The following is a 57,104-nucleotide window of genomic DNA, read 5'->3' as shown; positions in this document are numbered from 1 at the left end:
TCAACAATTTCTTAAACGCCAACGAGAGCACGACAATTCGACGTGCCAAAAACACGGTGCCATTCGAGAGAGGGCGCCGCGACCTTCAAGGAGATGACAATGTCCGTAGCAGCACAGGAAAGCGCCGCCGCGCCCGAAGTAAACACGCGACAGGTGATGGGCGCAGTCGTGGCCTCATGCCTGGGTTGGGCACTCGATCTATTCGATCTGTTCGTGCTGTTGTACGTGGCTCCCGTAGTTGGCCGGCTGTTCTTTCCGTCCCAACATGCGATGCTTTCGCTGGCAGCGGTGTACGCGTCGTTCGCGGTGACTTTGCTGATGCGTCCGCTCGGCTCAGCGTGGTTCGGTTCCTACGCGGACCGGCACGGCCGCAAGGGCGCGATGATTCTCGCCGTCGTTGGCGTGGGGATATCGACTGCGCTTTTCGGCGTCTTGCCGACCGTTGCACAGGTCGGCTTGGTAGCGCCAATCCTGTTCCTCTTGTTGCGGCTGGTGCAGGGCGTGTTCGTGGGCGGAGTGGTAGCGTCCACGCATACCATCGGTACGGAATCGGTCGCGCCGAAGTATCGCGGCGCGGTGTCCGGGCTGATCGGCGGCGGCGGTGCGGGCCTGGGTGCCTTGCTCGCTTCAATCGTATTCCTGACTATGTCGTCTCTCTTTCCGGGCGCGCTCTTCGACGTATGGGGCTGGCGTTGCATGTTCTTCACCGGGATCATCAGTTCGGTGCTTGGGCTGTTCGTGTTCAATAGCCTCGAAGAGTCGCCGTTGTGGAAAAAGCTGGCGGAAGAGAAGGCCGCAAAGGCTGCCGCACGCGATATCTCCGCGCCGGTGGAAGTCATCCGCTCGCCGATCAAGACGCTGTTTTCGCGGGACTATCGTGGGATTCTGTTCGTCAACCTGCTGCTCACCATCGGTGGCGGCAGCGGTTATTACCTGACCTCGGGTTACCTGCCGACCTTCCTCAAAGTGGTCAGCCACGTGCCTAACGGCGCGGCCGCTGCCATCTTGATGATTGCGAGCGTGGGGGTACTTGTTGCGTCGGTGGCGGCGGGGCACCTGAGCACGTTCATCGGCCGCAAGACAGCATTTATTTGGATTGGACTGGTGCGCCTGATCGCGTTGCCCGCATTGTTCCTGCTGTTGCCCACCGCGCAAAGCATCACGATGATCGGTGTCTATGCGGTCGTGTTGAGCGCACTCGGCAGCGCGGGATATGCGCCTATCCTGATCTTCCTGAACGAGCGCTTCCCGACCGCGATTCGTGCGACGGGAACGGGGCTGTCGTGGAATATCGGCTTTGCGATCGGCGGCATGATGCCCACTGCCGTCTCGCTGGTGGCGAAGGACCCGGGCGAGTTGCCAATGACGCTGGCCATCTTCGTGGGCGTGATCAGCGTGATCTTTCTCGCGGGTGCGTTTATCGTGCCGGAGACGCTGGGCAAGCTCGAGAATCGCTCGGCGCAGGCCGTTTGATATTCCCGGCCTAGCCCTGCGATTCAGGCGGACGGCGCGGTCGTGGTGACGCGACGGATGTTGTCGGTGATGATTTCAATGAGCGCATTCGTCGCGGCGCCAATCGGCCGCTTCGGATGACTCACGCACACAATGTGCCGCACGATTACCGGCGCCGCAATGCGGTAAGCGCGCAGCAGGCCTTCGTCCACTTTCCGCTGAACAACGACACGTGGCAGGATGGTCGCCACGTTGCTCTGTTCGACGAACTGCACGATCGTGTTCAGCAGATCGATTTCAAACTTCGGCTGGATTACTATATCCGCGTTGAGAAGCGCAGCATCCAGCACGCCGCGCAGGCCGTTGCGGCGGGTGGGAAGCACGAGTTCCAGATCGCCGAGTTCAGCCAGGTCAATGGCCTCGGGCATCGGCCGGCCGTGAATGACGCTGGTGACCAGCACCATCTCTTCGTCGAGCAGGGAACGCGTGTCGAGCGAGAGACGGCCGCGCGGCTTGTTGATAACCGCGGCATCCAGGCGCCCGGCCTCGACCGCATCAATCAACTGCGCGCTGAAGCCGTCCGCCACCGACACTTCCACTTGCGGAAACAGCGCGTTGAAGGTGGCGAGCGATTCGGGCAGCACGCTCTCCGCTTCCGACGACACCATGCCGAGCGCCACGCGCCCAGTGACGATCACGTCGCTGCGGCTGAGTTGTTCGCGGGCGTGTTCGATATCGCGAATGATGGGTACGTATAGCCGATACATCAGGCGTGCGGCTTCCGTCGGCGTCATGCCGTGCGGTCCGCGCTCGAACAGCGGCTGGTGAAGCTCTGCTTCAAGCTTCGATATCTGCATGCTGAGCGCCGGCTGCACGATGTTGAGCCGCTTCGCCGCGCGCGTGACCGAGCCGTCTTCGAACAGCGCGATGAAATAGTGAATCTGCTTCAGGTCCATGAGCGGGGCGCGTTATCCGCGCGATCCAAAGGACGAATGAGACCACAAGCATTCCCCCGGCGCCAGCGTGTTCTGGCTTTCAGGAAGGTTCTGTCGTGCTCTTTTCAGCGTCTCCTTTCGGCGAGCGGCGCGGAACATTACTTGCTTCATTGTTCGGTTTCCCCCAAATGCCTGAGCCAACGTCCATGAAGCCCACTATTGTTTGCCACATGATGTCTTCCGTCGATGGCCGCAGTCTCACCGACGGCTGGCATCTCGACTTTGCGTCCGATCTCTACGAAAACACGGCCGCTACTTTTGAAGCCGACGGCTGGATCTGCGGCCGCGTCACCATGCAGGAAATCGCGCATGGAGAGGGTTATCCGAAGGGCCTCGCGAAGCAGCCGGTTCCTCGCACGAATCACTTCGCCCAACGCGGCGCGGATCAGTACGCCATTTCCATTGACCCTAAGGGACTGGTTGAATGGAAGTCGAATACCGCGTTGAAGTCGCACGTGATTGAAGTGGTGACAGAGCAGGTCTCCGACGACTTCCTCGCCTATCTTCAGTCGATTGGCGTGTCATACATTTTCGGCGGCAAGACTGACATCGACCTGGCCGATGTAGTCAATACACTTGAGCGCGAGCTGGGGGTCAAGAAGTTGATCGTGGAAGGTGGCTCGCACGTGAGCGGCGCGTTCGTGAATGCCGGTCTGGTGGATGAGGTGAGCGTGCTGATCCTGCCGCTCGTCGATGGCCGCAGCGAACATCCGTCCTCATTCGAGGTTGCGATGGACGCCTGGAAAAAGCCCGCGTATCTGGTCCTCACATCGGTCGAGCAGGTCGCTCAGGACGCGGTCTGGCTACGCTATACGCGCAAAACGAGTTGATGCAGAACGCGCAGGCGGTGAGATCCGCGATAGTCGCTGTACGGGTGCGCGGTCGATTGCGCGTTTCATCGTGTAAGGCGCCTGTTGATTCAGTAATAACGGCGTCCCAGCCGACGATAGGCGACTATCGCGCAAAGAACGAGAACCACTTCCACGCCGATTTTCAACAACCACGAATAGACGAGGCTGCCCGTGTATTGGAGGGGAAATCCGTCTTCACTGCTCGCGCAGCCGCCGCAAGCGATGCTGTTGAGGACCGGCCAAAAGGAGGCCCACATCATGGCGAGCGCCACGAATGATGCGGGCGGGAGGTAGTCACGCAGCCAGTACACGGTCGGACCCATCACCAGCACCGCGGCCACGCCCATGAAAAATAACGACCAAGAGACCGTCATTGTGTCGGCGCCGAACTCGCGGCCTAGCACCCAAGCGGCTGCGAGGATGCCGATCGTCGCAACAATTACCACGATAGCCGCCTGCTCGCGGCTTCGTATATTTCCCATAGCTTGTTCCGGGTGAAATCAACGGCCATTACTGTAGAGGAGCGCCAAGTCGCGTAGGTAAAATTTCTGGATAGTCTCGAAAGACGTTCGCTTCATGCCGTTTTTGCAACAAACCTGTTGTTACATTGGGCATCGGAGAAGACGCCCAAGCAGCCAGCCCCGGGATTACCCCTATCAGCTATAGTGGATTGCTTGTATATCGGACTTTTACGAAATATACTTCGTTTCATCGCGATTCTACTTAAAGCCGTTTTTCATGGATATCGACGCCATTCACAAGGCCTTGGCCAATCCGGTCCGCCGCGAGATTCTCGCGTGGCTGAAGGAGCCCGAAGCCTACTTCCCCGAGCAGGAGTTCCCGCTCGTGAATGGCGTGTGCGCCGGCCAGATCGACGCACGTTGCGATATGTCCCAATCCACGGTGTCGGCTCACCTGGCCACGCTTCACAAAGCGGGCCTGGTGACCTCAAAGCGGGTCGGGCAGTGGATATTTTTCAAGCGCGACGAAGCGGTCGTCCAGGCGTTTCTCGATCAGCTTCGTAACGGCCTCTGACTCGTTAGCTCGGTTCTCGTGTCCTGATTGTTGCCGGATCTCACTACACTCTATTTAGGATTACTTTAAAAATGCCAAACCTTTTCGACTCGCTCAAAGTGGGTGCCTTTACTCTTCGTAACCGCATCATCATGGCGCCGCTGACGCGTCAGCGCGCGGGCGTTGAACGTGTGCCCAACGCGTTGATGGCGCGGTACTACGCCGATCGCGCTGCAGCCGGCATGATCCTGAGCGAAGCGACCTCGGTTACGCCCCAAGGCGTGGGTTACGCTGAAACGCCGGGAATCTGGTCGGACGAGCAGGTCGAAGGCTGGAAGCTTGTGACGAAGGCAGTCCACGACGCAGGCGGCACGATTCTGCTGCAACTGTGGCATGTAGGCCGGATCTCGGACCCGATCTTCCTTAATGGCGACCTGCCGGTGGCACCAAGCGCCATTGCGGCGCAAGGCCATGTGAGCCTTGTGCGGCCGCAGCGCGAATTCGTGACGCCGCGCGCACTCGAACTCGACGAAATTCAAGGGGTGGTTGCAGCATTCCGCAAAGGTGCCGAAAACGCGAAGCTTGCTGGTTTCGACGGCGTTGAAGTGCACGGCGCGAACGGTTATCTGCTCGACCAATTCCTGCAGGACAGCACGAATAAACGCACGGACATCTACGGTGGCCCGATTGAAAATCGCGCACGCCTGATGCTCGAAGTGGTCGACGCATGTATTGAAGTGTGGGGCGCTGACCGGGTTGGCGTGCATCTCGCACCGCGCGCCGATTCGCACACCATGGGCGACAGCGATCGCGCCGCGACCTTCGGTTACGTCGCACGTGAGTTGGGCGAGCGCAAGATCGCGTTCATCGCAGCACGTGAACGCGTGGGCGTTGACTCGATCGGTCCGCTGTTGAAGCGAGCCTTTGGCGGCGTTTATATCGCCAACGAGAAATTCACCAAGGAAAGCGCTCAGGCAGCGCTCGACCGGGGTGACGCTGATGCCGTCGCGTGGGGGCAGTTGTTTATTGCCAACCCGGATCTCGTGAAACGGTTCGAAAGCGATGCCGCGTTGAATGCGCCTATCCCCGAGACGTTCTATGCGCGTGGCACCGAAGGGTACACGGACTATCCGACACTCGAGACCATGGACTAAGCGTTTCGGTTCCGGTATTTTGCTTTGCGGCAGCCGGTGACTTCATAGGGAGTCACCGGCTGTTTTGTTTTCAGGGCCTCGCCCAAGTTGCAATCTCAGGACAAGCAGGCCTTTAGATACTTCGACGTAACGCTGCTCGTTTTCCCTCGCTTTACCACGTCTTCCGGTGTGCCGCTGACCACCATCCTGCCGCCTTCCTCTCCTGCACCCGGTCCCATGTCGATGACCCAGTCGCTTTGGGCCGCCACCCGCATGTCGTGCTCGACCACAATCACGGTGTTACCCGCATCGACCAGCCCCTGCAATTGAATCAACAAGCGGTCGCTGTCCGTGGAATGCAAGCCGGTTGTGGGCTCATCCAGGATGTAAAGGGTCTCGCCTCGCTGCGCTCGCTGAAGTTCAGTCGCGAGCTTGATCCGCTGCGCTTCGCCGCCGGACAGTTCAGTGGCCGGTTGGCCCAGACGCAAATAGCCCAGTCCAATGTCCTTGAGCACGGTCAACGCGCGCATGATCTGCGGTTCATCGGCAAAGAAGGCGCATGCCGTGTCCACGGTCATCTGCAGCACGTCCGAAATATTCTTTCCCTTCCATTCGACCTCCAGTGTCTCCGGGTTGTAGCGCGTTCCTCCGCACGTTGAACAGGGCGCATATACGCTTGGCATGAACAGCAATTCGACACTCACGAATCCCTCGCCCTCGCACGTCGGGCATCGACCCTTCGCGACGTTGAACGAGAACCGGCCCGCGTCATAACGGCGGCGTCGAGCCGTGGGCGTTTCCGCGAACCGCTTGCGCACATGATCGAAGAGGCCGGTGTAGGTCGCGAGGTTCGAACGCGGTGTGCGTCCTATTGGCTTCTGATCGACCCGCACCAGCCGCCGGATTCGCTCCATGCCGGCCGTTATTTCGCCACCGGTCGGAATGTCCTCTGCGTCGAGTAACGGATCGCGCTCTTCATCCGTTTCTGCCGCGATCGGCCGGCCAAGCCGTTCCGCGACCATCTCCGGCAGCGCCTGGCTGACGAGGCTGGATTTGCCCGAGCCCGAGACGCCCGTGACGGTGGTGAAGCAGCCGAGCGGGAAAGCAGCCTCCAGGTTATGCAAGTTGTTACGCGTCACGTTCCCGAGCCGCAACCAGTCCACGGGCGTGCGCTTCGATCGCGGAGCGGGCCGGTAATCGCCAAACAAATGCAACCGCGTTTGCGATTCCTCGATGTCTGCCAAGCCAGCCGGTGGTCCGCTATATACAATTTGTCCGCCCGCCGTGCCCGCGGCCGGACCGACATCCACCAGCCAGTCCGCCCGGCGCATCATCTCCAGATCATGCTCGACCACGAACAGTGAATTGCCCGCAGCCTTCAGTCGCTGTAACGCGCTGAACAACGCTTCGCCATCGGCGGGATGAAGGCCGGCAGAGGGTTCATCGAGGACGTAGATCACCCCGAACAACTGTGACGCAAGCTGCGTCGCAAGCCGTAGCCGCTGCAGCTCGCCCGACGACAAGGTCGGTGTGCCCCGGTCCATTGCCAGATACCCCAGGCCGAGGTCGATCAGGGTGGTCAGGCGTTCAAGCAACTCACTTGCAATTCGTTGGGCCGCAACCTGCTTCTCCCTGGATTGATTCGTAGTCCGTCTGATGTCGGGAGAGGCCTTGTGTTCCGATCCACCGGACGCAACCCGTCGCGCGACGGCTGCCCGCATCTCGTCTTTGCTCAATATTTCGCTAGCCGACGCCGACGCCGATATCGTCGCGCCTTCGGGTGCCTCACCGCGAGCAACGGGGCGCAATACATCGGCGACACGGGCAAGCGGCATCTGCGATAACTCGCCTATATCGAGTCCCGCGAACGTCACGGACAGCGCCTCGGGCTTCAATCGCTTGCCATGACACGATGGACACGCGCTGCCCACCATGAAACGCGACACGCGCTTCTTCATCAACGCGCTTTGCGTGTTGGCGAAGGTGTGCAGCACGTAGCGTCGCGCGCCTGTAAACGTGCCTTGATAACTCGGTTCCGCGTGACGCTTGAGCGCCGCACGCGTCTCTTGCGGCGTCATGCCGGCATATACCGGCGCGGTCGGCGTCTCGTCCGTGAACAGGATCCAGTCGCGGTCTTTTTTCGGCAAGTCGCGCCACGGCTTATCGACATCAAACCCCAGCGTGACCAGGATGTCGCGCAGGTTCTGACCATGCCATGCCGGCGGCCACGCAGCCACGGCACGCTCACGGATAGTCAGCGAGTCGTCGGGGACCATTGATTGTTCGGTCACCTCGTAGACACGCCCCAGACCGTGGCACGTGGGACATGCCCCTTGCACTGTGTTCGGCGAGAAATCCTCGGCAAAGAGCATGGGTTGTTTTGCCGGATAGGTGCCGGTGCGCGAGTACAGCATGCGCACGAGGCTGGACAGCGTGGTCACGCTGCCCACCGACGAGCGTGCATTGGGCGTACCGCGTTGCTGCTGCAAAGCGACAGCGGGTGGCAAACCCTCGATGGAATCCACTTCCGGCACACCGACCTGATCGATCAGGCGACGCGCGTAAGGCGCCACCGATTCGAAATAACGACGCTGCGCTTCGGCATAGAGCGTGCCGAACGCCAGCGACGATTTGCCCGATCCCGAGACACCGGTAAAGACGACGAGCGCGTCGCGCGGAATGTCGACGTCGATGTTGCGCAAGTTGTGCTCGCGGGCGCCCCGCACCCGCACGAAGCCGGTCCGGGAAGGAGGGAGTGACATGTCTTCAGGCTTTTTGTTTCGAGTTGGCATGCGCTTTAAAGCCGTTGTGATTGAGATTGCCTGCGCGGCAGCGAGGACGTGTCCGACTAAAGATCAACGTGTCGCACGATACTGGGTCGCGCGGATAGCAGACAGTTTAAGTGGCTTGCGAAACTGCTGCCGTCCGGCAAAGGCATTCGGCGCACGGGGCGTGCCCGAATGCGCGTATTGTGATATTCCTGATATTTTCACTCGGAGCGCACAAGGGGTTTAAGCAACCCGGACCGAATCGGCTAATTAGTCTGTTGAGCTTGTGTTCAATGGGTAATCACCTTTCGGCGCGGATCTGTCCATCATTTCGATCGGTAGTAGGGTCGAATATCAGGCGCGCTCGGGTATGGAATTCTTTAAGCGCTGTTTAATGACATTCGCCGCGGCCATTGCCAGCAAAAGCCAGCGTGCGCAAGCCCCACGGGAAAACATAAAGCGATTGCGTTTGAAGTTTTCTCCCCTAGACTATTAACTCGCAAGTCTGCGGACGGTGTCGGGATTATTTCATTGCCCAAAATTATCGTGGTCATAATGCATAAAAACCCCTGCGTCTTGATTTGCGGCATGGTTGCGAAGATCGGTTAAAAAGGAGTGGTGTAGTGCCCGGTTAATAAGCTGCAATCGGGGTGCAATCAAAGACGCATAACCTGAAAATTCATTGCCGCTTTTCTCCCAAAGGGACTGACGTTTCCCCGAGAACGTCGCTCTTTCAAGCAGTCGATCATTTCTGGAGGTGTTGGATGGCAAAATCTACAAAGGCGGGTTCGCAGGAACAGTCCAAGATCGCGGCGCTCAGCCCGTTCGAACTCAAGGACGAATTGATCAAGGCCGCCGGCGGCGGTGCGGTCGAGCGTCCCGCCAACGCGGCCATGCTTAATGCAGGCCGGGGTAATCCGAACTTCCTTGCCACCATTCCGCGCCACGGCTTTTGGCAACTCGGCCTTTTCGCCATGCGCGAGTCCGAGCGCTCGTTCGCCCACATGCCCGAAGGGCTGGGAGGCTTTCCGAAGCGCGAGGGACTGGAAGAGCGCTTTGAAATTTTTGCACGCGACAACAAGGGCGTTCCCGGCATCGACTTCCTGCGCGGCGTGTTGTCATATGTGCGCGATCAGCTCGGTCTCAATGGCAGCGAATTCCTCTATGAAATGTGCGAGGGGATTCTTGCGTCGAACTATCCGGTGCCGGACCGCATGTTGAAGTTGTCCGAGGTGATTGTTGCGCAGTACCTGAAGAAGGAAATGATCGGCAAACACCCGTTCGTTGGTGACTTCGATGTCTTCGCCACTGAAGGCGGCACCGCGGCCATGACCTACATCTTCAACACGATGCGCGAGAATCACCTGATCAAACCAGGCGACACCATCGCGCTGGGCTCGCCCATCTTCACGCCGTACATAGAAATCCCCACGCTGAACGACTATCAGTTGAACGTGGTCAACCTTGACGCCGATGTGGAACTCGGTTGGCAATACTCGAAGAAGGAACTCGACAAGCTGCGCGATCCGAAGGTGAAGGCATTCTTCCTCGTGAATCCGAGCAATCCGCCTTCCGTCAAGATGAATACCGAGAGCCTGGAGTACATCGCGGAGATCGTGAAAGAACGGCCGGACCTGATCCTCCTGACTGACGACGTGTACGGCACCTTCGCCGACGACTTCGTCTCGCTGTTCGCGCTGTGTCCAAAGAACACCATCCTCGTGTATTCGTATTCGAAGTACTTCGGTGCGACGGGCTGGCGGCTCGGCACAATTGCCATGCATCGCGAGAACGTGATCGATGAACTGATCCGCAAGCTGCCGAAGGAACAGCGCAAGGAGTTGCATGAGCGATATGAGTCGATCACCACCGAGCCGGAGAACCTGAAGTTCATCGATCGCCTGGTGGCCGACAGCCGCACTGTCGCGCTGAATCACACGGCGGGGCTCTCCACGCCGCAGCAAGTGCAGATGGTGCTGTTCTCGCTCTTCGCGCTCATGGACACCCCTGAGGCCTACAAGAACGCGCTCAAGCGCCTGATTCGCGGCCGCAAAGAGGCGTTGTACAGGGAGATCGGGATATCGTTTGATGACAGCGACGTGAACCAGGTCGATTACTACACCATCATCGACCTCGAATTCCTGGGCAATCGTGCCTATGGGCCGGAGTTCGTTGCATGGCTCTTCGAAAACACCGAGCCCTCCGAGCTGCTGTTCCGGCTCGCGAAGGAAGCACGTGTCGTGCTGCTGCCGGGACGCGGCTTCGGCACGCAACACCCATCGGGCCGCGTGTCGCTCGCCAACCTCAACGAGAGCGACTACAAGGCGATCGGCCGCGCGATGCGCAAGCTGATGGTCGAGTATGTCGAGCGCTATAACGCCGCAACGGGCAAGTCGCTGGATAAAAACAAGGTGCTCTGATCGTTGATTGTTGATTGTTTTGCGACGCCAGGTACTTCGGGCGTCGAATAAAAAACGGGCCGCTCGGATTGAACTCAATCCAAGCGGCCCGTTTCAACAACTGAAGCCTGCGTTAGAACGTGTAACGTGCTTTAGAACTTGTGGCGAATACCCACGCGTGCAGCGATCTGATTCGTCGAACCCTTGCCCGAGTTTCCGAAGTAGCTCGTGCTTGAACCAATTTCAGCCTGCACCGGTGTACCCGCATTCGAACCCGACGCGTCTTGATAGATAGCCAGCGCGTAGACATCGGTACGCTTGCTCAGCGCATAGTCCACGCTTGCATCAACCTGTTGCCACTTGCCTTGCGCCGCATCGGTGAGCTTCATGTACGTGTAGCCGAGGCCGCCGGTAAGCGCTGGCGTGAACGCATACTTGCCGCCAATTTCATACGCGTTGAACTTCGACGTTGCACCCGTGATTGCTTCGAAGCGCGTGTTGGTCCAGAGACCGAACACGGTTGCAGCAGCAAACTTGTAGCTGGCGCCAACACCGAACGTGCGCAGGTCCTTCGTACCGCCCGTTGCAACGTTCGCGATGTTCGTGCTGAACGCCGGCGTCGACGAACCCGGGTAGTGGATGTCGGTGTAAGCCGCGCCAATCGCGAAGGGGCCGTTAGCGTAGTTCGCGCCAAAGCTGTAAGCGCGCGATGAACCTTGCGTCGTGACGCCTGCGGTCGTCGTCGTGGGCGAACCCTCGAATGCGCCAGCCTGGTTCGAGAAGCCATACAAGCCGCCAAACGTCAAGCCGCTGAAGTTTGCGCTGCTGAATTTGATCGCGTTGTTGATACGGCTCGACGTGAGCTGGTCGACGTCGTTGATGTGGTACGCGTAGTTGCCTGCAACCGTCTGGCCGCCGATGGAATACGAACCGCCGAGATAATCGGTCGAGAACGTGTATTGCCGGCCGAGGGTCACCGAGCCAATATCCGACTTCGAAATCCCTACGTACGCCTGGCGTCCAAATTCCGCGCCGCCCTGGCCAAGCGTGCCGTTGCCGCTGTTGAAGCCGCTCTCCAAGGTGAAGATCGCCTTCAGGCCGCTGCCCAGGTCTTCCGCACCGCGCAGGCCCCAACGGCTGCCTTGCGCCACGCCGTCGTCATACTTGAAGTTCTTCGAGCTGCCGGTCGTGCCGACGGCGCTGTGGTTCACATAGCTGATACCGGCATCGATAAGGCCGTAAAGCGTGACGCTGCTTTGAGCTTGAGCGGAAGTAGCCGATGCGGCGAATGCCGCCATTGCAGCAGTGGCGAGCAGTGTTTTACGGTTCAAAACGTTCTCCCTGAGCGTGGGTTGATGAGCGTGGGTTGAGTAAGCAATTTGATGCAGACAAGTGATGCACGGCATCGGACTCTGACGGTCTGTAGCGCGCGACGGGCGGACTTTATCGAACGGGTGTGTAAGGTATATGACAGTTGTTTTTAAGCGACGGCTACAGAAAAATTCTTCCGGTAAGCCTGTGGAGCCGTTATTCGGCTAGCAACACAACCGAATCTGATGGCGAAGCGATGAGAAAGCGCGCGATTGCGGAACCGGAAGGGCGATTGCGGGACGCCATGCTGGCATCGGATGTGGATGTGCCTGGATGTGCCTGGATACGCCGCTCGCCGACGACCTGAACGCGCATCGCTATGGGATACGGCGGATCGAGCGGCTGGAGATCAAGGAACAGGCAGTGCGCGTGTATGACAAGAGCGCGGTGACGCTCGCGCATGCAGCGCTGAGCGGGCAATCAGGCGGCGTGCTGCTCTCGGCCAATCTTCGCTACGCGCGCATGTGGGTCGAGACGGCGAGCGGCGAGCGGCTGGCGGATCGCCGCCGCTCACTGCAGTGCGTCAGCTTTTTGCGGCTGGCCCGGCGGTTGCCGACGCAGCGCGTGGCTTCGCCAGTTGCTCCCCCACGACCGCCGGCATCACAGCGCTTGCAGGCTTCGACCCGACAGCCGCCGGAATCATGGAACTGGCCGGCTGCGACTCATCCACGGCGGTGCGCCCGCCGTCCGCAAAGAACCTTTGTTCGGCGGCCTTGTTCAACACCAAAATGCTGATGCGCCGGTTGGTGGGTTCATCGGCGACTGCCTTGTTGAGCGGCAATACATCGGCGAGTCCGCGCACTTGCAGGATCTTGCCTTCGTTCATGCCGCCGCCAATCAGCGCGCGGCGTGCAGCGTTCGCCCGTTCGCTCGACAGCTCCCAGTTCGAATAACCGGTTTCACCGCCTGAGTACGGCACGGCGTCCGTGTGTCCGGCGATCGATACGCGGTTATCCACGTCGTTCAGCGACGCGCCGATCTGCGAGAGGATAGTCACCACATACGTTTCAAGCTTCGCACTGCCTGAGGGGAACATCGGTCGCTTGAGTGAATCGACAATCTCGATGCGCAATCCTTCGCTTGTGATGTCGATACGAATCTGATCCTTGTACGCGGCCAATGCGGGCGTGCGTTCGATCAACGCGCTGAGCTTCTGCTTGAGTTGCTGCAAACGCTGTGCGTCGTCCCTGGCTGCGGCATCAGCGGCCGCGCGTACAGCCGTCTTCGGCAATGGCTGGGTCTGGCTCTTGGTTGCCTCTCCCGGACGCGAGCTGGAGAGATCGCGTCCGCCGCCTTCGATCACGCTCGAGCGCGCGGCACCGCTGCCGTCCTTGCCGCCGAACACCGCCGCCAGCGGCGTGTTGAAATAGTCTTCAATACCCTGCTTGTCGTACTTCGAGGTCGACCCGAGCAGCCACATGAGCAGGAAGAACGCCATCATGGCCGTCACGAAATCCGCGTACGCGATCTTCCATGCGCCGCCATGATGACCGCCGTGCCCGGACTTTTTCTTGCGTCGCACTACAACGGTCGGCGCCAGCACCGACTGCATGGGCTCGCGGGAGGGAGAGTCAGCCATGAGCGAACCTCGTGATGATCTGCGGAACCCGCGTCACACGGTTGATGTGCGCGGGGCGGGACAGGCTCGTCATGCCGACTTCGGTTGCTTGGTGGCGCGCACGGCGTCGTCGAGTTCCTGGAAGGTCGGGCGATCCGCGATGAACAGCACCTTGCGTCCGAACTCCACGGCAATGGCCGGTGCATAGCCGTTCATTGACGCGAGCAGCACGGACTTCACGCACTGGAATGGCTTGGCTTCGGCCTGTCCTTTTGCAGCCAGCAGATCGGCCAGCGGCCCGAAGAAACCGTACGCGAGCAGGATGCCGAGAAACGTGCCGACCAGCGCGCCCGCAATCATTTCGCCGAGGATTGCGGGGGCGGCGCCCACTGAGCCCATGGTATGCACGACACCCATCACGGCCGCGACAATACCGAACGCGGGCAGGCCGTCGGCCATCTTCTGGATTGCGCCGGATGCCAACGATGTTTCCGCGTGATGCGTCTCGAGTTCTTCGTCCATCAGGTCCTGCATCTCGAGCGCGTTGATGTTGCCGCTCGACATCATGCGCAGGTAGTCGACAATGAATTCCAGCAGATGGTGATCGTTCAGCACGTGTTCGTACTTCTTGAACGTCGGGCTGTTTTGCGGGGCTTCCACGTCGACCTCGAGCGCCATCATGCCTTCCTTGCGCGCCTTCTGAAGCAGCTCGTATAGCAGCGCGATGAGCTGCACGTACTTTTCCTTCGAGTAGCCGCCCGACTTGAACGCGCTGGGGAGGACCTTGAGGGTCTTCTTGAGCGTCGTAACCGGATTCGACACGACGAACGCACCCACTGCCGCGCCGAAGATGCACAACAACTCGAAGGGCTGGAACAGTGCGAGCAGATGGCCGCCTACGCCCAGAAAACTGCCGATCACCGACCCGATGACCAAGACCCAGCCAATAACGACAAACATCCTCTCTCTCCGCTTAGTTTTCTCGGGCTTCGTTTGAATGAAGCTGTCCTAGACCTTAACGGCAAGCGAACCAGCAGATTTAGGGTACGGGGGAGGTATCTTTTTTCCTGTGGTTGGCGTGGCACGGCAAAAGTTACTTTCCAACCGATCTTTATCGAGCTTGGCAGTCAATCATCAGATGAATTGAGGTAGGCGAAAAAATCTGAATAAGTGACATTCGTTCATCGTCCCGGTCACTTTTACGGACCATCGAATTGAACTTGTAAACGGTCATTGTTTGCTTCATTGAATCGATTCTTGAAACCGTAAAGTCTCGCCACGGGAAAGGACCCGGCACATTACGGAGAGGGTGCAGTGAACACTGTCTTGAAAGCGGCAGCCGCCGCAACGATCGCGACGCTGACAACGGGCGTAGCTCACGCGCAGGAAGTTTATGTACAGGGCGGCACGCTCGGCGCTGGTATAGGCGCGGCGTATTCTTTCAACTCGTGGTCGGGCGTGCATGCGGAAGTGGAGGGCTTCGGCCTGTCGCATTCATTCAACGTCGACGACAACAAATACGATGGCCACCTGAGTCTGAAGCAAGGGGGGCTCTACCTCGACCTGTTCCCGTTTTCCAGCAGTGGTTTTCGTGTGACGGGCGGGGCGCTGTTCAACGGCGATAAACTGACTGCGAACGCGGTACCCAATGCCGACGGTAACTACAAGATCGGCGACGACGTTGTGCCGGCCATCGGTCCTGCGCCATCAGCCACCGCGAGCTTTCCGAGCGTGATGCCGTACCTTGGAGTGGGTTACGGTCACAAGCCGGTATCGAAGGGATTCGGCTTTACGTGCGACCTTGGCGTCGCGTATGGCCGCCCCCATGTTTCGTATTCCGTACCGGCGATCTACAGCATGTTGACGACGCAGGCGAATATCGATCAGGAGCAGCAAAACATTACCGATCAGGTGCAACGGTATCGCTGGTATCCGGTCGTCCAGCTGGGTGTGAGTTATCGGTTCTAGGCCGGTTCAATAGGTAAATGGACTGACAAGGGTCGAACTGGGTGCGGAACGTTTTATGCGTGCCCTAATAGACCTCCCATTTTCTACAGGCGAACCCTAGCGATGATTCAAACTTTCGAGCAAACCATCGACGGCAAGTCGGTGCAATTCTGTGCAAGCATCGCAGACGGCGGCAGCCCGCAACGCGTCATCATCAGCCGGGCGGATTCGGCAAAGTCGCTGGTAATTGTCGAGGCGTCGGGGATCATTGGTGCGATCAAAGCCGAGGTCGAAGCGCCGGAAACGTTTGTCGCCGAAGCTGTCCGCAAGGCTCAGCAAGAAGGGCTGATTGAACGAGCCCTCGCATCGGGCGAAATCCTGACAACGACCCTTTGATGCCCTTTGTTACTCTTTAGCCACCACCCTTGACTTGTAGCACTTGGCCAGAAAATCGGTCAGCAAAAATGCCCGTCTGCTAAAAGTAGACGGGCATTTTTTTGCTGATTTTTTTCCGATGTGGGACGGCAAAATCAAAGGCGCGGTGTACCGTTGTTTGGCTCTGCCGGCACCAACGGTGTTGCGGAATCCGGACCGTCGGGTAAGTCGGGATCGTCCGGAGGCGGCGGTGAATCGGGGTCGAGCAATTCGTCGGGATCGGGTTCGATCGGCAAGTAGGTCGGGTCCGGCGGCGGGGTGGACATGTCCAGTTCCTCATTAGCGGCCTGCGGACCGCGCGTTGCACGAGAAGTGCCTATGTCACACCAGACGCAACGAGCGTTCCCGGCACGGTCCGCTCGTCTGCGTTCGACTCTGTTCATCATTGGCGTGCCTGCATCATTCCCAGTGACGGGTGCCCGCGCCGCATTTAACGGGTACGGTATCGACCGCTTTATCGTCCTTTACGTGCTTGCTTTCGATCGCCCGCCATGCAAGGAATGCAGCGAACAAAAGCAACGCCACCGATACCCCCGCCGACGCCTTCACCCCTACGACGATCTGCGCGCTTTCCGCCATGGCCGAGTGACTCGCGAGCGCACCGAACGCGGCGACGCCTATTGCACCAGCCGCTTGCCGCGCCGTGTTCAGCACCGCCGACGCCGTCCCTGCCCGATCCGGCTCAACTGTGCCCAATACGGCGGTTGTCATCGCGGGGACGGCGAGTCCCATGCCCGTCGGAATCAGCAAGAAGGGCAGCAGCAATGCAACCACGGGCGTGGACGCATTGATGAACAGGAGCGCGGCGAAACCGGCTGCATCGATCAATGCGCCGACGATCATCGGCAAGCGCGAGCCGAAGCGTGCAACCACTACGCCACTCGCAAGATTCGACAACAGGAACCCCCCGGTGAGCGGCAGGAACGCGAGTCCGGCTTCCAGCGGGGTATGGCCAAGCACGCGCTGCAAATACAGGCTCAACACGAACACCATGCCGTAATAGGTGAGGTTCACGCACATGCCGAACGCCGTGGCCGAATTAAACGTGCGGTCCCGAAACAGCGCAGGCGGCAGCATGGGCGCTGACGCACGCCGCTCGACCAGCACAAGTCCCACGGCCGCGAGAAGCGCGACGGCAATTCCGCCGATCACCAGCGGGTGCGTCAGGCCTAACGGCCGGAGTTCGATCATCGCGCCGACAAAGCCGGTCAGCGCCACGGTCGCGAGGATTTGCCCGGGCAAGTCGATACCGCGCGCTTGTTGCTCCGGCTTTTTATCGGCGATCCAAACGTAGGTCGCCACGATGCCGGCTACGCATAACGGCACGTTGACCCAGAAAATGCTGCGCCAGCCGAACGCGGCGATCAGCAGGCCGCCTACGATCGGTCCTGCTGCAATCGACACTGCGCCCGCTGCCGTCCACAAGCCCACAGCACGCGCCCGCAACCCGTCGTCGTGACCGCAAGCCTGATTGAGCAGTACCAGGGAGTTGGGCAGCATCGCGGCCGCTCCTATGCCCTGCAATGCACGTGCAGCGACCAGTTGGGTCGCGTCTATTGCAAAGCCGCAAGCGGCGGAAGCCACCCCAAACAGCATCAGGCCCGCGACGAACAAGCGCCGAGCGCCGAAACGGTCGCCCAGTACGCCTGCCGAGAGCATTAGCGCGGCGAAGGCGAGCGCGTAGGCGTCGACGGTCCACTGCAGGCCCGCCACGCTCGCGTGCAGGTCGCGGCCGATGCTCGCGAGCGCCACGTTGACGATGGTGACATCAAGTTGAGAGACCACGAAACCCATGCTGGCCGTGGTGACGATCAGCGCCTGGCGTGTGCTCAGCCCGGTGCGTGAGGAGATCTGGTTCGAGTTCATGGAAACCAGCTTATCGGCGTGGCGCGTCCGACGTTTCCGTGGTTCGTGAAATATGCATGCATGGCTTTTAAGGCGCCGCGCGCTCCTGGATGCACATTTAAAGCACTGCCAATAGCGTCAGGGCAACACTTTTCGAAAGAGTCCGATTCCGCCACGTGTCGGCACAAACAGTGACCTCGCGCGACATAGTGAAAGCATTTGTGACGATGTGGCGGCCGCAATTAAGAGTTTTCCGATAGATCAAGCCGGTACCGCTCTGCAAAATTCGCGCGTCTGAAGTGGTCTCGTGGAGCGTCATGAGACCTTCTTTGGTGTCTCCAATGATGTCTTTTCAGACCGTTGCGAAGGCACCGTTTGCAGGTTCACCGGTCCCGTTATCATGCGCATCGCAATTCTTCAATCCGATCCCCAGCACCGCTTCGTCGTCTGCGGAATCATCGAGCGGCTCAACCATGTTTGCATCCCCTTCAGCGACGGTTTGTCGATGTCGAAATCGCTCACCCGTTCCACTGTCGACATGTTGATCCTCGACTGGCATTCCTCCGGCTTGTCCGGGCTCGACTTGTTGAAATCGATGCGCTCGGGCATTGGCGAACGCGTGCCCGTGATGTTCGCCTCGGCGGACGGTGGAGAGAGCAACGTGGTCCGTGCATTGACCGCGGGAGCCGACGACTACGTCACGCATCCCGTGCGTTCCGCCGAATTCGGTGCACGCGTGGAAGCGCTGTTGCGGCGTGCGTATCCGGCGAATACCGCTGCGATCACCGAACTCGGTCCGTATCGTTTCGATTCGCGCCAGCAGAGCGTCACCGTTCGCGGCGAACCCGTGCAACTGAGCGGCACGCAATTCCGGCTGGCGTTGCTGTTTTTCTCGAACGTCGGGCGGGTGTTGTCGCGCGATCACATCTTTGCAATGGTCTGGGGACGCGAGTTTCGCGAGTCCACGCGGACCATCGACAGCCACGTGTCGCGCTTGAGGCTCGCGCTGATGATCGAGCCGGTCAATCACTTCCGCTTGCAGCCGGTGTACAAGAGCGGCTATCGGCTGTTGCATTTGTATGGCGACACAGTCGATGAAGCGCAGATGTGTGAGGAAGCCACTGCTTGATACGGGCGTGGTGTCCTGGCGAAAAAAAACCGTCGCGAGACGGTTTTTTTACGCGCTCTTCAAATGGACCAGATAGTTAATTTATCGATGTCCACCGAGAACCGATGTGATGTACCGGTCTTCAGGCGAGCGTCGTCGCTGGGAATATCGAATGTCACGCCGCTGACTTTCAGTCGTGCGTACCGATCTCCGCGCCGCAGTTCGATACCTTCGACCGTACCCTGGAACGGACCTTCCTCAGACGGCATGATCGCAAGCGCCGGCAACCGCCACATCACCGTGTGTCCCGCAGGGATGGCGGTATGACCCGCCATGTCCAAGCGTAACTCGCCACCCAGTTCGACCTTGTTTGCTTCGAGCATGCGGCCTTGCCCGACATTGTGAAGCCCCAGTAATTCCGCCACGCGCATTGAAGCGGGGCGCTCGAAGACATCGCTCACCGGTCCCGCCTGAAGCACACGGCCGTGCTCCAGCAGCAATACTTCGTCGGCGAGCAACGCGGCTTCATCCGGGTCATGCGTGACGATCACCGTGACCGCCGATATCTCGCGCTGCAGTGCCCGCAACGATTGCTGCAGACGGCGGCGGCGCGGGGTATCGAGTGCGGCGAAGGGTTCGTCGAAGAGCAGCAACTGGCTATGCTGCGTGAGTGCGCGAGCAAGTGCGACGCGCTGACGCTGACCGAATGAAAGTTCATGCGGCAAGCGGTGAAGCAGCGTCGAAAGGCCGAGTTGATCGACCCATTGGCGCGCGCTTGCAGCATCTGCGCTTAGTGGAAATGCCAGTTGTTGCGCGACTGTCATATGCGGAAAAAGACCGTAGTCTTGCGGCATATAACCGATCCTGCGCGCTTCGGGCGGCAGGGCATCAAGCTGACTCGCACCCAGCGTCACGGTAGCCACCTGCCCGGCCTCAAGCCCCGCGATGAGGCGCAACGTCAGCGACTTGCCCGACCCCGACGTGCCGATGATCGCAAGACGCCTCGTACGTGGCGCCCATTCAATGTCGAGATCGAAGCTGCCCAGGCGCTTTTTCAACACGATGCTCAGGCGGCGATCGTCCTCTTCTATCAGCGGATGCGCCTGCGTGCTGTCGTCGGCATCATCGCCATTGACGAATTCCGAACTCAACGTAGCGCGGCCTTTGCGGCTGTAGATGGACAACGCTGCACACGCGATGGCAATGGCGAGCGTCGGCAACAGCAACGGCATCATGGCCGGCAAGCCCTGTCCGCCGAACACGACATAGGTATAAACCGGCAGCGAGTACGGGTGATACGCGACCATGACGGTCGCACCGAATTCGCCGAATGCGCGCAGCCACGCCAGCGCCAGTCCGGCGCTGATCGCAGGCCATGCAACCGGCAGCGCGACGCGAAAGAAACGGCTGCCGGCACGATGTCCGAGCGTGGCGGCCACGTCCTCGAACACGGGGTCGACGGCAGCGAATGCGGAGCGTGCGGCGATGATCAGGAACGGCGCCGCGACGAATGTTTCGGCCAGCACGATGCCGGTGAACGAGTCGGTCAGCGCGCCACCTGTTAGTTGTCCGACCCAACTATACGGGCCGAGAAGAAACAGCAGCAAGACGCCGCTGGTGAGTGGCGGCAACGCGAGCGGCAATTGCACGACAAAACCCAGCAACGCCGACTTGCGCGAATTTGACCGCGCGAGCAGATACCCCAGCGGCACGCCGCCCAACAAGATGACGAGCGACGCCACGCTCGCGCTGCCCGCCGATACAGCCACCGCCGACAGCGTGCTCGTCCAGTCGACCCCGTGCCAATCCGCCGCGCCGACCTGCGGGATGCTCGCCAGGAAAGGCGCGCATAAATAGACTGCGAGCAGTGCGGCAAGCCACTGCAGCGGTCGCGCAGCGGTGCGCTTCATTGAGCAGCGTCGATCACAGCCTGGAGGGACGGCGGCATGGCCTGGGCGTTACCGGTGATCGCGGGTTTGATGACGTCGACACCGTGTTCCTTAAGCAGCTCGCGACCCTTCGCGCTGAGCAGGAAGTCGACGAAGCGCGTGGCGCCCACAGAGTTCGGTGCATCGCCAAGAATGGTGAGCGTATAGCTCGCCTTGGCTTGCAATTCAGGCGCGGGACGGATGGACGGAATCTTCAGGTCGGAGGTCTCGGTTGAATAGAAGAAACCGGCGTCCAGTTGCCCGGATTGCAAACGTCCGACCAGCGTTTCTTCAGGCAGGACCTGGTCCGGATTTTCGGCCGCGCCCAACGTCTTCTCGACCAGATCCGGCTGGTGATAAAGATCGGCGGCCTTGGTCACCATCGCGACGGTGAAGGCGCCCTTCGGGTCCAGTTTCGGATCGGTCCGGCCAATGCGGATACCCGGTTCCTGCAAGACCTTGTCCCAGCGCTTTGTCTTGAAGTCGGCTGCAAATTTACTGCGCGGGTTATAGCCGATCATCAGCGGCGATTCCGCGAACGTGACATACCACGTCACATGGTCGCCGTTGGCCGCACCCATCAAGCCCGTGTTGACCTTCGGGCTCGCGCTGATGAACACGTCACCGCGGCGCAGCTTGCCCTTGATCTCGTTGGCGATCTTGTTCGAACCCGCCGCGTAGCCCTGGAAATGCAGGCCGGTTTCTTTTTCAAAAGCAGGGCCAACGCTACGCTCCATCAAATTGACGAGCGAGCCGGCATACAGCACGTTTACGGCGTTTTCATCCGCCATGGCGGCATGGCTCAAGAACGCACTGGCCATGACCGCAACCGACACCATCACCTTACGGATCATCTGATTCTCCACGTTGATAAAGAGCGTAATAAAGGCCGCTATATTACGCTGAGACTCAAGTTGTTCGCTAACGCCATCGACATGTTTTCCGCGACTTTTCGTCTCAAAGGGGCAGCATGGTGCGGTTACACTGGTAGCCTGCCTGCACTGCAGGTGACCATAGCAACGTGCGTCCTCAGATCTGCGTGATCCACGCCTTCACGGGACGCCGCAATCGGAGATGAATATGCGAACAAGTGCCCGAAATCAATTTGTCGGTGAAGTGGTGGACGTCAAGCACGGCGCAGTCAATGACGAGATCTTGCTGCGCGCCAATGACGGCCTGGAGATTGTCGCGGTGATCACGCATGGCAGCGCGGCATCGCTCGGACTGGCCGCCGGTAAAGCTGCGTTTGCGCTGGTCAAGGCATCGTCGGTCATCGTGATGGTTGACGTGGCGGACAGCCAGGTATCGGCGAGGAACTGCTTTGCCGGCACGGTGTCGGCCGTGACCACGGGCGCCGTCAACAGCGAAGTCATTATTACGGTTGCGGGCGGCGCGCAGATTGCCGCTATTGTCACGAACGAAAGCGCGCAACGGCTGGCGCTCGCCAGCGGCAAAGCGGCCACGGCGATCTTCAAGGCCTCGAGCGTGATTATCGGCGTGGACGACTAGCCTTCTCGCTTGGGCGCGCCACGTCAATTCCTCGGTTCGTCAGTTCAGTGGAATGGCGCGCAGGGTACTGCCGCTGTCGGCGGATTTCGGCCGGTCTATGACGTACAGCACGTGATGCTCCGGGTCGATAGCAACCCCGCGGGCATCCTCGAAACCGCTTGCGATGACGGCAACCGATTCATCGGGGCTTATCCTGCAGACCGCCGTCGAGTTGCATTTTGTATAGAGCGTGCCGTTTGAATCGATGGTCAACAGGTCAGGTCCGTTGATCTTGATCACCGATGTGCTCAGGCCGCCGGCCTGGGCATGATTAACCAGTCCGGCCAGACTGGTCTTCAGGATCATGTTGTCAGCCTGATCCGATATAAAAACGGCGTCGCCTTGTACGGCTATGCCGACGGGTTTCGCCAATCCAGTCAACAGGTTGTGTTCCGACGCTGCGTGGGTTGAAACATCGTAAGTAATCAGGCTGAGGCCGCCCGTTGCCGGGGCATTGCCGTTCTTGACGAACCAGGTCGAGAGTATTTTTCCCGTCCCTATGGCAGCAAGTCCCAACCGCCGCCGCATTGGATCGGTGCCTGACAGCGGGGAGACGGACCCGTTTGGGCCAATGTCGAACACCGCGCCCGCCGTGCCGAATCCGAATCGTCCGACCAGTAGCGAACCGGTATCCGCGATGCTCACCTGGCTTAGCGCATTCCCTTGGTCCGCGATCACGGGAAGGGCGGTAAACGGTTGAAACGTCTTGCCATCAGCCGATGAAAGCACGCTGTTGGTTTTATCGTCCGTGATGAAGATCGTGCCATCGGCTGGACGGATCGCTATGCCATTGGCCCGCGCATCCAGGGTGACGCGTTGGGGCGCGCTTACGATTGGCGCCGAACTGCAACCGGATAGCGCGATCACCGCAGCGGCGGTCAAGGCGTTGGCGAGTGTTAGCGCGTCGCGGGTCAGACGCTGGGGGCATCGCTGAGAGAAATGCGAAGAAACCATCGTATTTTCCTTGGGGCGCGGGGATCGAAGGCCACCAATATATCGCTTAGTGCCGTGCTGGCGCGCATATGCGCGAATGGATATGCTGCCTATGGTTCGCGCACTGACTTGCTGGTTGCGGCAGCAGCGTAATATTCGCGTGGATATAATGCCGGACAAGCCGTCTGAATTCGGCCCCTGGAGGATGAGAAAATGAGTGATGCGAGTGATGTCCATTCCCACGCAGTCGCGCTCGAAACCACTGCGAAAGCCGTCATATCGCTTGAAGGGGATTTCCTGCGGCCGTTGATCGTCGATCTGGCGGAATTCAGGGAGCAACCTAATGTCGTTGCCGATCCATTCGATCTGCGTTGTTACACGACGAACCGGTTTATTCGCAGTGTCGATACCTATCGCGGGGTGTTGCTGAAAGACCTGATCATGAAAGCCGGACTGCGGCCCGAGCCTAAGGGCGAGTTCAAGCGCACCGTGTTCATTGCGGTCGCGCACGATGGCTACGCGGTCACCTTCTCATGGCACGAATTGTTTAATACGCCCGTGGGTGAGCGTGTCATCGTCGCGCATGAATGCGGAGACCGCGCGCTCAGCGCTGAGGACGGCGTACCCATTTTGTTCTCGGGCGCGGATATTCTTCCCGCCCCCCGTCACGTGAAGCGCCTTGTGCGGATCGTGGCGCGAGTCTTGACGGCCTGATTTGACGGCCTAACCAGACCGTCTGATATCGGGCGAACGTCTGAAGCCCGATGCGGCAAGCGCTTCCTGCAGCGCTTGCCGATCCGAAACCAGAATCAGAACTTGTGACGCAAGCCAATGCGGGCTGCGACCTGATTGTTCGCGCCGGTGCCTGAGTTACCGAGGAAGCTCGAGCTTGATCCAATTTCAGCCTGCACCGGAACGTTGCGGCCATTGACCGTATTGCTGCCCGACGCCTTCTGGTAAATCACGAGGCCGTAGACATCGGTCCGCTTCGACAGCGCGTAGTCGAGCATGCTGCTGACCTGATGCCATTTGCCCTCGAAATGGTCGTCAAGCTTCGAGAACGTATAGCCCAGGCCGGCGCTCAACGCGGGCGTAAACGCATACTTGCCGCCCAGTTCGTAGTTGTTCAGCTTCGACTCGGCGCCTGTGATTGGATCGAACGTCGTATGGGTCCAGTTGCCCCAGATCGTGCCCGCGCCAATGGCATAACGCGCGCCCACGCCAAACGTTTCGAGGTCGCGCAGTCCGCCGGTATTCACGTTCGCGATGCTGACGCTGAACGCGGGCGTCGCGCCATTCGGGAAGCGAATGTTGGTGTAAGCGGTGCCGATACTGAACGGCCCTTGCGCGTAATTCACGCCCGCGCTGACCGTGCTCGACGACCCTTGCGTGGTCGTGCCGCCGGCGGTGGTAGTGGGCGAACCGGCGAACGAACCGGCTTGATTCGAGAAGCCGTACATCGCGCCGAAGGTCAGGCCCGCGAAGTTGGCGCTGCTGAACTTGACCGCGTTATTGATCCGGCTTGACGTGAGTTGATCCAGGTCGTTGATGTGATACGCGTAGTTACCCGCGGGCGTCTGGCCGCCCATCGTGTAGTTGCCGCCGAGATAGTCGGTCGAGAACGAGTACTGGCGGCCGAGCGTGACCGAGCCCAGGCCCTTCTTAGCGATACCCACATACGCCTGGCGGCCGAACAACGCGCCGCCTTGGCCGAGTGTGCCGTCGCCCGAACTGAAGCCGCTCTCAAGGGTGAAGAGGGCTTGCAGGCCGCCACCCAGGTCCTCCACGCCGCGCAGGCCCCAACGGCTGCCCTGGGCTACGCCGTCGCCGTATTTGAACAGGTTGTCGTGTCCCGTCGAGGTAGCGGCGTTACTGACGTAACTCACGCCGGCGTCGATCAAGCCGTATAGCGTTACGCTGCTTTGTGCATGCGCGATTACCCCGAAACTGCTCAATGCCGCCGCCGCCACGATCTTCTTTTTCATCGCTATTCCTGTTTTAGTTTGAGTTGTCGCCGTTTGTGATCCATGCCATGCCCACGTGTTGCCTGAGATGAATCGAGCCTCGAAGCGAGTCTCGATGCGATCCTTGCAGTGAGCCTTGCGAAATATCGGCAGGAATATAACGATTAGTGGGGATTTGGTAAACGGGATATTGGGTATTTGTATGGTTGGCGAGACACAGGCTTGACTCCGGGATGCGCGTGGCATACTGGTTTTGAGTCGACCACTTCCTGTGGCATCCGCGATCAGCTATATCCTCACTACCTGGCAATGACACATTTGCTCGTGACGCGCGCCCAGTTGCTGGCCGCCTCGGCCGCGCCCAACGCCCCTGGCACCGCTTTGCTCGCCACCTTGCTTGCCGCGCACGATGACCCTTCTCTGCTGGGGTTATCGCCGGGACAATTCGCCTTGCTGTATGGCCGGCACTTTGGCGCAATGCAACCACCGGTGGCGGGCTTGGCCATCCGTTCAGAAGAGCAGGCCGGGTTCGTTAGCGCGCTGGTGGCCTTCCTGCTGAGTCATGTGCGGGCGAGTGGCGCCTCCGAAATGGCCGACGCGGAATGCCTCGCCGCGATCATCGCCCATGCGTGCTTGCGGCCGGACCATCTGTGGCGCGATCTCGGATTAAGCGGACGCGATGAAGTCACCGACATGCTCAGCCAGTATTTCCCGGCGCTGGTGGCGCGAAATGTCGACGGAACGCGCTGGAAAAAATTCCTCGCGCGAGAACTTGCGCTGTCGCTCGGACGGGTGCCGCAGCCGGCGCCAGGGTGTCCGGGCTGCGAAGATTTCGGTTTTTGTTTCGGCGGAAAATCGAGGAGCCTCGCTTGAGCACCACGTTTAAGCACGACGTTTAAGCACGACGTTTAAGCACCACGCCCGAGCACCGCGGCATCCTGAAGCACCGGCAGCCTCGTGTATGCTTTCGCGCATGGCCAAATCCGTGAAAGATCCAGCGACTCCTTCCTTATCCCGTGAGCCCGAGGTGCGTTTTCGCATGCGCATTCGCCAGGCTGACGCCGTGGCAATTGGCCCGGGGAAAATTGATTTGCTCGAGGCGGTGCATGAGCATGGTTCCATCTCGGCTGCCGCGCGCAGCCTGGGGATGTCGTACCGGCGGGCATGGTTGCTCATCGACGAACTGAACCGCACGCTCAAAGCGCCCGCAACGTCTTCGGAAACGGGAGGTTCATCGGGCGGCGGTTGCGTGCTGACGCCGGTTGGTGAAAAGATCGTGCGGCTTTATCGCGAGATTGAAGCGGAAGCGGCCAAGACCTGTGCGCCGCAAATTTCCGCGCTGACCCGGCTTATGAAGCGCTGATCGTAGCAAACGCTACGGCAAGCGTGAGGCTCAAGGGCTTAGCCGTGCCGCAGGCAAAACCGCGACGTCGGTGGCGTATTACCAGATTGGCCGGATTGCCCGGATTGGCCCAGCCGCGTCATCAATTCCACAAAACTCGCGACGCTCGCGGTCCTTAGCGGGTGATAGTCGACCTGATGACGGTCGCATACGCGCTTGAGCAGGTTCATGGAGTCGTGGTCGATGCAGTCGACCGGAAACACGACAATGTCCGCTCGCGGCAGCGCGGCAGCGAACATGCCCTTGCGGTCTTCTATGCCGCCATCGTGGACGATAAAATCGCCTCCCGCTGACTCGACCAGTTGCCTCAGTGCGGCGTTCGAACCGGGTCGGCCGCCCACATAAACCACGCGCTTGCCGCTCAGGTTGACAAGCTCCTCGGCCTTTGAGCCGGCCTCGCTTCCCTGAGCCACCAGCGCTTGTTCTAGTGCGTTGCATTCGGCCTGGACCACGTTGAGCATTGCAATGGCATCGTCCAGCCGCTGGCTTAAGCTCTGCGCATGGCGCTGCTCGTCAAGCGCGCGTTGCTCGGCGGTTTCCCTGCGGCTTGTGTGAATCGCGAGCCGTTCATCGCGTGCAGCCAACGCCTCGCGCAGCGCCCGGACCTCAGCCTCCAGACCCCCTTCGGAAACGTCCGGCTTGCGCACGGCCTTCGCTGACAACTCGGTCACATGCGCGCTCAATTGGCGCAGCGACGCGTCGCGTTCTGTCGTCAATTCGTGCAGCTTGTCTTGCTGCCGTTCGATCTTGTCCTTGAGCGCCGCATTGTCTTCTTCGAGCGCAACCAGGCGGCGGATGTCGGCCCGGTTGGCCGCACCCACCAGATGGGACAACATATGCAGGTCGCCGAACGCAGCCTGACGCACGCTCATGACGGCTTCCGGATGGGTCATCAACGCCCAGTACGCCGGCGGGATATCGCCGCTCTTGAGCGCGTCTTTCCACAGCGCCAGCAGGGCTTCAGGATCTTTTGCCGAGTCGAAGCGGCGCACGGCACCCGAGTAACGCGCATCGAGCGCCTTCTGCAACGCCTTGGCGCCCGCGCCGCCGTCTATCGCAAGTTCCACTGCGGCGTGATGAATCTCCAGATCCGTCGCATGTTGCCGGTCGAGATCCGTGAACTTCGGCACGAGTTTTCTAAGCTCGTTCGTGCTCAGGCATGTGCCGATCACCGAGCAATGCAAATGCGAATCCAGATCTGACAGCCGCGCCCGGCGGTGCGGACTGCGAAGCTGCGCGTCGGTAGGCGTGCAGCAGGCATCCGCCGCGCCGGTCTGTGCGCCGGCATAAGCACCCGCGGCGCTGGTCGATTCGATGGACGGCGTGCGGGCAAGGCGGAAGGGGGGAACGGATTGCACATTCACCTCGAATCGATCTGGAAGTCAAACGTGGATGTCAAACGGCTGAACAGACAACGGCCTTTAGCCTGCTCGATGAACGGATATCGAAATATACCATTGAATATAACGGTACGAATCTGGACGGCTGTTTCGACGAAATCAATGGTTTTTGCTTACAGGATGCGGTTGTTCAAACAGACACGCCGTTGCTCGCACGGTCTCGATAGTGCCGCTCAAGCACGTGCTCTACGCATAAGCCGACAAACGTGGCGTCCAGGCGTTCGAGGTTTCGCGCAACCTGCTGAAGACCGTTGGTGCCGTTGCCGGGCGCGGCCAGGAATACCTGATCCCGCTGCTGCTCCGCCGTCCTGGCGGTTTCGATGGCAAACGTCAGGTCGTCGAGGCGGCCGAAATCGAGCGCGCGGGCGTGATCTTCAAGGGACGACAAAAGGTCGCCGAGCGGCTGGCCGGTCGTGAATTCGAGGGAGCGGGCATTACCGCGGATGTCTTCGAGCATGAGGACAAAACGGGCGACGCTTGCGCGCAGGTTCCGGAATGCATCGACCACTTCCCTGATCGCTTCCGTGCGCTCGGGATTGCGCGCCGAGTTGAGCGGCGTGATCGCGACCGACAGGTCGCGGCGCAGCGGGATCGAAACGGGAGCGCGGGGTGTGGTTGCCTTTTGCCCGGACATGGGTAAATCCTCGAGATGCATGATTGGACCGGTTTGTTTGCGTCGGCTAGATGAATTACCGGGATCAAAAGAATAGTACCGTGATATTTTATAGAATATAACGAATGCCTGTTTTTTGCTTTATGGATAAGCCGGCACTTGGACGGTTTTGAGGCTTTGGATGGTGCGCAGGCGGGCTGCTTTATGTTCAGGCGGCAACGCGCTAGGTGACGTAAACGGCGCCAGGACAGGCTCGTTTTTCGGGCGGACGGATCAGGTGGGGCGGGGTCGTTCAGTGTTGATCAGGAACAAAACAGCGCTTCGGGAAAAACTCGATTTAGAACGTCGGCAAAACCGGCCGGGTTTCAATCGAGCGCTTGATCAACGCTTCCACCGCGAGACGTTCGTCGCCTGCCAGCGGCAAGCGCGGCGGCCGGACCGGTTCGGTGCCCAGACCAACCATGGCTTCGGCCAGCTTGATGTTCTGCACCAGCTTGGCCGAGACGTCGAGCGCAAGCAGCGGCGCGAACCATCGGTAGATCGTGCGGGCTTCTTCCAGACGGCCAGCCTTGAGCAGCTTGAAGATGGCCACGGTCTCCTCGGGAAAGGCGCAAACGAGTCCCGCAACCCAGCCGTGCGCGCCCATCAGGCAGGCTTCCATCGCGAGGTTATCGACGCCGCAAAAGAGCGCGTAGCGGTCACCGACCGCGTTGATGAGGTCCGTGAAGCGGCGTACATCGCCGGCCGATTCCTTGATCGCAACGAGCTTCTTTTCATCGGCGAGTTCGGCGAACATTTCCGGTGTCACATCAACGCCGTACGCGAGCGGGTTGTTGTAGACCATGATCGGCAAGGGACTCGCGCTGGCGACCACGCGGAAGTGGTTGAGCGTTTCGCGGCGGTCCGACAGATACCGCAAACCCGGCAGCACCATGTAGCCGGCCGCGCCGTGCTTGACGCCGAGTTCGGCCTGGCGGCAGCCGTCGAGCGTGCTGTTTTCCGCAATCGTCAGCAATACGGGCACGCGTCCCTGGGCGGCATCGACGCCGATATCGAGCACGTCCAGCTTTTCGTCGAGCGAGAGCGTCGACGCTTCGCCAAGCGATCCGCAGACGATAATGCCGTCGACCCCGGCCGCGATCTGCGCCTCGATATTCTTCTTCGTCCAAGCACGGTCTATGCTGAAATCTGCATTGAACTTGGTCGTGACGGCGGGCATCACGCCTTCCCAGATATGCGCCATGGTGGCTCTCCTAAAAGTAATCGATTGAGTGCAGTCTAAGCATTGCAGAATGGGCCGTCTTGCATGTTGCGCGCAATAACGATGCCGATTTCGGCACAACTGCGATCTCCTGACCTTCGCAGGTATCACCCTTGCCCGCAGCGGAATCAGGCCGAGAGCGTGGTTGATTCAAGGGCTTTGAGGTTCACCAAAAGACCGTGGTCTATGCCGAAATCGGCATCAAATTCGCTGAGCGTCGCCAAGACGGATCACCTCCTGATTTCTACGATGTCAGCATGAAAATCCTACACTTCATCGATTCCCATACGGGCGGCGAACCCACTCGCCTTGTTACGTCAGGCGGACCGGATCTGGGCGGTGGCACCTTGACCGAGCGCCTGGAAAACCTTCGCACGAAACACGACGACTGGCGGGCGGGCGTAGTCACTGAACCGCGAGGCTCTGACGTGATCGTGGGGGCATTGTTGTGCGAGCCGGACGACCCCTCGTGTGCGGCGGCCGTCATCTTCTTCAATAACGTCGGGTATCTCGGCATGTGCGGCCACGGCACGATCGGGCTGATCGTGTCTCTGGCTCACCTGGGGAAGATTCAGCCGGGTTCGCACCGGATCCAGACGCCCGCGGGTTTTGTCGAAGCCACGCTGCATCAGGATGGCAGCGTGAGCGTACGCAACGTACCGGCATATCGATACCGGCAAGCGGTCCGCGTGAATGTGGACGGCGTCGGGCCACTGACGGGCGATATCGCCTGGGGCGGCAACTGGTTTTTTCTCATCGCCGATCACGGCCAGGATCTCGTTGCAACGAACCTGACCCGGCTGACGGCTGTCACCAATGCCATTCGTGAGGCGTTGCAGGCGCAAGGCATTACCGGTGCCGACGGTGCGGTGATCGATCACATTGAATTGTTCGCGGACTCGCCGCATGCGGGGATCGACAGCCGCAACTTCGTACTGTGTCCCGGCAGCGCCTACGACCGTTCGCCGTGCGGCACAGGCACAAGCGCGAAAGTCGCCTGTCTCGCCGCCGACCATAAACTGGCCGAAGGCGAGGTGTGGCGGCAGGAAAGTATCATTGGCAGCGTGTTCGAAGCAAGCTACCGATGCTCGGACGAACTCGCGGGCCGGGGAGTAATTCCGACCATCACTGGACACGCGCACATCATGGCCGAAGGCCGACTCTGCTTCGACAGCACAGACCCGTTCGCCTGGGGTATCCCGGCGGCCTGAGCGCCGAACCGGGACGTTGTTAGTCCCGGTAGGTGCAACGCGCCCCCCGCGCATTTTTCCGCTGATCCCCGCCAAGTATCCCTGTCGTCAACACCAATTTTGACGGACGCCTCTCGCCTCTATAATCGGGCGCAGCGCGGTGCGCGCCCATACCACGTGACCTACGTGGCATGGGCGGCACGTGCGGACCCCGACGACGCCAGCGAGACGCGAATGACCATTACGACGGACCGTCCGGCGCATGCTGAACCCGAACACGGCGCCGCTCCCCCCGCCTTGCACGCAACACTGCAGGCACCCGCCGGCGCTGCCACGCTTGAGGCCATGCTGCAGCATTTCAGGCTGCTGGAACCGGTCTTCGACGCGATGCCCGATATCGTTTTCTTCGTAAAGGATGCGCAGGCGCGTTACGCCCTGGTGAACCGTGCTCTGGCTTCGCGCTGCGGCTTGAAGGACAAGCTGGGACTGCTCGGCAAGACCGCCGAAGAAGTTTTCCCGCAACGCTTTGGCCGCATTTATACGGCGCAGGACCAGTCGATCATCGCGCAAGGCAACCCGATGATCGACCAGCTCGAACTGCATCTCTACCCGGCGCGCCAGCCGGGTTGGTGCATGACGTCCAAGCAACCCCTCCACGATGCACACGGCACGGTCGTCGGTCTCGCCGGCATCTCGCGCGACTTGCAGGCGGACGAGGGGACGCATCCGGCTTACAGCCGGCTCGCCGCTGTTGTCCAGCATATCCAGAGCAACTTCGTCCAGCCGCTGAACATGCCGCATCTCGCGGCGATGGCGAACATGTCGATTGCCCAGCTCGAGCGTTATTTCCACAAGGTCTTTCATCTGACGCCGCGTCAGGTGTTGCTCAAGACGCGGCTCGATGCGGCTACGGCGCTGCTGTTCACGCACGACAAAGTGACCGACGTAGCGGCGTTATGCGGCTACACCGACCACAGTGCGTTCACGCGGCAATTCAAGGCGACCGTGGGCCTGACGCCGACCGAATATCGCGCGCTGTTGCGCTCGCATCAAGTCGTGGCCCATCCGGCGACGCATGCCGCAGGAAAACTTTCACTGTGATATTGGCGTTATTAGTCTGAACTTTCAAAACGGCGCGCTGGGTAAAAAGCCGGGTAAAAAATTACCCGTGTGGTGGCAAATGCTGGCCAGCACTCGGCCGATATAAGTCTTCGCGCGGAGCAACCCCGAACCTATTAGGGTTTGCGCGAAGCCGTACACAGAGGGACTTTCGCCGTTGTTCCTCATGCTGTTTCTGCGCTCGGTCTGTTTTTTGCTGCAAGTGTGGTCGACCATGCAATGGGGCATACTCCGCCCGTTGAAATTTACTCCGCGCGACGTTCGACACCGGCGCGCGCGGCAGATCACACGGTGCCGCATGGATCTCATGCCGTCGTGCCGCAAGGTCCGCAGTGAGTGAGACGCGAGAGCCGCGACATTGGCACCGGAATCCTGTTTGGGCTGTTAGAAAAGATAATGATGAATGAAGTAGCGAGACTGGGGCATACCAGGATTGTGCTGATCGAAGATGACCTGGAGAGCAGGGAGTCACTGCGAATGCTGCTGGAGGAAGAAGGCGCGGAAGTCGTCGCCGTGGCGGACGCGGAAGAGGGCGCCGAGACGGTAATCCGGGAGTTGCCCGATGCGGTCATCTGCGACATCGACCTGCCGATGATGGATGGTTTCTACCTGATCCAGCGCCTGCGCGATCATGAGATTCGAGGCAATCTGACGCCATCGATAGCGATTGCCCTGACAGGCCACGACGGCGACGAATACCGCTTGCGAAGCATCGGCGAAGGCTTCCAGCACTTCATGATGAAACCTGCGCATCCCGATGCGCTCGTGAAGCTGATTCAGCAGTCCCTTAGCGCGCGCGTACTGTCCTAGCTGGCGTTGCCTGTAGCGGCCGCCAAGACACGCAGGACGTTTGAGCCCTGCGTGCCGGTGACGCTGGATGACGGTCCTATGACCGGTCGCGGCTGCGCGCGCGGGTGGCGCCGGTAATGACTGCAATACCCAGCAGAATCACGTCGACAATCATGATGGTATGTTGCGATACATGCATGGCGACCAGCGCCCATGACACGCCGCCGATCAGGATCAGCCAGCCCAACAGATAAATAACCAGGGTCATTGAATTGTCCTTTTGCGTTGTTTTGATCAGGGAGCAGCGGGGAACGGCAACTCACGTTCGATCATGCCCGTTGCACAAAGCGGGCCTCAACCCATGAATTTGACACAAAACCGAGGATAACCTCGGTGTGAATACGAACGCCCGTACGCGGCCATGTTGTATTCTTGGCGCGTTTGCGTCCGGACTTCAACCCCGGACTCCAACTCCGGATTTAAACCCCTACGGCAATCTTCCATGCTTATCGTTCACCACCTCAACAATTCTCGTTCACAACGCGTGCTCTGGATGCTGGAAGAATTGGGCGTCGACTACGAAATCAAGCGTTATCAGCGCGATCCCAACACCATGCTCGCGCCGCCTGAGTTGCGCGCCGTGCATCCGCTGGGCAAGTCGCCGGTCATCACGGACGATGGCCAGACGATCGCCGAGTCCGGCGCGATCATCGAGTACCTGAACGAGCGTTATGGACAAGGGCGTTTCGCGCCTGCGCACGGGACCACGCCGGAGCGCCTTCGCTATAACTACTGGATGCACTACGCCGAAGGTTCCGCCATGCCGCCGCTGTTGCTCAAGCTGGTGGCGCTGCGCATTGGCAGCGCGCCCATGCCGTTTTTCGTCAAGCCTATCGCGCGCCGGATCGCGCAGACTATGCAGGACAGTTTCATCGATCCGCAATTGAAACTGCACTTCGGCTTCATCGAGAGCGAGCTGTCGAAGTCCGAATGGTTCGCCGGCGATTCCTTCAGCGCCGCCGACGTGCAAATGAGCTTCCCGCTTGAAGCCGGAATCCAGCGTGCGGGTGCGAAGAAGCTGCCCCACGTAGCGGCTTTCGTGAAGCGGATTCACGAGCGTCCGGCCTATCAGCGCGCGTTGCAGCGTGGCGGAAAATACGATTTCGCAGACTGACCCAGGACCAGACCCAGGACGCGACCCGAGACAGCCCTGCGGCTTGCGTACAATGGCCGCTGGCTCCCGGAATCCTGCTTGAATCAGGCCTTTCCGGCGCGTGTACGCATACACGCATTTACACGCATTCACACGCACTTAGGCGCGAAGGCGAAGCATGGCTCGAATCGTCCCCGACGACTGGAAGAATATGGAAGCGACCGGCGCTGCCGTGCGTGAACTCGACACGCTGGCGCTCCTCGCAAAACTCCCCGATGACTACACCGTGTATCACGGCGTTCACTGGACCCGCATCAACGAAGGTTTTTCGGTGTTCGGCGAAGCGGACTTCGTGGTGGTCGCGCCGTCGGGCCGGGTGCTGGTCATCGAACAGAAGGCGGGGTTCCTGCGCGAGACGCCCGCGGGCCTGATGAAGGTCTACATGCAGAAAGAGCGCAACGTCGCCATCCAGCTTGCACGGACGCTCGAGAACCTGCACCGCCGCTTCACGGCCGCATTCGGCGCGGGCACGTACCGGATTGAAGAGCTGCTGTATTGCCCCGACTACACGGTGAAGGATGCGTCCATTGCAGGCGTGCCTGAAGCACGCATTGTCGATGCCAGCCGCAAGGGGAAGCTGCCGTCGGTCGTGCTGGATATCCTGCCACCGAATGAGCCGCGTTTCGAAGCGTCGGCGCGGATCCATCATTTTCTCTCCGACGAACTCGCCCTCACGCCTGATACCAACGCGCTGGTCGGTCAGGCCGACATGCTCGTTACCCGGCTCTCGGGAGGGCTCGCCACGTGGGCGCGCCGGCTCGAATTCCAGCCGTTCAGGCTGCGCGTGATTGGTACGGCCGGCTCGGGCAAGACGCAACTGGCGGTGCAGGTCATGCGCGACTCAGTGGCGAAGGGCCGCAGCGTGCTGTACGTGTGTTTCAACCGGCCGCTCGCCGATCACATCCGCCTGGTCGCGCCGCCCGAAGCGCGCATTGCCAACTATCACCAGCTCAGCGCAAGCGTGACGCGCGATGCCGGTACCCCGCCGGACTTCAGCCAGCCGAACGTATTCGCTACGCTGGAGGAGCGTTTCGCAAACGTCGAGATTGCGGAGCACTGGAAGTTCGACGTGTTGATTATCGACGAGGGCCAGGATTTTCAGGCGGCCTGGGTGGACGCGCTGGCTCGTTTGCTGAAACCAGACGGCGCATGGTGGTGGCTCGAAGATCCCATGCAGAACCTGTATTTCCGCGACCCGGTGCCGCTGCCTGGCTGGACCACGTTGCGCGAGACCACCAACTATCGCAGTCCGCGCGACTTGCTGGCGTACATCCGGCGGATCGTCGGACGCGACGTCCGGCTCGATGCGGGCAGTCCGTTCGATGGTTCCGAAGTCAGTCTCTCCACTTACGAAAACGGCCACCCCGACGAAGTCATCGAGGCAACCAAGCGGGCGATTACCCAGGCGCTGGCACTTGGCTACCGGAAGCAGGACATCGCGGTATTGTCCTTTCGCGGACGTGAAGGCTCGGTGCTGACGTCGGTCGACCAGCTCGGGCCGCATCGCTTGCGCAGCTTCACGGGCAGTTACGATTTGTTCGGGAATCCGGAATATCGGGAAGGTGACGTGCTGCTCGAATCGATCTACCGGTTCAAGGGACAGTCGGCGCCGTGCGTGATCCTGACTGAAGTCGACTTCGACACATTCGACGAACAGGTCGCGCGCAAGTTTTTTGTGGGCGCGACGCGTGCCACCATGAAGTTGATCGTGGTGGCGTCCGAACGTGCGGCGCACGCTTTCGACGAACAGCATTGACCGCCGCCATGACACAACCGCGAGTCTTGAGAACGCTCGCGCCTTCGCGGCTTGCCTTGGTGCTGCTCGCCTTGTTGCCGCTTGCCGCGAGCGCGGCTCCGTTGACGCTGGACGTGCAGGGCCTGATCGGGCGCACCAACGACCCGGACCATAGCGTCTATCACATCAGCGAAGCCGAATTGCTGAAGCTGCCGGTCCATACAATTACCACCTCGACCACCTGGACGCCAAAGTCCACTTTCGCCGGGCCGCTGCTGGGTGACGTGCTGAAGCTCGTGGACGCACAGGCCGACGGCATCGAACTGCGCACGATCGACGACTATTCATACACGGTGAGCGCCAAGGAAGCCGAGCGCTACGGCGCGATTCTGGCCTACAGCAAAAATGGTGTGCGCCTCACTGTCAGCAACTTTGGTCCATTGTTCCTGATCTATCCGCGCGACGCGTATCCGTCCGAGTTGAGTGGTTCGGCCGCGGAGGCGAAGTTCGTGTGGCAGATCAAAGCGATGGTGGTGAAATGATCCGTGGGCCGTTTCGCCGCTTCAAGATCGCGATGCTGGTTGCGGCAGCCATTGCGCCGCCGCTCGGCGGTGTGGGCTACGTGCTGTATTCGGTCCTGCTGGCGAACCAGACCACGCAGCAACTTACCCTGCCGTACGACGGTTTCTACTGGGACGGTGCGCAATTCCAGATTGCGTATGGCCGCTTTGCGAACCAGATCCTGTTGTATCGCAGCGGGATCGACGCCGATACTGACGAGATCCAGCTCCGGTTCGAGGTGCTTGAATCGAAGCTTGCCATTGTCACCGCTTCTACCGCCATGCTCTCCGATCGTGGCACCTTGCGAGGCCGCCAACAGGAAATCCTGCGGCAACTGGAAGCGGCGCTCGAGTCCATCGAACCCGATATTGATTCGTTGCACGGGGACCCTGGACGCACGCTGAAGATCATTGGCGTATTGCGGCAGAACCAGGATGCAGTCAACGAACTGGCGAACGGACGCCGCGTGGTCGACGTGGCGGAGCGAGATTACATTGCGCGTGATTTCGTTTCGAAGCGGCGTTATCTGTTCGCAGCGGGCATGCTGCTCGCGCTGCTTTCCATGGTCGCCACCGCCATGCTGCTGCTCAACGGCTACCGGCGTTCGCGGCTGATTCACCAGCAACGCGCGGCGCTCGAAGCACAACATCAGGCCACCCGCGCGGCGCGAGAAGCATCGCAGGCGAAGGACGCGTTTCTCGGCATGATCAGCCATGAATTGCGCACGCCGTTGCATGCCATTGTGTCATCGGTGGAACTGCTTGAACTGAACCTGCATAGTGAAAGCGATCGCAAGATCATCCAGCGTCTCGAAACTGGTGCACGCCATCTTGAGGCACAGATGCGCGACCTGACCGACTTCGCGAGGCTCGGCGCCGGCAAGCTTGAATTGCGGCTGACTGTATTCGATCCCATGGAACTGCTTGACTCCATCGTGGACGCGAATACACCGGCGGCCGTGGCGAAGGGCCTGGCGTTGCGCGGGCAGTTCGCGGGCGAGGCGGGTCTGGTGGAATCGGACCAGCACCGGCTGCGTCAGATCGTGACCAACCTGGTGACGAACGCGATCAAGTACACCGACTCCGGTTCAATCGATGTGCGTTTCGAACGCTCGCTTGAACGGCTTGATATCTCTGTCATTGATACGGGTCCCGGGATCGCGCGCGAACAGTTGCCGCTGATCTTCAAGGAATTCACGCAACTCGATTCATCGACTACCCGGCGTTTCGATGGCGCCGGCATGGGCCTCGCGGTCGTGCGCGGGCTGGTCGAATTGTTGGGGGGCGTGGTCAACGTGTCGAGTGACGTTGGTCAGGGCGCCGCGTTTCGCGTGAGTTTGCCCGCCGCACCGGTAGCACGAATGCCCGAGCGCGAGCGTGCGCCCGCGGACTTGCCGCCGTTGAAGAAAGCACGCGTGCTGGTCATAGACGACCACGATTCCATCCGCGAATCGCTGACTGAAATGCTGGCGCACCTGGGTTATTCGAGCCTGGCAATGCCCGACGTGGACAGCGCCCTCGCGTGGCTCGAAAACAATCAGGCGGATGTGATCCTTGCCGACCTGCACATGCCGGGCAAGGACGGGTACTCGTTCGTGAATGAGTACCGGGCAAGGCGGGCAGCGGGCGCGAGCTTGCCGGTGATCGCGGTGAGCGCCTATGCGCCGGATCTGGTCGACCCGAGCGCCGCCATCCTGTTCTTCGATTACCTGCTCAAACCCGTGCGCTACGAAGTGCTGAAAAGCGCCTTGGCGCGGGCGTTATCGGCGACACGGCGGATACATTGAGCGGTGCGCGAGGCGTCGATGGGACGCTCATTTGACGCTCAGAGTCAGGTCCGCTGCAAGCGCTTCGACAAGTCGGCCACGAGGATCGCCATGCGCGCCGGTTTCTCGAAGCATGTGACGTTGTAGCGCTGGATGATGTCGCTGATTTCCGACTCGCTCGCCTTGCCGGTCGTCAGTTCGCCCGTCAATACGAAGATGGGCGCATCCGGGTTGTCGGAGTTGCGCACGGCACGAATAGCATCGGCCGACGTATGCGCCCCGAACAGCCAGTCGATCACTACCGCGTCGAACACTTGCGTCTGCAGCGCTTGTGAGAACCCTTCGAGACCGTACAGTGCGACCGCCGTGAAACCGCTACGTTCGAGATAATCGTGGAGGTTATCGGCTGAGGTCTGATCGTCGTCCACGACCGCGATCAGCGGTTTATCCATGTCCGTGCGGCGCGGCTGAATCTCGATCTTGTGGACATCGTGAGCGGCGTGCAGCAGCACGCCCTCGTGCGTTGTCACGAGCCAGCGGCCATTCATGTTTTGCGCGATGAAATCCGGGCGGCTGCCCGGTTCGAGCGCGTCGCCAATCCACGCAACACAGGGAATCTCGATAGCGCCAAGCATAAGGACGGCATCCTGAGCCGTGCCCTCGGTGTCGTCTACGTCGGCGTTCTTCGCGTCGAACAGCTGCAACGCAGGCTCGCCGAACGCGTCGGCCACGCGGCGGATCTGCGCAAGCGTCCATGGGCTGTTGCCCCGTAGCTTTCGATGTCCTTGCGAGAAACTCAAGTCGAGGATGCGACAAAGCTCGGCCGTCTGCTGCCGCTTGCCAATGCCGTGGCGATTCATCAGGTCGCGTACACGCTGGGCGACTGCGAGGGAATCGGAGGATGAGGTTTCAGTGACCATGCTGCTGCTGACCGGTAAAAGCGCGTGGCGGGTTTGAAGGCGGTGAGGCGGATTCGAAACGGAACGGGGGGTATTGTAGGCGTAAGAGAGGACGGGTTTGAAAAACTCTTACGAAGATAAACATCTGTCATGCCGAGGACGGGGCTTGTTACCGGTTGCGAACATATGATCTCGTTCGAGCCGGTAATTGGTTCGCGTCTGGCAAACGTTCTCGTGCATCGGATAGCTGCATGAAGCCGCCCGATGCAACCTGGAACGCTTGACCGATTACTCGGGCCGTTCGATTGCCTGCGTCAATCCTCATTCGATGTGGTACACGCTCTGGGCCGGACCCGTTCCTTTCCTGCTCGCACTACGGCCACCGTGTCAGGCGCGAATGGCAACAAATCGGGTTTCGGATTCTTACCAGATTCCAGAAGTATTGCTCCATCGCAGAGCGAATTATTCGTACGATCGTTCGCATAGATCTTCTCCAGATCCACTAACAGGATCGGATAAAACGGAGGAGACATGAGCATGCAGATACGAGTATTGGGCGCGGTGAACGTCATGGCCGCGTTGTTGTTCAGTACGGCCGCGCATGCGCAGAGTGCGGGCGACATTGTGGCGAACCTAGGCTGGTTCCATCTCGCCCCGCAGGATTCGAGCAAGCCGCTAACGGTTAGTGCCGTTGGCACGAGCACGACCGAAGCCGGTACGGGAGCATCGGTAGATGGCGCGGACACGTTCGGCCTGACAGCGACGTATTTCATCACCGATCACATCGCTGCCACAGCCGTGCTCGGGGTGCCACCCAAGTTCAATCTGTCCGGGAGCGGATCGCTTTCGTCGCTTGGGCAGATCGGGACGGCTTATGAATGGAGTCCGACCCTGCTGCTGAAGTATTACTTCAATGACGCGGAGAGCCACCTGCGGCCTTATTTAGGCGCCGGTGGATCGTATGTCTGGTATAGCGGGGTGAAGTTGAGTTCTGCCATGTCCAGCGGCAGTTTCCTGTATTCCCCAAGCTATGGGGTCGCGCTGGAGGGACCGACGACAGTCAAGTTGAGCAGTTCGTTTGCGCCGGTCATCAACGCCGGGCTGTCCTACAACATCAACAAGCATTGGTCGGTCGATGCCTCGCTCTCTTATATGTGGTTGTCAACGCGTGCCACGCTGACAACGCAGTCGAAACTGGGCACCGTGACCAGCAGCACCAAGATCAAACTCAATCCGATCATCTCGTTTGTTTCCGTCGGGTATCGGTTCTGATCGGGGTTTACGCTGCTTTGCTTCGCCACCTCGCCTCACCACCTCTTCGCCTCAATCGGGGCTGCCGGCCGTGACCGGATCGAGCCAGAGTTCCTTGCGCTCGACCGGTACCCAAGACGGAAGAAACGGATTGCTCAACTCGATCACGACACGCCGTTCCAGATGCAGGTCGGCAACGGCTTGCCCAAAACTCTTCCGGAAGAGCGCGTCAAAACTTCCATCCTTTCGCATTGCCTCGAGCCCGTCCTTGATTCGCTGGGCGATCAGCGGATCAGACTTGTTGACGTAAAAGAATTGCGCATAGGCATAGCGAATCAGCAGATGGGTATCTATCGCCATCTCGGGGTACTGGGTTCGAAATGAAATGAGCTCAGGCGTGACCTCAAGCGCACCGCGCGGAAACAGGTCGAAACGGCGGTGAACCAGCATCGGGAACAGTTGATCGTAGTGGCTTGCCGTGACCAGGGGGATGCGGTTGAACCGGTAGACGGGCACGTCGCCCCAGTCCTGACCCTGGCCGAGACTCAGGAGACGAAGGCCCTGGATGTCGTTGACTTCATTGACGCGCGCCTGGTTGTCGCGCCGGATCAGCGCGACCCGATAACCGAGGAGACCTTTGTCAATAGGAATGGCAATCGCAATGCTCTGTGCGTTGAGGTCGGGATGACCGGGATCGCTCGCAATCACATTGATCAGGTGACCAGATATGACCTCCTCGATCTCGCGCTGCGTTGACATGGGTTCGGAGTAGACATCAATAACGTAGGGCCCGTACGCCGGGGTCGTATGGTCCAGCGCCGCGATCAGAAAATCCCAGCGCCTTTCGCGAATGACTTCCTCCCGTACGCGAAGGATGCGGATATGCATGGGCGCGGCCGGCGCGGCAAGCGCAGGACTACTGGCTTGGGCGCGGGCAATGCCGGTCATCGATGGGATGATCGCGAGGATGACCGCGAGGGTGACCACAAGGCGGCCCACAAGGCGCCCCACAAGGCGCCCCACGAGGCTCGCCACGCCCGTCATCAGGACGGCGCAGGCCGGGGCACGAATCCCGGCTGTCCGATCGCGTTGCATGTGCCTTCTCCTGGGGGAACCTCCAACCGGGTTAAAGCGCGCCAGCAGACGATTCTTCCGAATCCAGGGCACGCTGCGTCTCATTCGGCCAATTCTGCCACTAGCCGGCCTCGCATCTTCTCATTTTTAATCAGTGTTCCACGGGCACATACTAATTCCCGCTTCGCCTTAGGAGCACTATGCTTTCTACGGCAAAGAGGTATGAACATGCCGCGCAAGATGCCGATGGACGTTTAAAACTCTGACTTGGGGGAAGGCTTGTGGAACTCGAAACCCGCACTTTGGGACGCGTGACGAAGAGACTCGTCCCGTTCCTGATTCTTTGTTATTTCATAGCGTACCTGGACCGCGTCAACGTCGGTTTCGCCGCGTTGCAGATGAATAAGGACCTCGGGTTTTCCTCAAGCGCCTTCGGCTTCGGCGCGGGGATTTTCTTCATCGCCTATTTCTTCTTCGAGGTTCCGTCCAACCTGCTGCTGGAGAAGTTCGGTGCGCGCCGATGGATCGCCAGGATCATGTTCACCTGGGGCATCCTGGCCGGCGCCATGGCGTTCATTCCCGACATCTCGCGGCTGACAGGGCTCTCGCCCGCGCACGTGTTCTACACCTTGCGGGTGTTGCTCGGGATAGCGGAAGCGGGATTCTTCCCCGGGATCATCTTCCTGCTGACGCTGTGGTTTCCAGCGGCGTACCGGGCTCGCGTGGTCGGCTACTTCATGGTGGCCATCCCGCTGTCCACCGTGATAGGCGCCCCTATCTCCGGCGCGTTGCTCAACCTCGATAAACTCGCGACCCTCGCGGGTTGGCAGTGGGTCTATCTGATTGAAGCGTTGCCGGCCCTGTTGTTGTCGTTCGTGGTCCTGCGTTATCTCACCGACAAACCGGCCGACGCAACCTGGCTTGCCGCCGAGGAGCGTGACTGGCTCGTGGCCCGGCAAGCCCAGGAACGCGCGCAGCGGGAGGCCGTGCGTTCCTTCAGCGTGCGCGAAGCCTTGTTCAACCCGCGGGTGCTCGCCGTCGCGCTCATCTATTTCGGCGCCAACGCGACCAACTACGGCCTGAGTTTCTTCCTGCCGCAAATCGTCAAAGGATTCGGCCTTGGCAATGTCCAGACGGGCCTTGTGACGTCGCTGCCGTATGTTGTAGGCGCGTTCAGCATGATCTTGTGGGGACGCCGCTCCGACCGTAAGCTCGAGCGCAAGTGGCATGTGGCCATCCCGCTGCTGGTGGCTGCCGGTGGCATTGCGGCATCGACGGCACTGGATGATCCTGTGCTGAAGATGATCGCGCTGTCCATTGCCGGCTTCGGCATATTCGGCTGCCTGCCGGTGATCTGGACGTTGCCCGCCTCGTTTCTTTCAGGAGCAGCCGCAGCGGGCGGCATTGCCGCGGTGAATTCGCTTGGCAATCTGGCCGGGTTCTTCGGACCCTATGCAATGGGGTGGATCAAGGACAGTACCGGCAGTTTTGCCGCTGGCTTGCTGTGCCTGTCCGGGGCCGGGCTGGTCGGCGTGGCAGCGGTCCTCCTGCTTCGTCATGACAGCGCTTTGGAAAACGCGCCTGGGCCTCTTGTTGAAGAAAGCTCGAGGCACGCTTAGGGCGGGCCGCGTGTCTTAAGGGCTTGAACGGCGTTCAACTTGCGCTTGGAAAGGAGCCTGCAAAGGCCGGCTCCTTTCGTCCCCACTCTGGGCACTGCCTTGCCGGCAATCCCCAGTCATTGCCTGTCCCCACAGCACATTTCGGGTGGCGTAAGGATTTCCTGACAGGGGAATCAGCATACGTCCCTGCCTCTTTTCCGCGTTTCCTGACTGTGTGATTTCTTTCGGCCGCCTAGACTTTGAAGCATCAAAATGGGTCTTACCGGTTATCCGCCATGATTCCGTATCTTTCCGAGCGCGAAAACGCGGTGGAGCATATCCACACTATCTGCCTGCGCTTGTTCGATTCATGGTGCGAGAACAGGAATGTCATTCCGCTCGCGTATCTGATGCATTGCTGGCCACTGATCAATAGCGGTCCCATCTCGATCAGGCGTCTTGCGGACACCATGTGGGAGCTACGAAAATTCCACGCGGAAACGCTCGATGTCGACGAATCGGGCGTGCTGTGCGACCTGGCCGATTGTATCGACGAGATTCTGGGGAACTCGTTCGGCCCGTTTAACATCGCGGCAAACGGCTAGAGTCGCGTGAGCCTTTCTCATTGGGGCGAACTGGGGCGAACGCGAATGAATTTGAAAGCTGGAGGACAACGGTTTCTTCACGTTCGAGACAGGCCGGCAGTCCACCCTAACCATTTCAGTACCGACGGCCGCACCAAGCGTGCCGTCCGCCCGATGAACTCACGATAACCGTCATTCGGCAACGAGTGCAGATTAACGAAAACGAGGTTCCGGGCACTCGCGGGGGGATATGGTTTTCAACACGTTCAGCGCGCTATGGAGTTCGCTGAGCCGCTTTCGCCACAGCGTGGTCCTGCGGCTTCTCGCGACCGTCCTTTTGTTCAGCTGCGTGGTTACGCTGCTGCTCACCGCGCTTCAACTCTACGGCGACTATGAGCGCGGGATCTCGCTCATCCAGAACCGGCTGTCGGATATCGACCGGAGTTATCGCGACAGCCTCAGCGAGGGGTTATGGCGGCTCGACCGGCAGCAGCTTCAACTCGAACTGGACGGCATGCTTCGTCTTGCCGACATTCGTGCCGCCGAGGTCCGTGAGACGGGCTCGGTCGGTTCGCCTTTGGTGGTGCGAGCTGGGCAGCGCATGAAGGACGCGGTCATCTCGCGCGAATTTCCCATCTCTTACCGCGTCCACGGCACGCAACGCGTGCTCGGCACCTTGTATGTCGAGGCGACGCTCTCCGGTCTCTACAGTGAGCTGGCGCAGACCGCGCTCCTGATCCTGGTGAGCCAGGGAGCCAACACGTTTCTCGTTGCGCTGTTCATCATCTATATTTTTTCGCGGCTCGTTACGCGGCACCTGGCCGCTATCGCACGGCTTGTGAGCCGCTACGACTTTCGCGAGTCGCCGCAACCGTTCAGCTTGCAGCGCCGCCAGCCCCGTCGGCCCGACGAACTTGACCGCGTGGTTGCGGCTTTCCATGCGATGGGCGTACGCCTGCACGTTGCCTACCTCGACGAACGTAACGCCGCCAAGCAACGCGAGGCGCTTCGTTCGGCCGAAGCGGCGAACCGCGCCAAGGGCGAATTCCTGGCAAACATGAGCCATGAACTACGCACGCCACTGAACGGCATCCTGGGTTACGCGCAGATCCTGCAACGCGACGGCGGCCTGAGTGAACGGCAGCACGCCGGCGTGGCCGTCATCCAGCGCAGCGGCGAACACCTGCTGACGCTGATCGACGACACGCTCGACTTCGCGAGGATAGAGGCGGGCAAGCTGCGGCTTGAGATCGTCGATGTAGCCTTGGCCGGTCTCATGGATGTAATTCGCGAAATCATCGGCGTGAAGGCGGAGGAGAAGCAGCTCGACTGTGTCTGCGCGATTGCACCCGACGTGCCGAGTGGTGTGCGCGCCGACGCGCGGCGGTTGCGGCAGGTGCTGCTCAACCTGCTCGCGAACGCCGTCAAATTCACCGATTCTGGCAGGGTGAGCCTGCTTGTCACGCAGACCGTTTTCGGGGCGGTACGGTTCGAGGTACGCGACACCGGCATCGGCATTCCGCCGGACCAGTTGAGGAGAGTCTTCGAACCGTTCGAGCAGGTCGGCAATCCCGAGCGTCGCTCCGAGGGCACCGGGCTCGGGCTCGCCATCAGCCGGGAGTTCATGCTGGCGATGGGCAGCGAGATCCACGTCGAGAGCGGGCTCGGGCAAGGCAGTACCTTCTGGTTCGAACTGGCCCCCGCCACGACGGTGCGCTCAGCGTCGTCCCGCGAAGTACCGGACGCACGCGTCGCGACCGGCTACGAGGGGCCGCGCAGGAAGGTGCTGATCATCGACGACGTGGCGGTCAATCGCACCGTCATTACGGAATTGCTGGGCCGGCTCGGTTTCGACATCATCGAGGCAGCAAGCGGCGGCGAGGGACTGGCCAAGGCGCAAAGCGAGCACCCGGCGTTGATTATCACGGACATCGTGATGCCCGGCATGGACGGCCTCGAGGCCACGCGCCAATTGCGCCAGACACCGGGGCTGACGGACGTGCCGATCATTGTGGTGACCGCCAGCCCTTCCAGCCGCGACGAGAGAAAAAGCCTTGAGGCCGGTGTGAATGCATTTCTCCCCAAGCCGGTCGAATTCGGCCGGTTGCTGGCCCATATATGCGCGTTGCTGAACCTTGAGTGGACCTATGCCGTGGGGGCACATTCCGCGCAGTCGTCATTGCCCGATGTGCCGGCTGCCGTGCCGGCGGCGCAAATGGAGGAATTGCATCGCCTTGCGCGGGTCGGCAACATGCGGGACATCATTGCGTGGGCGGACCGGATATCATTGATCGATCCGCAGTACGAACCATTCACAACACATCTGCGTGGACTGGCGAAAGGCTATCAGTCGAAGGCGATCCTTCTGCTCGTAGAGCGCCATCTTGAAGCGAGGCCGGCGCCATGAGCGAGATCAGCGCCAACCTGAGCGGCAGCGCCAGCGAGCCGCCGGCAATCCTGATTGTCGATGACATGCCGGCTAATCTCAGCCTCGTGGTCGACAGCCTCGCCGACCAGGGCTTTCGCGTGCTGGTAGCGCTTGATGGTGAGGAGGCGCTCGAACGCGCGCAGTTTTCGCAGCCGGATCTGATCCTGCTCGACGTCAAGATGCCGGGCATCGATGGCTTTGAAACTTGCCGCCGGCTCAAGATGGACGAGCGCACGCGGGATATCTCGGTGATCTTCATGACGTCGCTGACCGGCATCGAGGATCTGGTCGAAGGTTTCGCGGCCGGTGGTTCGGACTACGTGACGAAGCCCGTCCGGATCGACGAAATGATGGCGCGGATCAGTACGCATCTGGCGCTACGCGCAATGAACAAGCAGCTTGTCGCACAGAACCGGCAACTGTCGAACGAAGTGAGCGTGCGTCAGCAAGCGGAAGCGGCGCTGGCGCGGGCGCGCGACGAACTCGAGGTGCGGGTCGCGCAACGCACCGCAGAACTCGCGCAGGCGAATGCAAGCCTGCGGCTGGAGATTGAGGAGCGCAGGCGGGCCGAAACGAAGCTGCTGTCAAGCGAGGCGCGGTTCCGCAACATTGTGGAGACCAGTCCGCTGCCGTTTTGCATCACGTCGATGCCGCACGGGTCGCTGCTCTACATGAACGAGCCGTTTCGGAAGTTGTTCGGCCTCGTCTCCCAGACCGACACGGTTATTCGCATTGTCGACTTCTATGTGGACCCCGCGACGCGAGACAGGCTGGTGCGGCAGCTTCGCATGCTCGGGGGCTTTCGCAACACCGAAGTGAATTTCAGGCGGCCGGACGGCAGCACGTTCTGGGCGATGCTGACCGCCCGGGTGGCGAGCTTCGACGACGCGCCGGCCATTTACGTCGGCCTCAATGACGTGACGGCGCGCAAGCTGGCCGAGGGGAAATTGCGGGCGAGCGAAGCGAGTCTCGCGAACGCGCAACGGCTTGCGCGGCTCGGTGACTGGGAGTGGGACACAACGGCTGGCGTAATTCATTGGTCTGACGAGATGTATCGGATCCTCGGATTGGCGCCGCATCTTTCGCGGCCAGGCTACCGCACTTTTCTTGCGGCGGTGCATCGCGAGGACCGGGCGTTGGTGCGCGGCGCTGTTCGGGCGTTGCTGCATGAGCGGCGGCCATACGGCCTGGATTGCCGCGTAACGGGCGCCGATGGCGTGATGCGGATAGTCCAGTTCCAGGCCGAGGCCATGCCCGGCACCGGCATTAGAGTCGGAGTCGGCGGTGGGATCGCTACGCAGCCGTTAAAGCTGGTCGGTACGATCCAAGACATTACCGAGCGCAAGAGCATCGAGCACGAACTCCTGGAGTCGCGCGAGCAACTGCGTGAGTTGTCCGCCTACATGGAAGCGATTCGCGAGGAAGAAAGAAAACGTATCGCAATGGAAATTCACGACGAACTCGGGCAGTTGTTGACCGCGCTGAAGATGGACGTTTCATTGCTCAAGATGCGTCTTGCCAATGACTCGGATGCGGCCAAGAAAGTCGACGACATGCGCGAGCTGGTTGAAAAGACGATCTGGATGGTGCGCAACGTCGCGAGTCATCTGAGACCCGCCGCGCTTAATTTCGGCATTGTGTCGGCGCTGGAGTGGTTGGTGGAGGACTTCGGCCGCCGCAAAGGCCTTTCTTGCCAGCTCTGGATCAATGGCCGGGAACCGGCTCTTGATGATGCCCATGCCACTGCAGTATTTCGGATCGTGCAGGCGTCGCTGACCAATGTTGCACGCCATGCGGGCGCGTCGCGCGTAGATGTCACCTTGACCAACACCGAGACCACGCTTGATCTCTACGTCAGCGACGACGGCTGCGGGTTCGATCCGGCTGCAGCCCGCAAAGGGTATTCATACGGACTGCTTGGCATGAGCGAGCGCGCCCGGCTGATTGGGGGATCGCTGCGAATCGACAGCTCGCCTGAAACGGGCACGGTGGTGTCGATTCACGTCCCGTTGGGCGGAGGAGAACGCCCATGATCCGGATCCTGATAGCCGACGATCACGCCATCGTGCGCGGCGGATTGAAGCAGATCATTGCAACCACAGAAGACATTAGCGTGGCGGGCGAGGCAGCGCAGGGCGTTGAGGTAATGGAGAAACTGCGTACCTGCCGCGTCGACCTCTTGCTTCTGGACATGACGATGCCCGGCATCAGCGGTGTTGACCTGATCCGGCGTGTGCGCACCGAACACCCGGCGCTGCCGGTCCTGGTGCTCAGCATCCACAATGAAGCGCAGGTCGTCGCGCGTGCGGTGCGTGCGGGCGCCACCGGCTATGTCACGAAGGACAGCGATCCTGACATCCTGCTTGCCGCCATTCGCAAGCTGGCTGGCGGGGGACGGTTCATCGATCCGAAGCTGGTCGATGTCATGGTCTTCGACACCCATTCCGGCGACGCCGCGCCGCACGAGATCCTGTCGGATCGTGAGTTCCAGGTGCTGCACCTGCTGGCGGCGGGCAAGAGTATCAATGCGATAGCCGATGTCCTGGTGCTGAGCGCCAAGACCATCAGCACGCACAAGATGCGCCTCATGCAAAAGCTTGGCATTGAAAACAACGCCGAACTGATCCGCTATGCGATCAAACACGGGTTGACGTCGGAGCGCGATCGCTCGTAGGGATATTCCGACAGAAAAACCAGCGATCCCTGAAGCCAGAATCGACCGCTCCCGACGGACAAAGACTTTTGATGCTCCTACGATGGTCTCATGGGGCGAAAAAGCAAATCACGGAGAATCTTATGGTTGGGTCGGAGCAGTCATTGCGCGTACTGGTTGAAAAATGGCTGGGCGCGGTGGGCGCCGGGCATCTGCACGTGCGCTCTATTCATCGTATCCGTGCAGGGCGCCGCCGGTGCGTCTGCGTTGAAGTAGAACGTGCATCGTCTGCATTCAGCTCCGCATTCGTTTCTTTCACGCTCTTCTTTTTCCGCCACGACGACGGCGCCTGGCATATCTATCCGCCAGAGGCCGTACGCCCTGCCATGAGTCTCAGCCGGCTGGCCGCTTGAGGCTGCGCGTCGAAAAAAGGAACCTCGTTGCGATGCTGTCTAAAGAAGTGGTTTTGATTAAATGTTCCGTGAGTACGCATCTGCATATAGGGAATGGTTTTGCTTCCCGAAGCTTGGCGGGCATCACGATGGCGGGTTGAGATTCGGCTTGCCCGCATAGGATGCCGCGGCCCACCCCCTGAAATCCATTCCTGCGAGAGGTCGTCGGATGAAATCAGACTTCACCCGTACCGGCGAACTCAAGAGCATTGCAAGCTATCCGCAATGGCTCCAAGACGTAGTCAAGGATTGCGAAGAAGCGAGGCGGAAGGTTGTCTATCACCCGTTGTGCAAGGCCATGACGGACGCGACGCTGGACATCGAAAGCACGCATCGTTTTCTGATCGGCTTTTTTCCCGTCATTGAGCAGTTTCCGCAATTGAAACGGGGTGCGTCGGCACTCATAAAACAGCACTGCGATGGGGCTTAAAGGCCGTCATGGTCACGATTCTTTAACGGAACAGGAGGAGGTCCGAGCGCCGTCAGCAACCAGCTGCCACATGACCAGCGTGTCGGGCTTCACATGCGCCCCGGCCGTGCGCTGTGCGACCCGCAATCCGATACTTTGGGCGAAGCGGGTTAGCAAGAACGCACTAGCGTGTGTCGTCAATCCCATAATCGTGTTTCCAGGCACGCTGGCCAGAGGCATCAAGCGTTCAAACCACAGCATGCCGATATCGTTTCCTAACGGCACAATGCGCGCGCCTGTCGTGCGCGATCTGACCGCAAAAGCGCGGCTGTCCGCCAGGTGTTCGTCGAAGACTAGGGTGAGCGCGTGGCCAGGCGTTACGTGCTCGCTTGATAGCGTTGATGAGTGCAGCATCGTCTGCGCGGGCCATGACACAGGCACGTATGCAGCGGTGAGCGAAGCGGCCGCAAGGAAGTCACGCCGGCTGGTTTTCATCAGTTGTGCGCCCTGGTTTTTCTTGGCCAGATTCCTTGTTTCCCCGGTGACAGAATGCCGTTTGGATCGAGCGCTTCCTTGATGCTCTCGCTCATGCGCATCAGCGCGTGATTGTTGAAATCGTACTGGGATGCGGCAAGATCCATGAAGGCGAGGTGGGTTCTGTATTGACCATAACCTGCTGCGCCAAAGTCGTCGATCAACGTCTTCAGAAGTTCGCCCGCGTCGCGCGCTTGCGCCGGATCGTCACGATTAAAGATTGCCGCAAAGATGTGATGCATGCTGCGCGGGCCGGCTGTAAAACCGCCGTAGTAGTCGAAGCCATAGTGCGCTGCCCGGTCCCTGATCATTCGATATTGCCGGACCGCGTCGCGCCCAAGCGGCGCACAGACGGGCGAGAAATCGATGTGCGCACCGGAGCCACCGCGCCAGTTCAGCAATTTGAATGCGTCGAGATTGGGAATGCCGACCTGGCTGCGATCGCCGCCGCCTTCGGGTTCAACGCTGGCATGGGTATAGGAAGATTCCATCAACTCCGCGTCTGCGATGGATGCAAAGCGCTGGTGTATCACATCGCGACGCGCCTTCACCAGCGCTTCCGGGCCATACAGGCAGAAGCGGAGATTCCAGCGGCCTATGCCGAGCGTGCGCGTCATGGTCGCTATGGCGGTATCAGGTATTGGACCCGGGCCGTCGTACCATTGCTTGCGCGTCGACACGCCGGCGGCCCACCGCACCGCACTTTCGATCACTGCGTTGCTTTGTATCGTGCCATCGAGTTTCAAGGGGCGTAGCGTCTCAACAATACTTTCAAGGTCGGCGTCATGCTTGAATTGATAGCGGCACAGCATGTAGCCTTCGGGCTTGGGCATTAACCAGATACCAAGCTTGGTGACAATGCCAAAATTCGACTGCATGAACATGGTGTCGTAGGAAGGACCGAAACCCGCCTTGAATACTTGCCAGTCCTGATTGTTGTTCATTGCACCCATGCCGGTGCGTACGATCTCGCCGTTCGCGAGCATCACTTCCATGCCGCATTGCATGGCCGCGTGATCGCCGTATGCCGTCGTGCCGAAGCCGCGCTCCAGTGTATTGCCAATCACGCTGCCCCAGCCGGCGGCAGGCGGATCGAGCCACAACCGGATGCCTTGCGCTTGCAGTGCGCGATAAAGATCGTAGTAGCTGACACCCGGTTCGACCAGCGCATAACTGAGCGTCTCATTGATCTCGATGATCCGGTTCATGCGCTGCAAGTCCAGCACGACAGAGCCTCTAAGCCGGGGTGCCGCCCCGCCATAAGCGAAGTTGCGTCCGGTCGATACGCTCCACAACGGGACGCCATAGCGGTTCGCTACGCCGAGCACAGCGCCCAGCTGCTCGACATTCGACACCATCACAATGGCCGACGCTTCATACGCGTGTGCGTCGCCAGGCGCGAACGGATCCAGATACGGCTCCGCGCCACCGTCTTCCGCGAGAACAGCGTTTTGCCCGACGATTGCCCTGAATGCATCGAGCGCCCGCTGAAAATCAGACTCCGGCATTCCGGGAGGACGCGGAGGATCACTCACGGACCTGGCATCCGGCACACGTTCAGCAACATAACGGTTTTAATCGGTTTCAACCGAAGTACGTCAATAGCCGCCGCTACTGGTGCTGCCGGTCGAACTCGACCCCGAGGCCGGGGCTGAACCGTCGGTTTGACATCCGGTAAGGGAGATCGCAAGCGAGACGGTCAGGACAGCCAGCAACGTTGATGCTATGCGTTTGAAGTTCATTTGTTTTCCCCATGAATTTTGGACAAGCGCGCACTCACCGCGAGCGCGATGTGCGGCACTCGTGAACTAAACGAACGGAGGCGCCAGATTATTCCTTTTTTTTGACAAGGTGACTTTGCTGCGCCGATTCAAACGCATGAAGCTCGCTTTTAATGATCCGCCGCCCCAGGACGGATTCATCGGCAGATCGAGCGAGCGCTTCCGCCCGGAATGGTCGGCGTGATGGTTGACGCTCCACATCTTTGTCCCGCCAACAAACCGCGCTGTCCGGCGGTCACCCTGTGGTCCGTAATCGTATGATGAAAATAGCTCGATGGAGCGGAATAGCGACTACGGCAGCCAGCGCGCCGAAATGTTCTCGCTAAATAGACAGGCTTCGTTGAAGGCCGCGCGGCGGCAAAACTTAGTTTAGAAATTTCAAAACTAATTGTTTTGTTTTCAGGATTTTTTACCGCCTACGCTATATGCGACATTGCTTTCACAAGAACGGCGCGGTGCCGGTCCCACGATCAAGACTCTGCCAATGCAACTGGACATCTTTCGTTCGCTCTGGGGCCATCGGGGCGACCGGCGCAGTACCTTCAGCGACGTCCGCGAGGCTGGCCTGGCCGGCATAGAGGCCCGCCTTCCGCCAACGGCGGATGAGCGTGCTGCGTTGCTGCAGGACTTGAATGAACATGGACTCGACTACATCGCGATTGTCTTCACCGACAACGCGGTGTTGCCCGACCAGCGCGCGACGCCCGCGCAACACTTGGAAGACCTGGATCGCAAGCTCGGATCGGCCGAGGATTTGTCGCCACGGTTTATCAACGTGCTGGCCGGCAATGATCGATGGCCGCTCGCGCAGCAGGTGGAGTTCTTCGGCAATGCGCTTGAGCTCGCACGAAAACACGACCAGTTTTGCAGTTTCGAAACGCATAGAGCGCGATCCCTGTATAGCCCGTGGGTGACGCTGGACGTGATCCGTCAGATGCCTGACTTGCGTTTCACCAGCGACATCAGTCATTGGGTGGTCGTATGCGAACGCCTGCTCGATGACGCCGAGGACGACCTCACGCCGTTCATTGAACGTGTGCATCACATCCAGGCACGCGTGGGTTATGACCAGGGTCCACAGGTGCCGCATCCAGCCGCCGCCGAATATTCATTGCCGCTCGCCTTTCATCAGGACCACTGGGCTTCCATCTGGCGTTCACAAGCGGCGCGCGGCTACCAGACCACGACGCTCACGCCCGAGTTTGGACGGGACGGTTACCTGCATCATCTCCCGTTCACCGATGTTCCGGTCGCCGATCTGTCCCAGCTCAACGAGTGGATGGTGCACGCGGAACGCGAGCATTTCAGTCAGATTGATTTCAGCCAGATCATGGACCCGCACTGACCCCAGGAGCCATACGCGATGCAAGCGAACCACGCCGGCGAAACTGCGCCAGACAAAAATTTCACATCGATTCCAGTAATCGACATCTCCGGCCTGTTCAGTGACACGCTAACGGATCGTCAAGCGGTTGCGGCCGAGCTTGGTCGAGCCGCTCGAAACATCGGATTCCTCTATATTTCTGGACACGGGATAGAGTCCGCAGTCATCAACGGTCTGAGGCAGGCAGCCAAGGACTACTTCAGGCAGCCGATCGAAAAGAAGATGGAGCACTACATAGGCACGTCCGATACCCACAAGGGATTCGTGCCTGAAGGTGAAGAGGTCTATGCGAAGGGCAAGCCGGATCACAAGGAGGCGTTCGACGTCGGCTTCGAAGTTCCCGCCGATGATCCCCTGGTGCTCGCTGGCACTCCGTTGCTAGGACCAAATCATTGGCCCGTGCTCGATGGTTTCAAACCGGCCGTTCAACGCTACTACCAGCAGGTGTTCGCGCTTGGACGTGTGCTGTTCCATGGCTTCGCGCTGGCCTTGGGCCTGCCCGAGGACCACTTCGACGAGCTGGTCACGCGACCGCCCTCGAAGCTGCGCCTGATTCATTATCCGTTCGACGGCGCTGCTCAAGATGCGCCCGGCATCGGCGCGCATACCGACTATGAATGCTTCACGATCCTGCAAGCCGACGCGCCCGGCCTTGAAGTGATGAACGGTCTTGGCGAATGGATCGATACGCCGCCGCTGCCGGGGACGTTCGTTGTGAACATTGGCGACATGCTGGAAGTGATGACCTCCGGCGCATTTGTTGCCACGGCCCACCGCGTGCGCACCGTTCGCGAGGAGCGCTACTCGTTCCCGCTGTTCTACGCATGCGACTACCACACGCTCATCAAACCGCTGCCGGCCTTTGCGAAGGAGGGCGACGAGTACGAGGAGATTGCGATTGGCGAACACATGTATGGGCAGGCGCTGCAAACCTACACCTACCTGCGCCAGCGCGTGGCCGAAGGACGCGCGACGCTGCCCTCGCGTGCACGCAAACCGTCCAGTTTCGGGCACCTGAAAAAGGCGGGCCAACCAGACTGATCACCGGCCGGGCGACTGAGCAAGTTCATCAACACACCAACCCTTCTTCGAGCGGAGTCACACGATGATTTTCAAGCCGGACACCAAGCGCTTCCTGATCGCAGCCGCGACTGCCGTCTTCGCCGGCGCATATGCCATGACCGGTGCGTTTGCACAGACGCCGGCTAACGGCGTTACGCTCGCGCCCGGCCAGTTCAAGGTCGGCATGGAGATCACCTACCCGCCGTTCGAGTCTTATGAAGGCGACAAGGTGGTCGGCTCCGATCCCGATTTTTCACGGGCGCTCGCCAAGCAATTCGGCGCTAGCGCAAGCTTCGTCGACACGCGTTTCTCCGGTCTTATCCTCGGCTTGAACGCACGTCACTACGACGCGGTCATCTCCGGCATGTATGTGACGCCCGAGCGCGTCGCGCAGGCCCAGGCGATTCCTTACGCGCAGACCTCGGCGGCGATCATGGTGGCCGCCAGCAGCACGATCAAACCCAAGACGCCCGAAGAACTGTGCGGGCTGCATGTGGGTCTCGAGCAGGGGACGACGTGGGTAGCGAAGTTGCAGGCGTTGTCGAAGGATTATTGCAAGGCGAACGGCAAGGGCGAGATCACCGTCAGCGAATATCCTTCCGCACCAGAAGTGTTGCAGGCGCTGCTTTCGAATAACGTGCAGGCGCAGATGGAAATTGCCGGCGCGGCTCATGCGCTGGCCGCTAAATCGTCGGGTCGGGTAGTGGTGGTGCAGTCTCCCCAACTGATCTATCCGCAGACGCTGGGTATCTATGTGAGAAAGGACGACACGGCGCTCTACGACACCCTGACCAAGGCATTCGACGCGTTGAAGAAAAACGGCGAGTACGAAGCCATGCTCAAGAAATACAACCTGTCCATGCCGCCTGCCAAGTCGTCCTGATCTCCGGCGATACCTGATCCGCGCACCGCGCACCGCGTCTAGCGAGAGGCACTCATGCACTACGATTTCCCCTACCTGCTGTCGCTATTCGCGTTGCCCGCCTTCTGGCAGGCCTGCGTGACCGTGGTCGAACTCAGCGCGCTTTCGTGGCTGACGGGCCTGGTGCTGGGTTTTTTGCTTGCGTCGGCGAAGCTGTCCCAGTCGCGCTGGCTTTCATTGCCTGCCGCTACTTACATCTGGTTTTTTCGAAGCGTTCCGCTGTTGGTCCTGGTCGTATTCGTCTACAACCTGCCACAGCTTTTTCCTGCTAGCGGCGTGGCGTTGTCGCATCCGTTCTTCTCCGGTTTCGTTGCCTTGGCGCTCACGGAGACCGCTTACATGGCGGAGATTCATCGCGGCGGATTGTTATCCGTGGCTAAGGGACAGCACGAGGCGGGCGCGGCGCTAGGCATCCGCCCGATCGGCCTGCAACGGTTGATCGTGATTCCGCAGGCGCTTCGCATTGCGTTACCGACACTGATCAACGAATTCATTACCTGCGTGAAACTGACGTCGCTGATTTCGGTGATATCGCTAAGCGAGTTGCTGCTGGTCGGACAGCGGCTGTATTCGCAGAACTTCCTGGTGATGGAAACCTTGTCGGCCATCGCCATCTATTACGTGTTGATCGTTACTGTTTTCGGATGGTTGCTGCAGTATGTCGAGCGTCGTGTTGATCTTTCGAAGCGCAAGCCGGAAACGCTTGCGGCTGAGCAAATAGCGGCGCTGCGCACGCGGCTTGTACCGGTTGCGCCGGTTGCGTCGGCTCATGCCGGGCCGGACGGCAAGGGCGCGCCGCATGCGTTGTTGCTCAAGAACCTGCATAAGCGTTACGGCGAACATGAGGTGCTCAAGGGCATCGGCCTGGAGGTGAAGGCTGGCGAAGTCATTGCGGTGATCGGGCCGTCGGGTTCGGGGAAGACGTCGTTGATCCGCACGATCAATGCGCTTGAGCCGATTGATCAGGGAGAGATCATCTTGTTCGGCAAGACCTTCATTTCCGCCACCGATAAAACCAATATCCGGCGCGTGCGCGATGGCGTGCGGCACATTGGCATGGTGTTCCAGAGCTTCAATCTTTTTCCGCACCGGACCATCCTGGAGAACGTAGCGCTCGCGCCGCATTATCACGGGCGTGGCAAGCGGGCGGATGTGACTGCGAGGTCGCTGGCGTTGCTGGACAAGGTGGGGCTGCTTGCACACGCGTACAAGTATCCGCATCAGCTTTCGGGAGGGCAACAGCAGCGCGTGGCGATTGCACGGGCGCTGGCGATGGACCCCGCCATCATGCTGTTTGACGAGCCAACGTCGGCGCTGGATCCGGAGCTTGTCGGCGACGTGCTCAACGTGATTGGTGAGCTTGCGAAGGAAGGGATGACGATGATTATCGTCACGCATGAGATGGACTTTGCGATGTCGATTTCCGACCGGATTGTGTTTATGGAGAATGGTGTGATCGAGCTCGATGCGGCACCCGATGCGATCAGGCATCAGGATGGCGCTGAACGCGTGCGGCGGTTTATTGGTGTGACAAGAGAAGGGGCGCAACAGGGTGTTTCGCTCGCGCCGGTGGACGGGGTGGGGGTTTTGGGGTGTTAGGGTTTGGGGTTGGTCGGGGTCAGTGCCGGGGTGGTGGTTTTGGTGTTAGTGGTCGGGGTCTATGCCGGGTTGCTGCTTTCAGGGTTAGTGGTCTGCATGAGTCGGATTTTCTCTTTATCACTGTTAGCCACTGTGCGTGGCGGCACGTCATTTCTGATATGACTTTCCGTGTCAAGC

Annotated in this window: 51 protein-coding genes (1 of these 51 running past the window's edge); 32 read left to right on the top strand and 19 right to left on the bottom strand. The window is 60.1% G+C overall.

All coding sequences use genetic code 11. From position 1 onward, the window contains the following. Together GSQ93_RS13390 and GSQ93_RS13385 are read left to right on the top strand one after the other, a co-directional pair. Positions 1-15, top strand: the 3' portion of a protein-coding gene (locus GSQ93_RS13390) for a GMC family oxidoreductase (RefSeq protein WP_158936169.1). The gene continues 1,734 nt to the left of window position 1, outside the view; the window shows 15 of its 1,749 coding nt (coding positions 1,735-1,749); the start codon falls outside the window, past its left edge; its stop codon occupies positions 13-15. Between the two features lie 84 nt (positions 16-99). Beyond that, positions 100-1,473, top strand: a complete 1,374-nt coding sequence (locus GSQ93_RS13385; RefSeq protein WP_158936168.1) for an MFS transporter — start codon at positions 100-102, stop codon at positions 1,471-1,473. A gap of 23 nt (positions 1,474-1,496) precedes the next feature. On the opposite strand, the gene GSQ93_RS13380 is transcribed toward GSQ93_RS13385, so the two are convergent. Further along, positions 1,497-2,408, bottom strand: a complete 912-nt coding sequence (locus GSQ93_RS13380) for a LysR family transcriptional regulator (protein WP_158936167.1) — start codon at positions 2,406-2,408, stop codon at positions 1,497-1,499. 185 nt (positions 2,409-2,593) lie between these two features. On the opposite strand from GSQ93_RS13380, the gene GSQ93_RS13375 reads away from it, so the two are divergent. Then, positions 2,594-3,277: a dihydrofolate reductase family protein gene (locus tag GSQ93_RS13375; RefSeq protein ID WP_158936166.1), complete on the top strand. Its 684-nt coding sequence runs from the start codon at positions 2,594-2,596 to the stop codon at positions 3,275-3,277. Between the two features lie 89 nt (positions 3,278-3,366). Here the strand turns inward: GSQ93_RS13375 and GSQ93_RS13370 are convergent, their stop codons facing one another. Next, a complete protein-coding gene (locus tag GSQ93_RS13370; protein WP_158936165.1) occupies positions 3,367-3,780 on the bottom strand; it encodes a hypothetical protein in 414 nt (137 codons plus the stop codon). 256 nt (positions 3,781-4,036) lie between these two features. Between GSQ93_RS13370 and GSQ93_RS13365 the strand changes: the two genes are divergently transcribed. Together GSQ93_RS13365 and GSQ93_RS13360 are read left to right on the top strand one after the other, a co-directional pair. Next, entirely contained in the window at positions 4,037-4,333 is a 297-nt protein-coding gene (locus tag GSQ93_RS13365; protein WP_158936164.1) for a helix-turn-helix transcriptional regulator, read from the top strand. Between the two features lie 71 nt (positions 4,334-4,404). Further along, positions 4,405-5,466 carry an alkene reductase gene (locus GSQ93_RS13360; protein WP_158936163.1) on the top strand — a complete coding sequence of 354 codons (1,062 nt, stop codon included), beginning with the start codon at positions 4,405-4,407 and terminating at the stop codon, positions 5,464-5,466. A gap of 95 nt (positions 5,467-5,561) precedes the next feature. Here the strand turns inward: GSQ93_RS13360 and GSQ93_RS13355 are convergent, their stop codons facing one another. After that, complete coding sequence (locus GSQ93_RS13355) at positions 5,562-8,207, bottom strand: excinuclease ABC subunit UvrA (RefSeq protein ID WP_254073866.1); 2,646 nt, start codon at positions 8,205-8,207, stop codon at positions 5,562-5,564. A 770-nt stretch (positions 8,208-8,977) separates the two neighbouring features. On the opposite strand from GSQ93_RS13355, the gene GSQ93_RS13350 reads away from it, so the two are divergent. Then, positions 8,978-10,633 (top strand): bifunctional aspartate transaminase/aspartate 4-decarboxylase, encoded by a 1,656-nt coding sequence (locus GSQ93_RS13350; RefSeq protein WP_158936161.1) that lies wholly within the window; start codon positions 8,978-8,980, stop codon positions 10,631-10,633. A 131-nt stretch (positions 10,634-10,764) separates the two neighbouring features. On the opposite strand, the gene GSQ93_RS13345 is transcribed toward GSQ93_RS13350, so the two are convergent. From GSQ93_RS13345 to motA, 3 genes are all read right to left on the bottom strand, one after another. After that, positions 10,765-11,943 (bottom strand): porin, encoded by a 1,179-nt coding sequence (locus GSQ93_RS13345; RefSeq protein WP_174254615.1) that lies wholly within the window; start codon positions 11,941-11,943, stop codon positions 10,765-10,767. 563 nt (positions 11,944-12,506) lie between these two features. Next, the gene (motB, locus tag GSQ93_RS13340; protein ID WP_158936160.1) at positions 12,507-13,562 is read right to left on the bottom strand and encodes a flagellar motor protein MotB; all 1,056 of its coding nucleotides are present in this window, start codon (positions 13,560-13,562) and stop codon (positions 12,507-12,509) included. A gap of 69 nt (positions 13,563-13,631) precedes the next feature. Then, complete coding sequence (gene motA, locus GSQ93_RS13335; RefSeq protein WP_158936159.1) at positions 13,632-14,501, bottom strand: flagellar motor stator protein MotA; 870 nt, start codon at positions 14,499-14,501, stop codon at positions 13,632-13,634. A gap of 354 nt (positions 14,502-14,855) precedes the next feature. Between motA and GSQ93_RS13330 the strand changes: the two genes are divergently transcribed. Then, on the top strand, positions 14,856-15,509 hold the full coding sequence (locus tag GSQ93_RS13330; protein ID WP_158936158.1) for a hypothetical protein: 654 nt from the start codon (positions 14,856-14,858) through the stop codon (positions 15,507-15,509). 102 nt (positions 15,510-15,611) lie between these two features. Beyond that, positions 15,612-15,884, top strand: coding sequence for a hypothetical protein (locus GSQ93_RS13325; protein WP_158936157.1), 273 nt, complete (start codon positions 15,612-15,614; stop codon positions 15,882-15,884). A 134-nt stretch (positions 15,885-16,018) separates the two neighbouring features. On the opposite strand, the gene GSQ93_RS13320 is transcribed toward GSQ93_RS13325, so the two are convergent. Together GSQ93_RS13320 and GSQ93_RS13315 are read right to left on the bottom strand one after the other, a co-directional pair. Further along, the gene (locus GSQ93_RS13320; RefSeq protein ID WP_158936156.1) at positions 16,019-16,189 is read right to left on the bottom strand and encodes a hypothetical protein; all 171 of its coding nucleotides are present in this window, start codon (positions 16,187-16,189) and stop codon (positions 16,019-16,021) included. 133 nt (positions 16,190-16,322) lie between these two features. Next, positions 16,323-17,789, bottom strand: coding sequence for an MFS transporter (locus GSQ93_RS13315; protein WP_158936155.1), 1,467 nt, complete (start codon positions 17,787-17,789; stop codon positions 16,323-16,325). Between the two features lie 379 nt (positions 17,790-18,168). Between GSQ93_RS13315 and GSQ93_RS13310 the strand changes: the two genes are divergently transcribed. Then, the gene (locus tag GSQ93_RS13310) at positions 18,169-18,897 is read left to right on the top strand and encodes a response regulator transcription factor (protein ID WP_158936154.1); all 729 of its coding nucleotides are present in this window, start codon (positions 18,169-18,171) and stop codon (positions 18,895-18,897) included. Between the two features lie 59 nt (positions 18,898-18,956). On the opposite strand, the gene GSQ93_RS13305 is transcribed toward GSQ93_RS13310, so the two are convergent. Continuing rightward, positions 18,957-20,786 (bottom strand): ATP-binding cassette domain-containing protein, encoded by a 1,830-nt coding sequence (locus GSQ93_RS13305; protein WP_158936153.1) that lies wholly within the window; start codon positions 20,784-20,786, stop codon positions 18,957-18,959. Next, positions 20,783-21,658, bottom strand: coding sequence for an extracellular solute-binding protein (locus GSQ93_RS13300; RefSeq protein WP_158936152.1), 876 nt, complete (start codon positions 21,656-21,658; stop codon positions 20,783-20,785). The genes GSQ93_RS13305 and GSQ93_RS13300 overlap by 4 nt, the downstream gene beginning before the upstream one ends. Positions 21,659-21,884: 226 nt before the next feature. Between GSQ93_RS13300 and GSQ93_RS13295 the strand changes: the two genes are divergently transcribed. Beyond that, entirely contained in the window at positions 21,885-22,313 is a 429-nt protein-coding gene (locus tag GSQ93_RS13295; RefSeq protein ID WP_158936151.1) for a molybdopterin-binding protein, read from the top strand. A 39-nt stretch (positions 22,314-22,352) separates the two neighbouring features. Here the strand turns inward: GSQ93_RS13295 and GSQ93_RS13290 are convergent, their stop codons facing one another. After that, positions 22,353-23,306, bottom strand: a complete 954-nt coding sequence (locus GSQ93_RS13290; protein ID WP_158936150.1) for a hypothetical protein — start codon at positions 23,304-23,306, stop codon at positions 22,353-22,355. Positions 23,307-23,498: 192 nt separating this feature from the next. On the opposite strand from GSQ93_RS13290, the gene GSQ93_RS13285 reads away from it, so the two are divergent. Next, positions 23,499-23,999 carry a molybdopterin-dependent oxidoreductase gene (locus GSQ93_RS13285; protein WP_158936149.1) on the top strand — a complete coding sequence of 167 codons (501 nt, stop codon included), beginning with the start codon at positions 23,499-23,501 and terminating at the stop codon, positions 23,997-23,999. Positions 24,000-24,094: 95 nt separating this feature from the next. On the opposite strand, the gene GSQ93_RS13280 is transcribed toward GSQ93_RS13285, so the two are convergent. Next, positions 24,095-25,270, bottom strand: coding sequence for a porin (locus tag GSQ93_RS13280; RefSeq protein ID WP_158936148.1), 1,176 nt, complete (start codon positions 25,268-25,270; stop codon positions 24,095-24,097). Positions 25,271-25,558: 288 nt separating this feature from the next. On the opposite strand from GSQ93_RS13280, the gene GSQ93_RS13275 reads away from it, so the two are divergent. Then, positions 25,559-26,122 (top strand): nitrogen fixation protein NifQ, encoded by a 564-nt coding sequence (locus tag GSQ93_RS13275; protein ID WP_158936147.1) that lies wholly within the window; start codon positions 25,559-25,561, stop codon positions 26,120-26,122. Between the two features lie 88 nt (positions 26,123-26,210). Continuing rightward, entirely contained in the window at positions 26,211-26,612 is a 402-nt protein-coding gene (locus GSQ93_RS13270; protein ID WP_158936146.1) for a winged helix-turn-helix domain-containing protein, read from the top strand. A 38-nt stretch (positions 26,613-26,650) separates the two neighbouring features. On the opposite strand, the gene GSQ93_RS13265 is transcribed toward GSQ93_RS13270, so the two are convergent. The 3 genes from GSQ93_RS13265 to GSQ93_RS13255 form a co-directional block, all read right to left on the bottom strand. Continuing rightward, positions 26,651-28,009 carry a DUF2325 domain-containing protein gene (locus tag GSQ93_RS13265; RefSeq protein WP_158936145.1) on the bottom strand — a complete coding sequence of 453 codons (1,359 nt, stop codon included), beginning with the start codon at positions 28,007-28,009 and terminating at the stop codon, positions 26,651-26,653. 172 nt (positions 28,010-28,181) lie between these two features. Beyond that, the gene (locus tag GSQ93_RS13260; RefSeq protein ID WP_158936144.1) at positions 28,182-28,685 is read right to left on the bottom strand and encodes a hypothetical protein; all 504 of its coding nucleotides are present in this window, start codon (positions 28,683-28,685) and stop codon (positions 28,182-28,184) included. A 316-nt stretch (positions 28,686-29,001) separates the two neighbouring features. After that, positions 29,002-29,907 carry a dihydrodipicolinate synthase family protein gene (locus GSQ93_RS13255; protein ID WP_158936143.1) on the bottom strand — a complete coding sequence of 302 codons (906 nt, stop codon included), beginning with the start codon at positions 29,905-29,907 and terminating at the stop codon, positions 29,002-29,004. A 275-nt stretch (positions 29,908-30,182) separates the two neighbouring features. Between GSQ93_RS13255 and GSQ93_RS13250 the strand changes: the two genes are divergently transcribed. The 3 genes from GSQ93_RS13250 (at position 30,183) to GSQ93_RS13240 (ending at position 33,044) form a co-directional block, all read left to right on the top strand. Beyond that, positions 30,183-31,136: a 4-hydroxyproline epimerase gene (locus tag GSQ93_RS13250; RefSeq protein WP_158936142.1), complete on the top strand. Its 954-nt coding sequence runs from the start codon at positions 30,183-30,185 to the stop codon at positions 31,134-31,136. Between the two features lie 324 nt (positions 31,137-31,460). Further along, positions 31,461-32,216 carry an AraC family transcriptional regulator gene (locus GSQ93_RS13245; protein WP_254073868.1) on the top strand — a complete coding sequence of 252 codons (756 nt, stop codon included), beginning with the start codon at positions 31,461-31,463 and terminating at the stop codon, positions 32,214-32,216. A 414-nt stretch (positions 32,217-32,630) separates the two neighbouring features. Continuing rightward, positions 32,631-33,044, top strand: a complete 414-nt coding sequence (locus tag GSQ93_RS13240; protein WP_158936140.1) for a response regulator — start codon at positions 32,631-32,633, stop codon at positions 33,042-33,044. 76 nt (positions 33,045-33,120) lie between these two features. Here the strand turns inward: GSQ93_RS13240 and GSQ93_RS37610 are convergent, their stop codons facing one another. Continuing rightward, on the bottom strand, positions 33,121-33,291 hold the full coding sequence (locus GSQ93_RS37610; protein WP_174254614.1) for a hypothetical protein: 171 nt from the start codon (positions 33,289-33,291) through the stop codon (positions 33,121-33,123). A 234-nt stretch (positions 33,292-33,525) separates the two neighbouring features. Between GSQ93_RS37610 and GSQ93_RS13235 the strand changes: the two genes are divergently transcribed. The 4 genes from GSQ93_RS13235 to GSQ93_RS13220 all read left to right on the top strand — a co-directional run bounded on the left by GSQ93_RS13235 (position 33,526) and on the right by GSQ93_RS13220 (position 38,318). Further along, positions 33,526-34,197 (top strand): glutathione S-transferase family protein, encoded by a 672-nt coding sequence (locus GSQ93_RS13235; RefSeq protein WP_158936139.1) that lies wholly within the window; start codon positions 33,526-33,528, stop codon positions 34,195-34,197. A 157-nt stretch (positions 34,198-34,354) separates the two neighbouring features. Continuing rightward, the gene (locus tag GSQ93_RS13230; protein WP_158936138.1) at positions 34,355-35,992 is read left to right on the top strand and encodes an ATP-binding domain-containing protein; all 1,638 of its coding nucleotides are present in this window, start codon (positions 34,355-34,357) and stop codon (positions 35,990-35,992) included. 8 nt (positions 35,993-36,000) lie between these two features. Next, the gene (locus tag GSQ93_RS13225; protein WP_158936137.1) at positions 36,001-36,513 is read left to right on the top strand and encodes an oxidoreductase; all 513 of its coding nucleotides are present in this window, start codon (positions 36,001-36,003) and stop codon (positions 36,511-36,513) included. Beyond that, on the top strand, positions 36,483-38,318 hold the full coding sequence (locus GSQ93_RS13220; protein WP_254073865.1) for an ATP-binding protein: 1,836 nt from the start codon (positions 36,483-36,485) through the stop codon (positions 38,316-38,318). The genes GSQ93_RS13225 and GSQ93_RS13220 overlap by 31 nt, the downstream gene beginning before the upstream one ends. A 44-nt stretch (positions 38,319-38,362) precedes the next feature. Here GSQ93_RS13220 and GSQ93_RS13215 read toward each other — a convergent pair whose 3' ends face one another. Continuing rightward, on the bottom strand, positions 38,363-39,217 hold the full coding sequence (locus GSQ93_RS13215; RefSeq protein ID WP_158936136.1) for a helix-turn-helix domain-containing protein: 855 nt from the start codon (positions 39,215-39,217) through the stop codon (positions 38,363-38,365). A gap of 510 nt (positions 39,218-39,727) precedes the next feature. Between GSQ93_RS13215 and GSQ93_RS13210 the strand changes: the two genes are divergently transcribed. After that, positions 39,728-40,468, top strand: coding sequence for an OmpW family protein (locus GSQ93_RS13210; protein ID WP_174254613.1), 741 nt, complete (start codon positions 39,728-39,730; stop codon positions 40,466-40,468). Between the two features lie 51 nt (positions 40,469-40,519). Here the strand turns inward: GSQ93_RS13210 and GSQ93_RS13205 are convergent, their stop codons facing one another. Continuing rightward, positions 40,520-41,542: an amino acid ABC transporter substrate-binding protein gene (locus GSQ93_RS13205; protein ID WP_158936135.1), complete on the bottom strand. Its 1,023-nt coding sequence runs from the start codon at positions 41,540-41,542 to the stop codon at positions 40,520-40,522. A gap of 260 nt (positions 41,543-41,802) precedes the next feature. On the opposite strand from GSQ93_RS13205, the gene GSQ93_RS13200 reads away from it, so the two are divergent. The 7 genes from GSQ93_RS13200 (at position 41,803) to GSQ93_RS13170 (ending at position 49,666) form a co-directional block, all read left to right on the top strand. Continuing rightward, the gene (locus GSQ93_RS13200) at positions 41,803-43,140 is read left to right on the top strand and encodes an MFS transporter (RefSeq protein WP_158936134.1); all 1,338 of its coding nucleotides are present in this window, start codon (positions 41,803-41,805) and stop codon (positions 43,138-43,140) included. Positions 43,141-43,415: 275 nt separating this feature from the next. Further along, positions 43,416-43,724 (top strand): hypothetical protein, encoded by a 309-nt coding sequence (locus GSQ93_RS13195; protein WP_158936133.1) that lies wholly within the window; start codon positions 43,416-43,418, stop codon positions 43,722-43,724. Positions 43,725-43,953: 229 nt separating this feature from the next. Next, complete coding sequence (locus GSQ93_RS13190; RefSeq protein WP_158936132.1) at positions 43,954-46,110, top strand: ATP-binding protein; 2,157 nt, start codon at positions 43,954-43,956, stop codon at positions 46,108-46,110. Next, entirely contained in the window at positions 46,107-48,164 is a 2,058-nt protein-coding gene (locus tag GSQ93_RS13185) for a response regulator (RefSeq protein WP_158936131.1), read from the top strand. The genes GSQ93_RS13190 and GSQ93_RS13185 overlap by 4 nt, the downstream gene beginning before the upstream one ends. Beyond that, on the top strand, positions 48,161-48,805 hold the full coding sequence (locus GSQ93_RS13180; RefSeq protein WP_158936130.1) for a response regulator transcription factor: 645 nt from the start codon (positions 48,161-48,163) through the stop codon (positions 48,803-48,805). The genes GSQ93_RS13185 and GSQ93_RS13180 overlap by 4 nt, the downstream gene beginning before the upstream one ends. A 122-nt stretch (positions 48,806-48,927) precedes the next feature. Further along, complete coding sequence (locus GSQ93_RS13175; RefSeq protein ID WP_158936129.1) at positions 48,928-49,197, top strand: hypothetical protein; 270 nt, start codon at positions 48,928-48,930, stop codon at positions 49,195-49,197. 208 nt (positions 49,198-49,405) lie between these two features. Beyond that, complete coding sequence (locus GSQ93_RS13170) at positions 49,406-49,666, top strand: hypothetical protein (RefSeq protein WP_158936128.1); 261 nt, start codon at positions 49,406-49,408, stop codon at positions 49,664-49,666. Between the two features lie 473 nt (positions 49,667-50,139). Here the strand turns inward: GSQ93_RS13170 and GSQ93_RS13165 are convergent, their stop codons facing one another. Further along, on the bottom strand, positions 50,140-51,687 hold the full coding sequence (locus GSQ93_RS13165; protein WP_158936182.1) for an FAD-binding oxidoreductase: 1,548 nt from the start codon (positions 51,685-51,687) through the stop codon (positions 50,140-50,142). Between the two features lie 757 nt (positions 51,688-52,444). Here GSQ93_RS13165 and GSQ93_RS13160 point away from each other — a divergent pair. The 4 genes from GSQ93_RS13160 (at position 52,445) to GSQ93_RS13145 (ending at position 56,927) form a co-directional block, all read left to right on the top strand. Continuing rightward, entirely contained in the window at positions 52,445-53,305 is an 861-nt protein-coding gene (locus tag GSQ93_RS13160; RefSeq protein WP_158936127.1) for a sugar phosphate isomerase/epimerase, read from the top strand. Positions 53,306-53,323: 18 nt separating this feature from the next. Further along, the gene (locus tag GSQ93_RS13155) at positions 53,324-54,385 is read left to right on the top strand and encodes an isopenicillin N synthase family oxygenase (RefSeq protein ID WP_158936126.1); all 1,062 of its coding nucleotides are present in this window, start codon (positions 53,324-53,326) and stop codon (positions 54,383-54,385) included. Positions 54,386-54,449: 64 nt separating this feature from the next. Continuing rightward, positions 54,450-55,289, top strand: a complete 840-nt coding sequence (locus GSQ93_RS13150; RefSeq protein ID WP_254073864.1) for a transporter substrate-binding domain-containing protein — start codon at positions 54,450-54,452, stop codon at positions 55,287-55,289. Between the two features lie 54 nt (positions 55,290-55,343). Next, positions 55,344-56,927 (top strand): amino acid ABC transporter permease/ATP-binding protein, encoded by a 1,584-nt coding sequence (locus GSQ93_RS13145; protein WP_158936125.1) that lies wholly within the window; start codon positions 55,344-55,346, stop codon positions 56,925-56,927. Positions 56,928-57,104: the final 177 nt, after the last annotated feature.

The sequence above is a fragment of the Burkholderia sp. S171 genome (assembly GCF_009766085.1).
Lineage (GTDB): Bacteria > Pseudomonadota > Gammaproteobacteria > Burkholderiales > Burkholderiaceae > Caballeronia.
This window is presented reverse-complemented; position numbering and strand designations above follow the sequence as displayed.

What these genes read in the sequence shown, in the direction of transcription:
- GSQ93_RS13385 (WP_158936168.1), top strand. Translation starts at nt 100, where the DNA reads ATGTCCGTAGCAGCACAGGAAAGCGCCGCCGCGCCCGAAGTAAACACG.
- GSQ93_RS13240 (WP_158936140.1), top strand. Translation starts at nt 32,631, where the DNA reads ATGATGAATGAAGTAGCGAGACTGGGGCATACCAGGATTGTGCTGATC.
- GSQ93_RS13215 (WP_158936136.1), bottom strand. Translation starts at nt 39,217, where the DNA reads ATGGTCACTGAAACCTCATCCTCCGATTCCCTCGCAGTCGCCCAGCGT.
- GSQ93_RS13195 (WP_158936133.1), top strand. Translation starts at nt 43,416, where the DNA reads ATGATTCCGTATCTTTCCGAGCGCGAAAACGCGGTGGAGCATATCCAC.
- GSQ93_RS13295 (WP_158936151.1), top strand. Translation starts at nt 21,885, where the DNA reads ATGCGAACAAGTGCCCGAAATCAATTTGTCGGTGAAGTGGTGGACGTC.
- GSQ93_RS13260 (WP_158936144.1), bottom strand. Translation starts at nt 28,685, where the DNA reads ATGTCCGGGCAAAAGGCAACCACACCCCGCGCTCCCGTTTCGATCCCG.
- GSQ93_RS13225 (WP_158936137.1), top strand. Translation starts at nt 36,001, where the DNA reads ATGACACAACCGCGAGTCTTGAGAACGCTCGCGCCTTCGCGGCTTGCC.
- GSQ93_RS13150 (WP_254073864.1), top strand. Translation starts at nt 54,450, where the DNA reads ATGATTTTCAAGCCGGACACCAAGCGCTTCCTGATCGCAGCCGCGACT.
- GSQ93_RS13370 (WP_158936165.1), bottom strand. Translation starts at nt 3,780, where the DNA reads ATGGGAAATATACGAAGCCGCGAGCAGGCGGCTATCGTGGTAATTGTT.
- GSQ93_RS13275 (WP_158936147.1), top strand. Translation starts at nt 25,559, where the DNA reads ATGACACATTTGCTCGTGACGCGCGCCCAGTTGCTGGCCGCCTCGGCC.
- GSQ93_RS13360 (WP_158936163.1), top strand. Translation starts at nt 4,405, where the DNA reads ATGCCAAACCTTTTCGACTCGCTCAAAGTGGGTGCCTTTACTCTTCGT.
- GSQ93_RS13190 (WP_158936132.1), top strand. Translation starts at nt 43,954, where the DNA reads ATGGTTTTCAACACGTTCAGCGCGCTATGGAGTTCGCTGAGCCGCTTT.
- GSQ93_RS13320 (WP_158936156.1), bottom strand. Translation starts at nt 16,189, where the DNA reads ATGTCCACCCCGCCGCCGGACCCGACCTACTTGCCGATCGAACCCGAT.
- GSQ93_RS13245 (WP_254073868.1), top strand. Translation starts at nt 31,461, where the DNA reads ATGCTGCAGCATTTCAGGCTGCTGGAACCGGTCTTCGACGCGATGCCC.
- GSQ93_RS13205 (WP_158936135.1), bottom strand. Translation starts at nt 41,542, where the DNA reads ATGCAACGCGATCGGACAGCCGGGATTCGTGCCCCGGCCTGCGCCGTC.
- GSQ93_RS13230 (WP_158936138.1), top strand. Translation starts at nt 34,355, where the DNA reads ATGGCTCGAATCGTCCCCGACGACTGGAAGAATATGGAAGCGACCGGC.
- GSQ93_RS13355 (WP_254073866.1), bottom strand. Translation starts at nt 8,207, where the DNA reads ATGTCACTCCCTCCTTCCCGGACCGGCTTCGTGCGGGTGCGGGGCGCC.
- GSQ93_RS13165 (WP_158936182.1), bottom strand. Translation starts at nt 51,687, where the DNA reads ATGCCGGAGTCTGATTTTCAGCGGGCGCTCGATGCATTCAGGGCAATC.
- GSQ93_RS13290 (WP_158936150.1), bottom strand. Translation starts at nt 23,306, where the DNA reads ATGGTTTCTTCGCATTTCTCTCAGCGATGCCCCCAGCGTCTGACCCGC.
- GSQ93_RS13170 (WP_158936128.1), top strand. Translation starts at nt 49,406, where the DNA reads ATGAAATCAGACTTCACCCGTACCGGCGAACTCAAGAGCATTGCAAGC.
- GSQ93_RS13175 (WP_158936129.1), top strand. Translation starts at nt 48,928, where the DNA reads ATGGTTGGGTCGGAGCAGTCATTGCGCGTACTGGTTGAAAAATGGCTG.
- GSQ93_RS13145 (WP_158936125.1), top strand. Translation starts at nt 55,344, where the DNA reads ATGCACTACGATTTCCCCTACCTGCTGTCGCTATTCGCGTTGCCCGCC.
- GSQ93_RS13250 (WP_158936142.1), top strand. Translation starts at nt 30,183, where the DNA reads ATGAAAATCCTACACTTCATCGATTCCCATACGGGCGGCGAACCCACT.
- GSQ93_RS13280 (WP_158936148.1), bottom strand. Translation starts at nt 25,270, where the DNA reads ATGAAAAAGAAGATCGTGGCGGCGGCGGCATTGAGCAGTTTCGGGGTA.
- GSQ93_RS13375 (WP_158936166.1), top strand. Translation starts at nt 2,594, where the DNA reads ATGAAGCCCACTATTGTTTGCCACATGATGTCTTCCGTCGATGGCCGC.
- GSQ93_RS13315 (WP_158936155.1), bottom strand. Translation starts at nt 17,789, where the DNA reads ATGAACTCGAACCAGATCTCCTCACGCACCGGGCTGAGCACACGCCAG.
- GSQ93_RS13270 (WP_158936146.1), top strand. Translation starts at nt 26,211, where the DNA reads ATGCTTTCGCGCATGGCCAAATCCGTGAAAGATCCAGCGACTCCTTCC.
- motB (WP_158936160.1), bottom strand. Translation starts at nt 13,562, where the DNA reads ATGGCTGACTCTCCCTCCCGCGAGCCCATGCAGTCGGTGCTGGCGCCG.
- GSQ93_RS13160 (WP_158936127.1), top strand. Translation starts at nt 52,445, where the DNA reads ATGCAACTGGACATCTTTCGTTCGCTCTGGGGCCATCGGGGCGACCGG.
- GSQ93_RS13235 (WP_158936139.1), top strand. Translation starts at nt 33,526, where the DNA reads ATGCTTATCGTTCACCACCTCAACAATTCTCGTTCACAACGCGTGCTC.
- GSQ93_RS13285 (WP_158936149.1), top strand. Translation starts at nt 23,499, where the DNA reads ATGAGTGATGCGAGTGATGTCCATTCCCACGCAGTCGCGCTCGAAACC.
- GSQ93_RS13380 (WP_158936167.1), bottom strand. Translation starts at nt 2,408, where the DNA reads ATGGACCTGAAGCAGATTCACTATTTCATCGCGCTGTTCGAAGACGGC.
- GSQ93_RS13210 (WP_174254613.1), top strand. Translation starts at nt 39,728, where the DNA reads ATGAGCATGCAGATACGAGTATTGGGCGCGGTGAACGTCATGGCCGCG.
- GSQ93_RS13325 (WP_158936157.1), top strand. Translation starts at nt 15,612, where the DNA reads ATGATTCAAACTTTCGAGCAAACCATCGACGGCAAGTCGGTGCAATTC.
- GSQ93_RS13305 (WP_158936153.1), bottom strand. Translation starts at nt 20,786, where the DNA reads ATGAAGCGCACCGCTGCGCGACCGCTGCAGTGGCTTGCCGCACTGCTC.
- GSQ93_RS13350 (WP_158936161.1), top strand. Translation starts at nt 8,978, where the DNA reads ATGGCAAAATCTACAAAGGCGGGTTCGCAGGAACAGTCCAAGATCGCG.
- GSQ93_RS13180 (WP_158936130.1), top strand. Translation starts at nt 48,161, where the DNA reads ATGATCCGGATCCTGATAGCCGACGATCACGCCATCGTGCGCGGCGGA.
- GSQ93_RS13365 (WP_158936164.1), top strand. Translation starts at nt 4,037, where the DNA reads ATGGATATCGACGCCATTCACAAGGCCTTGGCCAATCCGGTCCGCCGC.
- GSQ93_RS13155 (WP_158936126.1), top strand. Translation starts at nt 53,324, where the DNA reads ATGCAAGCGAACCACGCCGGCGAAACTGCGCCAGACAAAAATTTCACA.
- motA (WP_158936159.1), bottom strand. Translation starts at nt 14,501, where the DNA reads ATGTTTGTCGTTATTGGCTGGGTCTTGGTCATCGGGTCGGTGATCGGC.
- GSQ93_RS13300 (WP_158936152.1), bottom strand. Translation starts at nt 21,658, where the DNA reads ATGATCCGTAAGGTGATGGTGTCGGTTGCGGTCATGGCCAGTGCGTTC.
- GSQ93_RS37610 (WP_174254614.1), bottom strand. Translation starts at nt 33,291, where the DNA reads ATGACCCTGGTTATTTATCTGTTGGGCTGGCTGATCCTGATCGGCGGC.
- GSQ93_RS13185 (WP_158936131.1), top strand. Translation starts at nt 46,107, where the DNA reads ATGAGCGAGATCAGCGCCAACCTGAGCGGCAGCGCCAGCGAGCCGCCG.
- GSQ93_RS13310 (WP_158936154.1), top strand. Translation starts at nt 18,169, where the DNA reads ATGCGCATCGCAATTCTTCAATCCGATCCCCAGCACCGCTTCGTCGTC.
- GSQ93_RS13255 (WP_158936143.1), bottom strand. Translation starts at nt 29,907, where the DNA reads ATGGCGCATATCTGGGAAGGCGTGATGCCCGCCGTCACGACCAAGTTC.